General features: G+C 54.1%; 43 protein-coding genes (1 of these 43 cut by a window edge). 24 read left to right on the top strand and 19 right to left on the bottom strand.

Going from position 1 to position 53472, the window contains the following annotated elements:
• Nucleotides 1-465 precede the first annotated feature (465 nt).
• Nucleotides 466-1989: a succinyl-CoA:acetate CoA-transferase ScpC gene (gene scpC / locus AABE20_RS13760; protein WP_408740997.1), complete on the top strand. Its 1524-nt coding sequence runs from the start codon at nt 466-468 to the stop codon at nt 1987-1989.
• Between the two features lie 19 nt (nt 1990-2008).
• Nucleotides 2009-2974: a GlxA family transcriptional regulator gene (locus tag AABE20_RS13755; protein WP_338333613.1), complete on the top strand. Its 966-nt coding sequence runs from the start codon at nt 2009-2011 to the stop codon at nt 2972-2974.
• Between the two features lie 27 nt (nt 2975-3001).
• Here the strand turns inward: AABE20_RS13755 and AABE20_RS13750 are convergent, their stop codons facing one another.
• Complete coding sequence (locus tag AABE20_RS13750; protein ID WP_338333612.1) at nt 3002-3916, bottom strand: LysR family transcriptional regulator ArgP; 915 nt, start codon at nt 3914-3916, stop codon at nt 3002-3004.
• A gap of 72 nt (nt 3917-3988) precedes the next feature.
• Here AABE20_RS13750 and AABE20_RS13745 point away from each other — a divergent pair, with 72 nt between their 5' ends.
• Entirely contained in the window at nt 3989-4618 is a 630-nt protein-coding gene (locus tag AABE20_RS13745; protein ID WP_338333611.1) for a LysE/ArgO family amino acid transporter, read from the top strand.
• 363 nt (nt 4619-4981) lie between these two features.
• On the opposite strand, the gene pbpC is transcribed toward AABE20_RS13745, so the two are convergent.
• The 4 genes from pbpC to AABE20_RS13725 all read right to left on the bottom strand — a co-directional run bounded on the left by pbpC (nt 4982) and on the right by AABE20_RS13725 (nt 13730).
• Nucleotides 4982-7000, bottom strand: coding sequence for a penicillin-binding protein 1C (pbpC, locus tag AABE20_RS13740; protein WP_338333610.1), 2019 nt, complete (start codon nt 6998-7000; stop codon nt 4982-4984).
• Nucleotides 6997-12057, bottom strand: a complete 5061-nt coding sequence (locus tag AABE20_RS13735) for an alpha-2-macroglobulin family protein (RefSeq protein ID WP_338333609.1) — start codon at nt 12055-12057, stop codon at nt 6997-6999. Before AABE20_RS13735 ends, pbpC begins: the two co-directional genes overlap by 4 nt.
• A 188-nt stretch (nt 12058-12245) precedes the next feature.
• On the bottom strand, nt 12246-12983 hold the full coding sequence (locus tag AABE20_RS13730; protein WP_338333608.1) for an aspartate/glutamate racemase family protein: 738 nt from the start codon (nt 12981-12983) through the stop codon (nt 12246-12248).
• A gap of 147 nt (nt 12984-13130) precedes the next feature.
• Entirely contained in the window at nt 13131-13730 is a 600-nt protein-coding gene (locus AABE20_RS13725; RefSeq protein WP_338333607.1) for a DUF488 domain-containing protein, read from the bottom strand.
• Between AABE20_RS13725 and AABE20_RS13720 the strand changes: the two genes are divergently transcribed.
• Entirely contained in the window at nt 13729-13944 is a 216-nt protein-coding gene (locus AABE20_RS13720; protein ID WP_338333606.1) for a hypervirulence associated TUDOR domain-containing protein, read from the top strand. The two genes, AABE20_RS13725 and AABE20_RS13720, sit on opposite strands and share 2 nt — an antisense overlap.
• Before the next feature lie 246 nt (nt 13945-14190).
• Here AABE20_RS13720 and AABE20_RS13715 read toward each other — a convergent pair whose 3' ends face one another.
• The 6 genes from AABE20_RS13715 to AABE20_RS13690 form a co-directional block, all read right to left on the bottom strand.
• Nucleotides 14191-15567 carry an amino acid permease gene (locus AABE20_RS13715; protein ID WP_338333605.1) on the bottom strand — a complete coding sequence of 459 codons (1377 nt, stop codon included), beginning with the start codon at nt 15565-15567 and terminating at the stop codon, nt 14191-14193.
• 135 nt (nt 15568-15702) lie between these two features.
• Nucleotides 15703-16035, bottom strand: a complete 333-nt coding sequence (locus AABE20_RS13710) for a tRNA-binding protein (RefSeq protein WP_338333604.1) — start codon at nt 16033-16035, stop codon at nt 15703-15705.
• 148 nt (nt 16036-16183) lie between these two features.
• Nucleotides 16184-16672 carry a hypothetical protein gene (locus AABE20_RS13705; protein ID WP_338333603.1) on the bottom strand — a complete coding sequence of 163 codons (489 nt, stop codon included), beginning with the start codon at nt 16670-16672 and terminating at the stop codon, nt 16184-16186.
• Between the two features lie 143 nt (nt 16673-16815).
• Nucleotides 16816-18807, bottom strand: coding sequence for an NAD(P)-binding protein (locus AABE20_RS13700; RefSeq protein ID WP_338333602.1), 1992 nt, complete (start codon nt 18805-18807; stop codon nt 16816-16818).
• Between the two features lie 51 nt (nt 18808-18858).
• On the bottom strand, nt 18859-19611 hold the full coding sequence (locus AABE20_RS13695; RefSeq protein ID WP_338333601.1) for a haloacid dehalogenase type II: 753 nt from the start codon (nt 19609-19611) through the stop codon (nt 18859-18861).
• Between the two features lie 400 nt (nt 19612-20011).
• On the bottom strand, nt 20012-21226 hold the full coding sequence (locus AABE20_RS13690) for an MFS transporter (RefSeq protein ID WP_338333600.1): 1215 nt from the start codon (nt 21224-21226) through the stop codon (nt 20012-20014).
• A 445-nt stretch (nt 21227-21671) separates the two neighbouring features.
• Here AABE20_RS13690 and AABE20_RS13685 point away from each other — a divergent pair, with 445 nt between their 5' ends.
• Both AABE20_RS13685 and glsA read left to right on the top strand, forming a co-directional pair.
• Nucleotides 21672-23477 carry a methyl-accepting chemotaxis protein gene (locus AABE20_RS13685; RefSeq protein ID WP_338333599.1) on the top strand — a complete coding sequence of 602 codons (1806 nt, stop codon included), beginning with the start codon at nt 21672-21674 and terminating at the stop codon, nt 23475-23477.
• Nucleotides 23478-23848: 371 nt separating this feature from the next.
• The gene (gene glsA / locus AABE20_RS13680) at nt 23849-24910 is read left to right on the top strand and encodes a glutaminase A (protein WP_338333598.1); all 1062 of its coding nucleotides are present in this window, start codon (nt 23849-23851) and stop codon (nt 24908-24910) included.
• Nucleotides 24911-25005: 95 nt separating this feature from the next.
• Here the strand turns inward: glsA and AABE20_RS13675 are convergent, their stop codons facing one another.
• Complete coding sequence (locus AABE20_RS13675; protein WP_338333597.1) at nt 25006-25482, bottom strand: YaiI/YqxD family protein; 477 nt, start codon at nt 25480-25482, stop codon at nt 25006-25008.
• A gap of 141 nt (nt 25483-25623) precedes the next feature.
• Between AABE20_RS13675 and AABE20_RS13670 the strand changes: the two genes are divergently transcribed.
• Complete coding sequence (locus AABE20_RS13670) at nt 25624-25932, top strand: hypothetical protein (protein WP_338333596.1); 309 nt, start codon at nt 25624-25626, stop codon at nt 25930-25932.
• Between the two features lie 77 nt (nt 25933-26009).
• On the opposite strand, the gene AABE20_RS13665 is transcribed toward AABE20_RS13670, so the two are convergent.
• Nucleotides 26010-26753 carry a class I SAM-dependent methyltransferase gene (locus tag AABE20_RS13665; RefSeq protein ID WP_338333595.1) on the bottom strand — a complete coding sequence of 248 codons (744 nt, stop codon included), beginning with the start codon at nt 26751-26753 and terminating at the stop codon, nt 26010-26012.
• 108 nt (nt 26754-26861) lie between these two features.
• Between AABE20_RS13665 and AABE20_RS13660 the strand changes: the two genes are divergently transcribed.
• Nucleotides 26862-27602: a glycosyltransferase family 2 protein gene (locus tag AABE20_RS13660; RefSeq protein WP_338333594.1), complete on the top strand. Its 741-nt coding sequence runs from the start codon at nt 26862-26864 to the stop codon at nt 27600-27602.
• Here the strand turns inward: AABE20_RS13660 and AABE20_RS13655 are convergent.
• Nucleotides 27553-28218, bottom strand: a complete 666-nt coding sequence (locus tag AABE20_RS13655) for a COG4648 family protein (protein ID WP_338333593.1) — start codon at nt 28216-28218, stop codon at nt 27553-27555. The genes AABE20_RS13660 and AABE20_RS13655 overlap by 50 nt on opposite strands.
• Before the next feature lie 28 nt (nt 28219-28246).
• On the opposite strand from AABE20_RS13655, the gene AABE20_RS13650 reads away from it, so the two are divergent.
• The 16 genes from AABE20_RS13650 (at nt 28247) to AABE20_RS13575 (ending at nt 48245) form a co-directional block, all read left to right on the top strand.
• Nucleotides 28247-28534 carry a phosphopantetheine-binding protein gene (locus AABE20_RS13650; protein WP_338333592.1) on the top strand — a complete coding sequence of 96 codons (288 nt, stop codon included), beginning with the start codon at nt 28247-28249 and terminating at the stop codon, nt 28532-28534.
• 5 nt (nt 28535-28539) lie between these two features.
• Nucleotides 28540-30198: an AMP-binding protein gene (locus AABE20_RS13645; RefSeq protein WP_338333591.1), complete on the top strand. Its 1659-nt coding sequence runs from the start codon at nt 28540-28542 to the stop codon at nt 30196-30198.
• On the top strand, nt 30182-31084 hold the full coding sequence (locus tag AABE20_RS13640; protein ID WP_338333590.1) for a lysophospholipid acyltransferase family protein: 903 nt from the start codon (nt 30182-30184) through the stop codon (nt 31082-31084). Before AABE20_RS13645 ends, AABE20_RS13640 begins: the two co-directional genes overlap by 17 nt.
• Nucleotides 31081-31656 (top strand): LolA-related protein, encoded by a 576-nt coding sequence (locus AABE20_RS13635; protein ID WP_338333589.1) that lies wholly within the window; start codon nt 31081-31083, stop codon nt 31654-31656. The genes AABE20_RS13640 and AABE20_RS13635 overlap by 4 nt, the downstream gene beginning before the upstream one ends.
• Nucleotides 31653-33989, top strand: a complete 2337-nt coding sequence (locus AABE20_RS13630; protein ID WP_338333588.1) for an MMPL family transporter — start codon at nt 31653-31655, stop codon at nt 33987-33989. The genes AABE20_RS13635 and AABE20_RS13630 overlap by 4 nt, the downstream gene beginning before the upstream one ends.
• Entirely contained in the window at nt 33986-35176 is a 1191-nt protein-coding gene (locus tag AABE20_RS13625) for a beta-ketoacyl-[acyl-carrier-protein] synthase family protein (RefSeq protein WP_338333587.1), read from the top strand. Before AABE20_RS13630 ends, AABE20_RS13625 begins: the two co-directional genes overlap by 4 nt.
• Before the next feature lie 104 nt (nt 35177-35280).
• Complete coding sequence (locus AABE20_RS13620) at nt 35281-35967, top strand: beta-ketoacyl synthase chain length factor (RefSeq protein ID WP_338333586.1); 687 nt, start codon at nt 35281-35283, stop codon at nt 35965-35967.
• Nucleotides 35961-36416: a hotdog family protein gene (locus AABE20_RS13615; RefSeq protein ID WP_338333585.1), complete on the top strand. Its 456-nt coding sequence runs from the start codon at nt 35961-35963 to the stop codon at nt 36414-36416. Before AABE20_RS13620 ends, AABE20_RS13615 begins: the two co-directional genes overlap by 7 nt.
• A complete protein-coding gene (fabG, locus tag AABE20_RS13610; RefSeq protein ID WP_338333584.1) occupies nt 36413-37132 on the top strand; it encodes a 3-oxoacyl-ACP reductase FabG in 720 nt (239 codons plus the stop codon). Before AABE20_RS13615 ends, fabG begins: the two co-directional genes overlap by 4 nt.
• The gene (locus AABE20_RS13605) at nt 37129-38400 is read left to right on the top strand and encodes a tryptophan 7-halogenase (RefSeq protein ID WP_338333583.1); all 1272 of its coding nucleotides are present in this window, start codon (nt 37129-37131) and stop codon (nt 38398-38400) included. The genes fabG and AABE20_RS13605 overlap by 4 nt, the downstream gene beginning before the upstream one ends.
• Nucleotides 38401-39827: 1427 nt before the next feature.
• Nucleotides 39828-41015 carry an MFS transporter gene (locus AABE20_RS13600; protein ID WP_338333582.1) on the top strand — a complete coding sequence of 396 codons (1188 nt, stop codon included), beginning with the start codon at nt 39828-39830 and terminating at the stop codon, nt 41013-41015.
• 219 nt (nt 41016-41234) lie between these two features.
• Complete coding sequence (locus AABE20_RS13595) at nt 41235-41924, top strand: cupin domain-containing protein (protein ID WP_338333581.1); 690 nt, start codon at nt 41235-41237, stop codon at nt 41922-41924.
• A gap of 384 nt (nt 41925-42308) precedes the next feature.
• Nucleotides 42309-44864 (top strand): TonB-dependent receptor, encoded by a 2556-nt coding sequence (locus AABE20_RS13590; RefSeq protein WP_338333580.1) that lies wholly within the window; start codon nt 42309-42311, stop codon nt 44862-44864.
• Nucleotides 44865-44888: 24 nt separating this feature from the next.
• Entirely contained in the window at nt 44889-45599 is a 711-nt protein-coding gene (locus tag AABE20_RS13585) for an HAD-IA family hydrolase (RefSeq protein ID WP_338333579.1), read from the top strand.
• 12 nt (nt 45600-45611) lie between these two features.
• Nucleotides 45612-46940 carry an MFS transporter gene (locus AABE20_RS13580; RefSeq protein ID WP_338333578.1) on the top strand — a complete coding sequence of 443 codons (1329 nt, stop codon included), beginning with the start codon at nt 45612-45614 and terminating at the stop codon, nt 46938-46940.
• Nucleotides 46941-46961: 21 nt separating this feature from the next.
• Entirely contained in the window at nt 46962-48245 is a 1284-nt protein-coding gene (locus tag AABE20_RS13575; RefSeq protein ID WP_338333577.1) for an NAD(P)/FAD-dependent oxidoreductase, read from the top strand.
• 125 nt (nt 48246-48370) lie between these two features.
• On the opposite strand, the gene AABE20_RS13570 is transcribed toward AABE20_RS13575, so the two are convergent.
• From AABE20_RS13570 to AABE20_RS13550, 5 genes are all read right to left on the bottom strand, one after another.
• Nucleotides 48371-49300 carry a 2-hydroxyacid dehydrogenase gene (locus AABE20_RS13570; RefSeq protein ID WP_338333576.1) on the bottom strand — a complete coding sequence of 310 codons (930 nt, stop codon included), beginning with the start codon at nt 49298-49300 and terminating at the stop codon, nt 48371-48373.
• Nucleotides 49301-49343: 43 nt separating this feature from the next.
• The gene (locus tag AABE20_RS13565; RefSeq protein WP_338333575.1) at nt 49344-50228 is read right to left on the bottom strand and encodes a GNAT family N-acetyltransferase; all 885 of its coding nucleotides are present in this window, start codon (nt 50226-50228) and stop codon (nt 49344-49346) included.
• Nucleotides 50225-50722, bottom strand: a complete 498-nt coding sequence (locus AABE20_RS13560) for an Lrp/AsnC family transcriptional regulator (RefSeq protein WP_086646813.1) — start codon at nt 50720-50722, stop codon at nt 50225-50227. The genes AABE20_RS13565 and AABE20_RS13560 overlap by 4 nt, the downstream gene beginning before the upstream one ends.
• A 79-nt stretch (nt 50723-50801) precedes the next feature.
• Nucleotides 50802-52262 carry an NAD-dependent succinate-semialdehyde dehydrogenase gene (locus tag AABE20_RS13555; RefSeq protein WP_338333574.1) on the bottom strand — a complete coding sequence of 487 codons (1461 nt, stop codon included), beginning with the start codon at nt 52260-52262 and terminating at the stop codon, nt 50802-50804.
• A 23-nt stretch (nt 52263-52285) separates the two neighbouring features.
• Nucleotides 52286-53472, bottom strand: the 3' portion of a protein-coding gene (locus AABE20_RS13550; protein ID WP_338333573.1) for an ABC transporter ATP-binding protein. Its footprint extends 616 nt past the window's final position; the window shows 1187 of its 1803 coding nt (coding positions 617-1803); the start codon falls outside the window, past its right edge; its stop codon occupies nt 52286-52288.

The following is a 53472-nucleotide window of genomic DNA, read 5'->3' as shown; positions in this document are numbered from 1 at the left end:
CTGCCCTGGCACTGGAAAGCCCACCAGCAGGTCCACAATACCATCGCCGCCTGAATACGCCCGCGTCTCTCGCCGGATGGTTACGGCATATCCGGCATAGTTTCAGTCTCTATGGTGTGGGGGGCGGGGGAGGCACACTCCGTTACCAGCATATTCAAGGCTCTCAACGGATAGCCATAAGGTATTGCTGGCTCTTAAGCAGAATACTATGGAGACAAAATCAATCTATCTTTATAAAAAAATAATTAAATGGATCGAATTTTATTTATATTGTTATTTTCATTGCAAAATAAATGATATCATTGAAATTTACCCATGGAGCTTTATTGCACGAAATAGTGTATGAAGACACATGAACGCAGGCTTGCATGTCCTAATATGGTACAAGATACTTTTTTTGGCATCTTATTCTCATTGCGTCTCTCGTCTCTTCTTTTCCATCATGCGGCGTACCAGCAGCTTGCAATGAGAAAAACCGTGAACGACCGTATAAAAAACGAGGCTTTTTTTGCACGCATTACAAGTGCAGAAGATGCCGCCGCTCTTATTAATCATAACGATGTTGTCGCAACGAGTGGTTTTACCGGTGCGGGTTATCCCAAAGCTGTTCCAGAAGCTTTGGCTCGGCGTATCACTGCCACGCATGCTGCGGGTAAAGAGTTTTCCATACGTCTTTTGACAGGAGCTTCGACAGGCCCACAGTTAGATGGTGCGTTAGCGCAGGCAAACGGCATTGCCTTCCGTGCGCCTTACAATGGTGACAGCGCGCTGCGTTCACGTATCAATGACGGCAGCACGCTCTATCTGGATACGCATCTGGGGCAGGTTGCTCAAAAAGCCCGCCAAGGGCAGTATGGAAAGCCCAATATTGCTATTATAGAAGCTATTGGTGTAACCGCTGATGGGCACCTTATTCTCAGTTCCTCCGTCGGCAATAGCCCCACATGGGCGCAATTGGCTGACAAAATTATTGTTGAAATCAACACATGGCAAAGCCCGGAACTGGCAGGTATTCATGATATCTGGCCGCATGTTCGTATGCCTCCCAATACGCAATGTATCCCTCTTGCTCATCCGGGGGATCGTATTGGCAATGGCACTCTTCCTATTGATATTGATCGGCTTGCCGCTGTTGTCATAACTGATGAGCCGGATCGGAATGCTCCGTTTGCTGAACCAGACCAAAATGCGCGAACAATTGCCGCCCATGTTCTTGATTTTCTGCAACACGAAGTGAAACAGGGGCGGCTTCCGTCCTCCTTACTGCCTCTTCAAAGTGGAGTGGGGAATATAGCCAACGCTGTTCTGGAAGGCCTTAATAACAGCCAGTTTGAAAATCTGACAGGTTTTAGTGAAGTTATTCAAGATGGAATGCTCTCCATGTTGGAGAGTGGACGTATGACTGTCGCATCGGCCTCCTCCTTCTCGCTTAGTCCGGCAGCAGCCCAGAGAATTAATGAGAGAGCCTCTTTCTTTCGTGAAAAAATTATTCTTCGCCAGCAGGAAATCAGCAACAGCCCTGAATTGATCCGCCGTTTAGGGATCATCGCTATGAATGGCATGATTGAAGCGGATATTTATGGGAATGTAAACTCAACCTGTGTCATGGGGTCTCGTATTCAGAACGGCATTGGTGGATCAGGGGATTTTGCCCGCAATGCTTTTCTGTCCATTTTTGTTTCCCCATCCACAGCAAAAGGGGGAAAAATTTCAGCTTTTGTTCCTATGGTTCCTCACACGGACCACATTATACAGGATGTTCAGATTATCGTTTCAGAGCAGGGATTAGCGGATCTGCGCGGGTTGGCCCCTGTAGAACGCGCCCGGGAAATTATTAAAAACTGCGCTCACCCAGATTTCCGTCCTCTTTTGAAAGACTATTTTGAGCAAGCGCGTAAGCATTCCTTTGGGCAGCATATCCCACACCATCTTCCCTCAGCTCTTGCGTGGCATCAGCGTTATATAGAAACAGGAAGTATGGCAGGTTAAAAGTGTTTAAGGAGAGCGCATGACAGAGCTTCTGATCGTTTTTGTGGTCAATGACAATGTACAACTGATGGATATTGCTGGTCCGGCTGATGTGTTTGCCGAAGCAAATACTCTGTATGGGCGGCCTATTTATCGGTCTATTATTGTAGCGCCACAGAAAACTATTCGGAGTTCATGCGGTTTTGTTGTGCAGGCGGACTACTGCTTTGAAGACATGAACGCATTATCAATTGATACACTTCTGGTTGCTGGAGCACCCAATGCTGCACGCAGTTTACCTGCACGAAATGTCATTCAGTGGCTTTCTCATACTGCACCACAGGCGCGACGTTTTGGATCAATTTGTGGGGGTGTTTTTTCTCTCGCAGCAACAGGTCTTCTAAATAATAAAAAAATCACAGCACATTGGGCTGATATTGAGCCTATGCGACAAAGATTTCCTACAATCATGATCAATGCAGATGCTATTGTAGAAGAGGACGGCGCGGTGCGTACCGCCGCCGGGGTATCATCCGGTTTAGATCTTGCTCTTGCTCTGGTGAGAGAAGATCTGGGGGAGAAAATTGCACGCGATGTCGCGCGCCAACTTATTCTCTTTTACAAACGACCGGGAGGGCAAAAACAATATAGCCGACAAAAAGAGTTATCTCCTGCCGGACGGTCCGCTTTGCAATCTCTGCAAAGGCGGATTATGGAAAATCCTTCTGCCCATTACAGTGTGGACGTTATGGCGGACATGATGCAACTGGAACGACGACACTTAACGCGGCTTTTTACTCAGGAGACCGGTTTATCGCCCGCACAATGGGTTGAACAGACACGTCTGGCAATTGCACGCCGTCTTCTGGAAACAGGTCGAAGCCCTCTCAAAGTTATTGCTGCAAACGCCGGATTTGGCGCTGTCAGAACCTTGCGGCGTGCTTTTCAGCGGCACCTTGGGGTCACACCCGTCGAATATAGAAAGCGTTTCGGTCAAGGCAGTTAACAAACTTGGAGTTTTTTTCCAAATTTCTTAATGTTTACCTATTTTTCCTGCCAAATCCATCATAGAATTACAGTAGTGTATTAAATGGCGCGTAAGATCCTCCATCACCTTACTTTTTAGTCTTGGGTAAACCCAGTATAAATCTACATTCATAAAATGATCAGAACCGAGAGGGCGTAGTAGACCTTGCGTCAGATAATCCCGTGCAAGAGAAAGCGGCTGTAGTCCCCAGCCTAATCCAGCCGCTATAAAATCCAAAAAACCTTGAGTAGAGGGGACGTAATGAACCTGCTTTGGTAAAGATACTTTTTGTGTTGCTTCAAGCCATCGCTTTTGCAGGCTATCCTTTCTATCAAAGCAAATACATGGGGCCGTCTGGAAAGCGTGCGGGGTGAAACCGTCTGAGAAAAACTGCTCGATAAAACTTGGGCTTGCACAGGCTATATACCTAAGCTGACCCAGCTTAACCACCTTGCACCCAATAATGGGGGCAACATCGGCTGTAATTGCTGCCATGACCGCACCTGAGCGCAGATGATCTGCTGTATGACTTTCATCTTCTGCGTAAAGTTCTAAAAAAATACGGTTCTGCTTCGTGAACGACGCAATAGCATCAGGAAACCATGTGGCAAGACTATCTGCATTGACTGCAATTTTTAAGCTGACAGGAAACGCTTTTTCCGTTGCCGCCCTTTCTGACAAGTGGGGAATGTCTGCTTCTAGTAAGCGTACCTTATCAACATGCGCACATAACGACCTGCCAAGGTCTGTTGGCAGGCAGGGGTTTCCCCTTATGACGAGTAAGGAGCCCAAGCGCTCTTCATAACTGCGTACACGTTGAGAAACAGCAGAAGCGGTAAGACCCATAAGACGCGCGGCTCCCTCAAAAGAGCCTTCGCGTATAACGGCACTCACTGCGGTAAGGGCGGCATAATCCAGCATGATTAAGTTTTTCTTCATTTGATTAAGAAAAACAAGTTTTCTTTGCTCGGTGGCATTCTTTATGCAGTTCCTATGATGTCCTATCTGATCCCATTCTGCGTTGGGTTTGCTCTTTCCGCCTCACTCATTGTCGCGATTGGCGCGCAGAACCTGTTTGTGCTTCGACAAGGTCTGAAAAAAGAATATGTCGGGGTAATCGTTCTGTTTTGTGGACTATCAGACGCCATTCTCATTATTGCAGGTGTAAGCGGAATGGGGGCATTCCTTACTGCCATCCCTCAGGTGTCTACGGTCTTTGCCCTTGGCGGCGCCCTGTTTTTGGCATGGTATGGTATAAAGTCTCTGCAGCGAGCCAAAGATCAGGGCAGCATGACTGTCTTACAGGACCAGCCGATTTCTTTAAGAAAAGTGCTGGCAACTGTTGCCGCGTTTACATGGCTCAACCCCCATGTGTATCTTGATACCGTTCTGTTAATGGGCACGGCCTCAACTGCACAGCCCATAGCTTTGCGACCATTTTTTGCAGCAGGAGCTGCATCTGCCAGTTTTCTATGGTTTGCTTCCTTGGGGTACGGAGTTCGCTTGCTTCAACCTCTCTTTGCCAGTTCACGCTCGTGGCAAATATTGGATCTTGTTATTGGGTGCGTTATGCTTTTTCTTGCTGCGCTTTTGTTGAGGCAGGGTGTTCTGCATATGCTTTAGAATAAAAATATTTTAGATGGTTGGATTTTTATTGTTATTTTTGATTCATTTGAAGTTCTTTTGGACGCATCGCATGAAACAATCAGGTAGTTTTACTAAATTTTGGCAGACGACCTACCCGCTTCCGGAGTAAACTTCATAGGACTCCTGCAGAAGCAGAATGCGCCTTTTATGTAGATCAGAGCAGACTTGCTATCGCTGCATTTCGATCATAAGTGGCGTTGTTCGATTTTTCCCAAAGTAGACGGCCAGTAACAGTTCTCGTTATCTGTGTCTGCAAACCCGGCCGCTCTGAAACCTGCAATATTGTAGAGAGCGATGTTAGCTCACATCAGGCTGATTGGCTGGAAAATGGAAAGCTTGTTACCGTATACGAATATCAATAGTCGCATGGGCGTTCTGCGCGTCTGCAAGGGTAATGTGCGCAAAGCCAGGGGCATCGGGTGTCCATGTAGGTTGTGCACCGGGCGGCACATCCAGCGGAATGCCATTGATATACCAATGATAAGGCGGATGGCCGCCTGAACCTTCCAGTCCGACAGGAAGCATCCTGCCCTCGGAAGAGCGGCTTTCAATTTCGGAATGATTGCGTGGGAAGATGATTTGCGGTGCCTGCCGCTGTTGCAGAGTGCGCAGAGCAGGGGACAGGACTGTAACAGCACGATGTGGTCGGGCATTGGCTGGCGGGGCCGATGTATGCGGGGATGAAGAAAGCAGAGAGAGGAGAACTGCCAGCACTGGCCCTGCCGTATCCCGCCCTGTTAGCCCCGGAGAGGCGGTGCCGTCCGGGCGTCCGGCCCAGACACCGACTGTTGCCTGCGGGGTGGAGGCCATGGCCCATCCATCACGATTGCCATAGGATGTGCCCGTTTTGAAGGCAACTCCCTCCCATGATGCAACGCCAGCCGGTGGAGCGGTGCCCCGCAGGATTGTACGAATATCGGCATTTGCTCTGCTGGGCAGCAGGACTGCCTCGTGTGCAGGAGTAGCCGATGTCAGATCTGTCGCTTCACGGCGTAGGGGGGCGACGTGACCGTCATGATCGAGTGCCGCATACAGCATTGTCAGGTCATGGAGTGAGATGCCAGCTCCCCCCAGAACAATCGCGAGGCTCGGTGCGCTTTGTGTGCCATCCGGGTTTTCTGGCAGTCGCAATCGCACACCGCAGGCAGAGAGACGGTCCATGAAGTGAGAGGGGCCAACCCGCTCCAGTGCCTGAATGGCGGGTACATTGAGTGAAAGCTGAAGGGCTTCACTCACAGTAGTTTCACCCCGGAAAGCATGGTCAAAATCCTTGGGGGCATAGCCGCCAATGGCCAGTCGGCTATCGCGCACACGTGTGTGGGGGGTCATCCAGCCTTTTTCGAACGCCATACCATAGACAAACGGCTTGAGTGTGGAACCGGGGGAACGGGGCGCCAAAACAGCATCTATCGCATTGCCCGGAGCCTTATGCTCGGCCCCTCCGACCCATGCCACGATCTGCCGGTCATGATCGACAATCAGTGCCGCAAATGTTCCACGCAGCGGGGCAGGGTGGCTGGCAAGCACCTGCCGCGCGGTGCGCTGGAGCCTTGCATCAAGCGTTGTTACCACCACGCCGTTGCGCCCTGCGCTGAGAAAATGACCGGCGAGTTCAGGGGCGTCATGCGGTACGCCGCGTGTGTTGAGTGTTGGCCATGCAACTGGCTGCAATGACGTGGCGCGTTGCAGTGTGCGGTGCGCCGCGTTCAGCAAGGCGTCAGGGTGGCGGTCCGGGCGGAGTGCGGCGGGCCGCCGGGGTAAAGTTACAAGAAACGCGGCCTCGGTGGGTGTCAGATGGCTGGGTTCATGTCCGAAATAGAGCACGGATGCCGCACGGATGCCTTCGATATTCGTGCCTTCAGGAGCCAGCGTGAGGTAAAGGTTTAATACCCCCCGGCGCCCAAAACGCCATTCAAGCTGGAGGGCGCGCAGAATATCGCGCAGCTTGCCGCCCCATGTATGGCGGTGCGGGGTAAGGAGGCGGCTTGTCTGCATGGCCAGCGTGGAACCACCCGAGACAATATGACCACGCCGGGCCAGTTGCCAGATGGCGCGTGCAAGGGCCTGCGGATCAACCCCCGGATGGCTTTCAAAGCGGTGGTCTTCCGTCACCATCAGGAGTTTTATGTAGGTCGGGTCAACATTCTGGCTTTCAACCGGTAGCAGCCAGAAGCCATCGCGGCTTGTATGGCCGTCAAGTAGCGTATGGTCGCGGGCTTGAACAAGAAGGGCAGCTTGCTCGGCCCGATGCAGGTCTGGTGGGTTAAAACGGTCGGCCACCAGCAGACCAGCCGGAATGAGGCTGGTGAGCAGCAGGCCAAGTGTACAGTTTCTGACAAGGCGAGAGGAAGCCCTCAATGTGCGGTAATCTCGACAGTCCCGGATGCCGTGCGCGCCATCAGGCTTGGAAGACGCCGTGCGCTGACCATTGCTTCTGGCACAGTGAAGCGACCCGGCGTAATGGCGCGGACAATGTAGGCGACATGGAAGTTCCGTGCGGCAAGGTCTGGAGACTGCGTTGTGAAGCTTACCGAAGCACTGAAGCGATCATCCTGCGCAGCAGCATGTTCGGTGTTACTGAGTGTGCCCAGAAAAGCGTAAGGGGGCTGTGTACTGTCGTTTTCAGTATCGTCCCTGTCATGCTCGTCAGATGCACCATCTTCAGGAGAGACAATGCTCTCGATTTCCCAGCCAGCGGGCAGCAGGCTGGTAATGCCCACCAGATACTGACCGGGGTGGAGGGCCGTGCCTTTGAGACTGACGATAAACCGGTCATTCTGTTGCATATGTGCCAAGTCGAATGGCTGGCCAGTCAAGGTAAAGCCCTGCATGGTCAGTGTCAGCCCGTTGGTAAGAGGTTTGACACCCCCGGCAGGCTCGCCCTGTACGGTCAGGGTGCTGAACAGCATCTTCTTGCCGGTATTCTCAACCTGAAGACCTTTTCCGAGTGCGGCGGAATCAAACGGATAGGTAAGCGGCAGGCGCAGCGGTGTGGCGTTGGAGCGCCCCTGCACACGTACACTTTGCCCGTCAGTATCCTTGTTCAGAGTGCCGGCAGCTTCGAGTAGCGCCGTTTTGGTTGCGGTTGTCAGCATATCAGGCGACAGAGTCAGCTTGCCAAACCGCTCAATGAGCAGGTGTGTGCGCTGTTCGTCATGTGCTTCGGCTGTCAGAGCAGCAAGCCCGGCCAAGTCGCGCACGTAGGTCCAGTATCTGTAATCCCACAGATCCGGCTTTCCGGTGCGGATTGGCCCGAGTGCTGAAATGGCTGCGTCCAGCAGTGCTTCTGGTGATGTCGCGCTGTTGTCCGCCGGTGCATCGTCCATTGCGAGTGCGACAGCGAGATGCCCAAGAGCCAGAGGATAGGCCTGTGCATTGGAACCTGCCGTGCCAGCCCAGACATAGCTGACCCGGGTGCCGTCCTGCCGCGCAACAAGCGAAGCCGCAAGAGTGTGGATTGCATCAGGGTGAAGGCGACCCGCACGGGCCAGCACGTACGCCGCGTAAGCGCGTGTATTCAGCAGTTCTGCCTGTCTTTCACTATCATGCTCATCAACATAGACGCTCTGAGACTGGAGTTGCTCGCTTTCAATATGGTCGAGCAGCAGGCCGAGCCGGTCTTCCGGCACGGTGTAGCCAGCAGCTTTTGCCCGGATCAGGAAATCGGCAAGATAGTCCAGATCGTCGGGAAGGCTGAGGCCATCGGAGCGGTCCCACTGGCCAATCTCACCTGAAGAGGTCTGACGGTCAAAAAGCGTATTGATGGCTGACTGGATGGATTTGCCCGGAGTGCCTTTGGGATCGTGGGGATCGGATGTGGTCGGGTTGCCTTTTTGCAGCAGCGCACGGGCCTGCGCCGCCAGCGTATCAGAATCCCCCCAGACGCTGGATTGCAGGGATTCTTGCAACCCAACTGTATCAAGACCGTTCGATGCGGAGATGTTGAGGGTTATCCGCGCATCTGCCGGGTTAAAGCCCGCCAGTTCCGTGCGCTCCCATGTCTTGTGGCTACCGGGGGGGAGCGGGGCAGTCCGGCTGAGGGTTAGCGGAACATGCGCCAGCCTGATTCCGATGGGCCAGCTTCGCGTCAGCAGCGCTTTTGATGAGCCGGGTTGGCGCAATGTGAGATGAATATGCGCAATAGCGGTGCGGCCCGGCAGGGTTGGGGTGGCGGCCAGCGTAACATGCAGGTCAGCGCGCTCACCGGTTTTGACAGAGGCGTTGAGTGTGCCGGAGCCAAGAACACGGAGCGGCCCATCCGTGGTGATCTGGACCTCGTAAGGTGCTGATGGTGCATTAACATTGATAATGGAGACCTGTGCCTGTGCGGTATCTCCCGGGGCGAGAAACCGTGGCAACCCCAGATCGGGGAAAACCGGGTCTCGTGCTGTGATGTCCGCCTGCGCGTTGCCAACGGCATCTTTGCTCCAGGCGGAGGCCATCAGGTGAAGCTGGCCGTCAAAATCTGGCACATCGAACGAGAGTGTGCCGTGCCCGGTGCTGTCGAGTGCGACGGGGCCATCGAACAGCGCAACGCTTTCTGTTGTTCGCACGGGTGGTCCGTCCGCGCGGTTGTTATTGGACGCTGCATCGCCCCCGGACCGAATCTGGCCATTTTTTGCATCACTCAGCAGCAGAGACCCGTAATTGTCCAGCATGTCCAGCCCAAGACGGGGGCGACCGTAAAGGGCGTCAAACAGGTTGAGCGGCGTGAAATGCGTGAGGTTGAGAATACCCTGATCGACCGCAGACACCGCGATTTGCACATGCTCCACCGCAAGACCCTGACTGGCCTGAACAGTCACGGGAATGGTGATGCGATGGCGCGGCGTGACCGTGGCGGGCGCATCAAGCGTTAAGTTCAGCCGATGGGTGTCCTGATTGACACCAATCCATGTGACACCAACCGCCCGCACAGGGTCATGCGGACGCAGGCCGGAGGGGGTGTTGAGGGGGCGATAGAGTGTGACCAGTGCATAGGCGCCGGAATGCCAGTCCGGCGTGGCGGTTACGGGCACGTCCAGCCCTTCTTTTGGCACGTCTACAAAGCGTGTGTTCAGCACACGGTCTGTTGCAAGCGTTACCTGAGCCTGCCCGGCAAAACCGCCGCCAATGTGGAGGACTGTGCTACCGCCTGACACAATATGGGTATCGCGCACGCTGAGCGGCAGATGGTCCGGTGTGCTGGCGCTACCGTTTCCACCCCAGCCGACCTGAAAGCGGAGTGAACTGCCTGTTACGCTGCCACTTTCGCTCGGGACGGCACTCAGGCGATATTCGCCCCAGTCCAGCGATGGGGTGATCCGTGCTGTGCCTTTGGCATTTGTTGCAAGGTCGCCCGAACGCATGGGCACGTCCACAGTGTGGCTGCTGAAGGTCCAGCCATTGTCGGGCGTGTGGGACCAGTTATAGATCCGGTTGACGCGTGACAGGGTCCAGTGAATTTTGCCGATGGCAACCGGACTATTGTCAGGTGCAAAACTTGCAAGATCAATGGGGATAACAGCACTGCCCATGCTGGACGAGGCGTCTGTTGCAACACGGAGGCCGATCAGCGGTGCGGTGCGGCGGAGGGGAATAGTAAAGTGTTCACCCACGCGCCGCCCCATGGGGTCCAGAAAACCGGCATGTATATCAAGAGCGAGCGGCCGGGTCAGGCCCGGAGGAATATCCGGTGTGAAGATCAGTTGCGTATGGCCGTCATGATCAGTTGGATCGGCGCTGATGTCACCGCTGGCTGACGGGGTTTCCTCGTTCTCAAACCCGAAAGCCCAGCCTGTAAGGCCGGGGATCGGATCGGTTGTGGGAACAAGTCTGTAGGAACTGTCACTTTTCAGGCCAGCACCGGGCGCGCCGTAGAGAAAACGGGCCGAGGCATCAATCACAACGTCCTGTCCGGCGGTTGCGAAGGCTGGTGGCCTGAAACGGGCTTCGATACTGGGGGGCACGAAATCCTGAACGCTGAAACGGGCCGAACCGATGGCGGGTAAAGAAGGGTCGAGCAGAATATCGGCTCGCCACAGACCCGAGGGTGCGCTGGCGCTCAGGGGCAGGGTGGTGGCGTAGCCCCCTTCTGCCGCACCTGTAAGCGGAATGCGCCGCTCTTCCATCATATCAGGGCGGTAGAGAACAAGAACCGGATGTGCGTCTGGAATAGCCCGTCCTGCCCGGTCACGCAGAAGAGTGAGCAGATGCACGCTCTCACCGGGACGGTAAATCCCGCGGTCAGGCTGCACGAGTGCGCGACTGCTCCCCTGAAAGGGGCTGATGGCGCCTTCAAGATGCTGTTCTGAAAAATCGAACCATTGCCGGTCAAGATGCAGAAAGCCGAAATCCTCTCCCTTGCTGGCCAGCAGGACCGATGAGCGGTCTGCCATGGTGCCACGGAGCAGGGGGGCATCAAAATGCCCAAGGCCACTCGCATCCGTTGTGACTGTTGCCAGAGTGCCGCCATCACGGGCGCGCAGTGTCAGCGTGACATCAGGAGTGGGCTGTCCGCTCATCAGGGAGCGGGCACTGACTGTCAGCCCGTCTTCACCCCGCAGCATGGTCAGGCCAAGATCGCTCAGATTGACCCAGCGGGCAGAAATAGGCTTGCTTTGCAGAAGATCGGTATTGATGTTCCCACGTTTAAGCGCGGTTTCTACCGGGCTTTTCTCAGGTGGCGTTGCCGCGTCTTCAACCGTCACCAGATACAGCCCGGTCTGTCCTGCACTAATTGTCTCTGCCAGTGGGAAGCCAGTTGTCACAGACCGGTCTGGAGCATGGTCAATAGCCATGGTGCCGTGCCAGATTTCACGTATGGTCGTATCCAGCAGGCTCTGGAACGTATAAGGGTCAAAACTGGTCTGGTTCAGATCAGGCAGTGTGTCGTCAATATGATCTGTGCCGGGAAATTGCTGATGGGCCGCGACCCGAAAGACATGGAGACGAACCGTGGAGACGTTAACAGTTTCGATCGCGAGGGCAGGCGTATGCCCTGCCGTGCGTCCGGGCAGGATAAAGCCGTCTCCTGTCAGCCCGACATGCGCATCACGATGCCCAAAACGGGCGCTGAGCGTAAGGGGGGCAGCGAGTTGCTGACCATCGGCCGCGGCAAAATCCGGGGCGACCGTTATTGTGTAACCCTGTCCGAAGGCAAGCTGGCCAAGGCAGAATGCGTCATTCTCAATACGCGGTATGAAGGCGCTTTCTGGCGAGAGGTGGACCGAATGGGTTAGTGTTGCTGTGTTTTGTGCGTTCAGGTTCTGATTGAAATGCAGGCAGATTTCAGGGTGCTCGCCTGTTGCATCGAGAGAGGTGCGCTGGAACGCGAAAGGCGAGGACTCAGCAGAGGCCGCCCGACTGCATGGCGCGAGGCACAGAGCCGGGAGGGCAATAAAGCTCAGGGAAGAAAGCAGAATGCGTAGAGACACTATATTGAACCCTGAACAGTTTATGCCGGATTACGCGTTGTCATTCAGTCCCATGATTGGCCGGGACCGGGTTTTATAAACTACGCGCCCATAAGAATTTGGTCCATATGCCGCGTAAAAATGTTGTTCGACCTCGGCTGGTATGGTGTTGTTGACAGGCTTCAAGGATACGAGCGGCATCCTGAAAATTAGCGTGACAGTTCCATGGCAGAAAGAAGTGCTTCTGCATGAATTTCGAGCGTATCGAGACAGGGTATTGAGAGTGTGACACCGTCAAACAGAAGCGGCAGTTCCGTACAGCCGAGAACAACAGCATCTATGCCGGATTCAATGGTCATTCGCTGAATGATGTTCAGAAACTCGGTCTGCGTCGCCGGTTTGACTATTCCATGTTCCAGTTCAGCCGATATTTTTTCCACCACAAAATCGAAGTCATGTCCTGTGGGGATTACTACGTCCATTCCGACTTCCCTGAAGGGTTTTTTGAAGAAATCCTCCTCCATGGTGAAGCGGGTGCCCAGCAGCCCTAACTTTTTCAGTCCCCGTTTTTTTGCTTCATCGCGCGTTGTTTCAATTATGCTGACAAGCGGCACAGACGCGTGTTCGCGCAAGGCATCAAAAACAATATGCGGCGTATTGCCCGTAAGAGACACGATCTCGCAACCCGCTGCTATGAGATTATTGATACCGCCTACGAGATAACGCGTTAACCCATCATAATCCCTGTCCGAGCAATATTTGAGAACATTGAAAACGTTCAGGCTTTCTATCGTCAGATTAGGAAAAAACTCTTTTCCAACCCGCTTATTGGCTCCATAAACAATCTTCTTGTAATAAATGAGCGTGGATTCTGGACCTGTTCCACCAATTAGACCAAGTTTTTTCATATCCACCTCTCCCAATACCCAGATTGCTGCATTCTGCATTTGAATGTCAGCTCTCTATCGTAACGCGTGGCTTTCGGTCACTCAAGGTTACTCTGTGGGGCGTGAGCACAAAATAATCTGGGTCATTCGATCAAAAATCATACCGATTTTTCGAGAGGGTATGTTTTTGCGTCCCGCGTTTTACTGTCAGTCTTTGGAAGTATTTATTTGTGGGTAAGTAATATGGTGGCTGTTATCAATAATCGCAGATTCAGTAAGGTGCGCGGGAGAGACATCCGTCATGGACAGAATATGAAAGACTGTTACCCCATGAGCCAGAAGATAGTCGGTGATGATGCGCCTATGGCACCGCCACCAAAGCACTTCCGCGCACATGATTGCAACAGTTGCCTGCTGCCCCGCCTCGATAAGTCGGACGAGACCTTGGTGAAAATCGTCACCCAGCGCATAATCCGCATAATTATGAAAACTCTGGACACGCCAGAATGCGTTGGTCTCCGCGGGCACCGTTTTCGACCGTGGTCGTCGTCCACCAAGCTCTGGAAAATGGCTATATCCGATCCCATGTGTCGCCAGTTCCGGCTGGAGATTCGTGCCATCATAGTCCCGATTACGCCGGGAATACGGAAAAGCCCTCACATCCGCGATCAGTGTCACGCCATAATGACGCAAAAGTGCGATAAAGTCAGATAGTGCAAGCGTGGAATGCCCAATGGTGTAGAATGGATGGCAAGAAGATAATCTTGCTTCCCCTGCGAGGTTCACATTGGATACGGAGTTTTCCATGCCGTCACACACTTTCCAGATCGGAGATATCGTATCATGGAACTCGGAAGCAGGATACGTCAGTGGGCGGATTAGAGCTATTCATAGGGCGCCCTTTCTGGTCAACGGCTATCAGCATCACGCAACGGCAGAGCAGCCTCAGTATGAAATAGAAAGCCTTAAAACCAGCCATATCGCCTTTCACAAAGGCACGGCTCTGACCCTGGCAGAGTGACCCGGATCATCTCCTGTGTCGGCCTGATGGCTGCGGCACAATATCCCTCAACGCAGAGGTTGGCCGATTGGAGCACAGGGCGTGACATCCAGAAACGGGGCTAACCAGATCGGCCGCAATGCGTGTGCGGGACAGGTTACGGCTCAACGTAATCCTCACAGCCTCGTCGGTCTTCTCATGCGCGCTTAAAATGCTCAGATGATCAGCGCAAAACCGTTACAAGTCCAGTTTCTGTTTTGGTTCTGATCAGGCACGGTTCAATGAACGCTGTGCAAATTGTCGTGTCCAGTAGATGGCCATGAACAGAAAACATGTTCCAAGGCTGGCTATGACAGTTGTCCGCTGAGTAGGGTCACTGAACATGGCGACAAAAATCAACACGACAAACCCCAGGCAGGCAATATTGATGAACGGGAAAAGAGGGAGATGGAAAAACGCTTTTTTCTCCCTATCGTCTGCCTGATAACGAATGGCGATATAGGCTGTCATGATGAGGGAATAAACCACCAGAATCACCCCGCCACTGCAACTGAGGAGAAAGGCAAAGACTGTGTCCGGAGCAATGATAGATGCGAAGGCCACAATCCCCCCAGCTAATGAATTCACCACGATCGCATTGACAGGTGTTTTATGGCGGCCATGGTGTTGCAGCTTTGAAGGGGCATCTCCATGACGGGCTAACTCCGCCAGAACGCGAGATGTAATATATAGGCTGGAATTCATGCACGAGATTATTGCTGTTAACACAACAATACGCATAGACAATGCGGCACCAGGAATTTGCATGACCTGCATTGCCATAACAAAGGGTGAATGGCCGGGCACGATGTTTGTCCATGGGACAATCATCAGAATGATTCCGATTGAAAGACTGTAAAATAATGTCAGCCGAGTACCCAGACTGCGGGTGACATGCGCAATGTTCTGGGCTGGTTCGGCAGTTTCCCCCGCGGCAACAGTCGCAATTTCTGAGCCGATCATTGTGAATAACACGGTGGGAACAATCGAAAGCACTGCAATAATGCCATGGGGCATTAACCCGCCATGGCCCATTACATTTTGTACAATTGGTACAGGTGGTCCAAATAGATGCGCAATACACAGGACGCCAATGAATACGAACAAAACAATGCTGGCAACCTTAACGATTGATAGCCAGAATTCACATTCGCCAAACACGCGCACAGCGGCAAGGTTGATAACCATAAGCGTTATGATCAGGCCTGTCGCCAATAGCCACACCGGCAGATTGATCATGTCGTGTAGCATAATGGCACCTGCGATTGCCTCGCTCCCCAACACAACCAACCAGAAAAACCAGTATAACCAGCCCGCAGTAAAGCCCGCTCCATTACCATGGGCTTCGCGAATATAGGCGACGAATGATCCCCGGCCTGGGCGGGCTGTTACCATTTCCCCCAGCATGCGCATGACCAGCATGACCAATAGGCCAACAGCAACAAATACAGCCAATACGGCAGGTCCAGCAGCAGCAATGGCAGCACTGCTCCCCACGAACAGCCCTGCACCAATGGCTCCCCCCAGTGCAATCATAATAATATGACGCTGTTTTAGAGTGGAGAGAGTCTGGTTGGGATTGGTGTTGTTAGCTGTTCTGGGCATGGTTGGTAATATTCCCAATGAAGATGAAAAGTAAAACTTGGGTTTTGACGGATTTTTCCATCTTTTTAATTGCTTCTGTATTACCAAAAGTGGAGGCGGCAGATCTCGCTCGATTTTTTAACCGAGAGTGTGATGTTAACTTAAACGTGTGCCATTAGGGACACTCCGCTCGATGGATGCCATCACAACGCCCTCGGGTGTTTCAAAGCCGGATAGTAAAAACTCCGACTGGAAAGGACCGATCTGTTTTACAGGAAAATTGATAATACCGATGACCTGACGGCCAACAAGTTCATCTTTACTATAGAGTTTTGTAAACTGCGCACTTGTTTTCAGTTCCCCATAAGGTCCAAAGTCAGCCCATATTTTGTAGGCTGGCTTGCGGGCCTCTGGAAAATCCTCAACACGTAAAATGGTTCCCGAAACAATCAGGACTTTTTCGAAATCATTCCAGCTAATTTTTTCCATACTGCACTCCTTTTTTGCAATGTTGTCCCGTCACTTGGAACAGAATGGTCACTGACCGCGTAGAGCAGTCCATTGACAACTCAGTGATGCTCAAGTGAAAATGGACTTCATTCAGTAGGTTGGGGTTATAACTGCGCTTAGTGAAACCTTATTCCATCATATCCCAACGGTGGTATACGACCTCAGTGCCACCATAACGGTAGAACAGCGTTTTACCATCTTTGGATAGGCTGTAATCGGCAGTTATTTCCAATTTCCCATTTCGTTTAACAACGAGGTGGTAATTGTAGTCATCTACTTTTGTGAAGTAGACAACATTAAACGGAATTGATCCGCCTTGACTATGGTATTCAACTGCGGGTGTACCATCCACCTGCGCTGCCCAGTGTCCCGAACTGAACTGACCTTTTGCAGTTAGGGTCATGAAAGTAACAAGAACTTTTCCTCCTTCAGTATAGGAAAAAAAGCGTAATGCTTTACGTGGCGGCGGGTCCGTATAATGAGACGCCGAGATGTCTGCTTTCCATGGCCCAAGTAAAGCATCTGGCACCTGCTGGCGTGCATCTGTGCCGTGCCACGGTTCTTCTGCTGCGTGGACGGTGGGCGTAACATACGCCATGGCAACAGCCAGCAGCATGGATGCACAAACCGTGGGTGAAAAAAAACGGAATATGGGAGGTTTCCTGTTCATATTCATTATGGCTCCATGGTTACTACGGATTGTTGCGCGCTCTACTATAGTGTGAATCTATGGTGGAGCATTACCTTTGATGAGAGAAACTATATCCTATTGTAGTAACCGTAATTATGCGGAACAATTTCTTCTACCGCACGGAATGCCTGATCAATGGCGGTATTACACAAGTCCTGCCCAGATGCGTCGCTATTTGCGATAGAAATTCGGCCAAAACGACGGCGGGCAATTTCGCAGGGCTGTTCGCCTGTGGGGCTGGGCTTATCAAACAGGGAGTTCTGCGCCATGGCAAAACCGTGTGGCCAACGGTTAACGGTGATTCCCATAATATCGCGTGCGGCATCAAAACCATAAGGCCCAAGTGCATCGTTCATTTGGCTGCGGACAGCGCGTTCGAATGTTGCAAAAGGTGTTTGCAGCAATCCCATGCGTACCATTCTGAACTGTTCTTGCATGCTCAGCTTGTCTGGCATGTCATAACCCAGAATGGTGCGTGTCATTGTTTCATTATTCAGAATACCCGAGTTGGTACCTGTCATAAATGTTACAAGAACACCCTTTTTGGGGTCCATATCGGGCACACCATCATTTTTTGCCCAAGGGACATCCAGCGCAAAACTGGCAAAGAAGCGTTTTGGTGTATCCACACGGTTGACGCCTGCCTTTTGGAAGGCTTCCCAATTCCGTATCAGAACAGTTGTCATCTGGTTGGCAGCCCGGACGGCTTTGTGCTGTGCGGTTTTTTGTTCCTCAGGCATTTCTGGGCACAAATAGGGAATCATGTTGTTATTGCCAGCAAGAATAACATTTTTACCCATAACACGAAGGCACTTGCCGTTCTGAATATAATCAACAGCAACCTGGCGGGTGTCTGGTTCGAACATTCCCACCGGTTCTGGGCCGACATGCTGCACCCGCACAGCAATACTACTTAGCCGGATACGTGCTGGTGCTGTGGGGCGGTCAAGCGTATCGTAGCGAACCCGTGTTGTTTCCAGAGATTGCCACGTTCCCTGTGGTAGGGCTTGAGGCACAAGTTCGCGTACCATCAGGCGGGCTAGATCAGAATTGCCTGCGGGCAAATGAAAGTCTGCCGCCGCACTTTGGGGAGATTCGGGCGAATGGGGCGCGCGCTCCACGCCCAGTGTTGAAAAACCGGGGGCATAGCGGAAATAGGCAAACCAAGCGCTGGAGGCGGTTTTGCTTAGGCACCACACGCCGGGGAGCCATGGTAGGCTTTCCGGTGCTACTTTTACATAATCCAGAAGATACTGCTTGTATGTGATGGTTTGCAGACGCTGGATTTTTTGTTCCTTTGTCATGCCTGCCATATAGTCAACCTTACCATGATAGACAGCCATCAGATCCTGTCTTACGCGTGGTGGCAGTTGCGCTGTTTGCAGGAATTCCACTGTTGGATCGGTAAAGCGGACATGAGGGTAAAGTTTGCCATCTCCCCCGCTTTCTTGGGACAGAAAAGTTGCCGGGCGTAGTCCCATCTGTGCGAAAGGATTATTTTCCTTACGCTTTACCGTAAAGTCAGCACCAAGGCTTTTAACAAACCCTGCCACATTCTCAGTCCATTGGTCCGGGGCAACAAAGTAAGCTGATCCACCGGTGGTCATGAGGGTGCGTCCATCGCTCACAAATTCGTTGCGTTTGGCATGGCCCCCAAAATCATCATGGTTGTCCAACACCAGCACGCGTGTATTTGCGCCCAACCGCCGCCGGTAAAGGCATGCGGCGGCCAGACCGCTCAGGCCGCCACCCACCACAACGAGGTCATAGGTCTCTCCCGTTGGCTGGGGCGTGGGGTAGGGGGCGCCATCACGACGGGCATGTGCTGCTTCGAATGCGCCGGGGTGGGCGCCTCGCAGACCATTGCGTAAAGGCGGGTAAGTTGCTGCTGTCGCTTCAGTATGATTGGTTAGAGGAGAAGTTTTTCCGGTTTCTGTTGCCGCTTGAGCAATGTGTGATCGCGCCAGAGACGCTCCCAGTGCGGCTGCGGTCACGCCGTGGATCATATCACGGCGTGAAATTGCGACACCCATGCCCAGCTTTTTATCGCTATTTTTCATTTATGATCTCAACTTCATGGATATCAGAAAAGGGCATTAGTAAATGGAAGATCAGCCTTCCATCATTTCTTTTTGATGGGCTTCGGCAAGCTCCATCATGGAGTTAAAGCGGAAATCAATTTTTGGCATAGCACCTGGGTCCATTGTCGCCCCAAAACCGTTCTGTGCGTGGCGGCGGTAGATCCAGCATGATGTCAGCCCTACTTTGTTGGCAGGCTGATGGTCGTGGAACAGGCTTTCTGCCGTGTGGAGCACATCGGATGGGCCTAGTCCGATGTCCGCCAGATATTCCAACATATATTCAAAATTACGCATGGACGGTTTGTACGAACCAATATCTTCAGCTGTGTAAATGCCGTCAAATGCGACATTCAACCGCGCATTGCTGCCGCTGAAAGAGCGGGCATCGACATTGGAAAGGATAACCAGTTTGAAATGCTGCTTCAGATACGTGAGCGCTTCGGTAGAATCTGGAAAAGCAGGCCAGTTTGGAACGGAATTTCCGTAGTCCTGTGCTTCGGAAACTGTATGGGCAACTCCCCATTCTTCCGCAAGGCGACGATAAACACTGGACAAAATGGCGGGATAAGGCCGCCCGGGGGTCCATTTTTGCTGGCGGGATTCATATTTCGCATGGGCTTGCAGGATTTCATCGCGGCTGAGGGGTGTTTTCAACCGTGATGTCAACGGTGTTAAGGCATTGATAATGCCTGTTTCCCAGTCGATCAGAGTTCCGTAACAATCAAAAGTCAGGACCTTGAAGTCTTTTAATTTCATTATGAGCTCCATCTTGTCGGAAAACATCTTTTCTGATGGAGAAGAAAAAGAGGTTTTCTTGGTCTGCGGGGTAGTGCGTTTTTTGATATGCTACGCTGAGGATTGAGAGTTCCGCATCAGTCAATCTCCTCATAACAAAACCACTGTGTATGTCTTTGCAAAGCATGACATCAGGCGTTTGCGTCGTTCTATTATATTCCGGTATTGAAATGAAATATAATATTGTTCATGCACATAAAACGGCAGAATATGGCAATTCCCCTATTCTGTGAGGGCTAACGATTCCTGAAGTTTGTTTGATGGCTGAACGGACAGCCTGTTACGTGCAAGGGGCCGTATGCGTAACGGGTGTGAGCATAATTCAAGCTGGAATGTAGGGAGGCTCAGTGTTTTGGCGGTACAATTCGCCTGTTGAAGCGGCTGATTTTTAGCGTTGTTTGGAGAGGCTTAGAATACGCCAGTTGCCAATCGCACCCAAAAACAGCAGGAGGCTGGTTCCCAGAAAGACAAAACGCATACCAATCTGCCCCCCAATGAAGCCGCCAAGCAATGGCCCCGCGACTTGCCCAACAAACTGTGCAGATACAGCATAGCCCAAAACAACACCGACAGAATGTTCCGGTACATTATGCCGGATAACTGCCGTAACGCAGGGCATTAGCCCCCCCAAAGCAAGCCCCATTAAAAAACGTAATGCGATAAGTTGCCATCCAGCCGTTACAAATGCCTGCGGTATCAACAGCATGCTGGCAACGGCAAGAGCGCTTACAATAATGACGCCATGCCCTTTTTTGTCGGCTACTCGACCAAGGTAAGAGGCCGAAAGAACACTCCCCAGCGCCGCGGCCGACATAACCAATGCGGCTATAAGCGTGGTCTGGGTCGGATCGGCAATTAAGGAGTGGATATAAAGCGTAATGATTGGTTCGATCGACATATTGGCGACCATCAGGAGTAAGCCTGTGCCAAGCATTGTGATCATGAGCGGTTTGTTTGGAATGTCTGACCAGTGACCTCTGGTTGGTAAAGGTTTTCTGGTCCGTTGCGGTGTTTCCCTTACCATGAAAAGGGTGGCAAGGAACGCAATAAAAATCAGGCTACCCGCACCAATAAATGTCATACGGATACCGACAAGTGGCGGAAAGATACCTCCGATGAGAGGGCCAATCAGATTGCCTGCCATTATTCCAGATGAGAGGAGGCCCAGCGCCCAAGCGGATTGAGCGCGAGGTGCCTGCGATGCGACCAGTATCATGGCACCAGACGAGTAACCTCCGGCGATGCCTGCCAAAAGCCTTAACCCCACAAATTGCCAGATTGTGGTCGCACAGCCCATGAGCGCCATGGTAATGGCCATTCCTGCACTGGCCCGCACCAGCATGGATTTGCGTCCGTACAAATCCCCCAGTCGCCCCCATAGGGGGGCAACTACTCCGGCTGTTAAGTAGGTTGCCCCATAAGCAATGCCAGACCACTGGGCAATGGCAGCCTGCCCGTTAATGCCAAGCTGCTGCACATATAATGGCAGGAACGGCAAGATGAGCGTCATAGCGATTAAGGTTGCAAAAGAACCAAAGAGGCAAACAATCAGATTATGCCGCCAGTAGGGGTTCTGATACTCGGACTGAGTGAGATACTGCATACTGCCCAGTCAATTTTTTATGGAATAAAGCTAATTTTTTAAGAGATAGACTGATATAGGGTCAAGCGAAAAACAATTTTGCATGCCTGAGTGGTCTATGGGCTGCAATGGTTTGCCTCATTAGACGGCGCTCTAATGGAAACGGGCTTTTTTGTATCCCGGTCGAGCCTCTACACATTCATGTGATTTCTTGTGCTGAAAAAGTATGAAAAATATGATTTTACCGAGTAATAATAGATTATTTTCATAAATAAGGTTTGTGTTTTTCCCTGCGTGAATTATTGAGCCTGATGAAGATAGCTGTGCTAGTACATATGAAAATTGAAGGTCGTTTTTTCTCGTTATAACACGTAAAAACTCTGTGGGTTTCCGCGCCATGAAATTCGGTCTTGTTCAAAAAATTGTTTTAGCTACCAGTATTTTTCTTTTGGTTTCTGCACTATGCGTGGTCGCGGAAGTCACGCATCTTGTTCGCAGCGAGATGCAGCAGGCCTTGCAGGACAAGCTTCATGCGGGAATGCGGGCTGCGGCAAGCCTTTTGCAACGGGATATACCCGGAATCCATGTGTCATGGGGGGCTGATGGCACAATAGAAAAAATAACAGCCGATACCGTGCCATTGCCTTTTAATGGTCACGGCATGGCTGATGACATTTCACACGTGACAGGTGGAAGAACAGTTCTTTTTGTCACGGATAGCAATGGTACCGATTTTATACGTCGCATGATGAACGGAAGCGAGAGAGATCAGCGCTCTCTGGATACGCCGCTTGATCATAATGCTTCGTCCTATAAGGCCATTGTTAAAGGTTTACCTTACGAAGGGCCTATGGTGCTCCTTGGTAGTGATTTCTACACTGTGTACCAGCCGATTTTTTCTTCCGAAGGCAAAGTTGCGGGTGTGCTGAACGTTGCTATCAGAGGGGATGAGGCTGATGCTGTCATCAGTGGTTTTTTATGGACCCTTACACTGGTTTCTGGCGGTGTCATGCTCATAGCAACACTGGGCATGGGTGTGGTCACCGCATGGTTGCTGCGGCCTTTGCCGGTGATTACCCAGTCGATGCGGGTTCTGGCTGAAGGGGATACTGCAACCCCCGTGGCCTATGTGGAACGCCATGATGAAATCGGGACAATGGCTGGAGCCGTTGAAGTGTTTCGGCTGGCAGCGATTGACAAGGCCCGTCTGGAAAGTGAGGCAACAGAAGCACGCCGTAGGCAGGAGGCGGAGCGGCGGGTTGTTCAGGAAAGAACCGAGGAGGCTGCTCGACAACTGAAGGTTGCAACGGACAGTCTGGCAGATGGGCTACAGAAAATGGCTGCCGGAGATCTGTCTGTTCAGATTCAGAAAAAATTTGCCCCCGATCTTGAGCCTCTACGAGAAAACTTTAATCACTCCATTGAGCAACTCGCAGCAGCTTTTGCGGCTGTTTCTGGCTCGGCTTATAGTATTGGCAATAGCACGCAGGAAGTGGCCACAGCAGCAGATAATCTTTCCCGCCGAACGGAGCAGCAGGCCGCGACTTTGGAAGAAACATCTGCGGCGCTGACACAGATTACCCAGCGCGTGCAGAAGACAACGGAGGAAACCCAGCACGCCCATAAAGTGGTGAATACCTCCCGTGCGGATGTTGACCATGCTGGGGTAGTGGTGGGGCAGGCAATTGAAGTCATGTCCAGAATTGACGAATCCTCGAAAGCAATCTCCACAATTGTGGGTCTGATTAGCGATGTGGCGTTCCAAACCAATATTCTAGCCCTGAATGCCAGTGTGGAAGCCGCGCGGGCAGGGGATTCCGGGCGTGGTTTTGCCGTTGTTGCCGATGAGGTACGCAAACTGGCCCATCGCTCGGCGGAAGCCGTGAAGGAGATATCGGCTCTGATCAGCGGTTCGACTGAACAGGTCCGGGCTGGGGTTCTGTCCGTCAAGGAAACCGGGGCTGTTCTACACCGGATTGTTGGGCAGGTGGGCGAGATCAGTGAATTGGTGTCGAACATTGCAACAGCGGCGCAGGATCAGGCGAGCAGCATCACCCAGTTGAATGTTGCGATGACCAGTATGGAGCAGACAACGCAACAGAATGCCGCAGTCGCGGAGCAAAGTGCTGCTGCAAGCCATAATCTGGCGACCATGTCTGGTGAATTGCAAAAACTTGTTAGTCGTTTTGAACTTGGTAACATGGTGCGCTCTGGCAAGAGTGTTGGCCAGTCTTCCAGCCGGTTAGCATCTCTTCAGCTTGTTGCGGAATAAACGGCTTTTAGGGGTGCGGAGGAGCAGGCCCTCCGATGGTGCCCCTGTGGTCACAAGCTGGCAGTCAACATAGGAGGTAATTATGAAGATTACCTCCTGACTGAGTGTGCTGTTTTGGCGGGTTTGATGTGAAGTGCATGTGCGCGCAGGCTTGCGCGCCATGTTTTATAGAACCCTGTAAAGCGTAGCATTCCTGTTTCTGTAAATAATTCTGATTATTGTGCGTGGCAGGCTAGAGACTGGCGCGGAACAGTCCAATTTTGTAGAAAACCCAGAAATTTGAGAAAAATGATTGGAATTTATTTTTTATTAAATTATCAATAGGCATAATAGTGAAAATTTACAGAATGTATTGCGGAAAGATATACCAAATGCGGGATAATTTTTTTGTAAAAAAATATGCGCCTTTAATACTCATCAACTGCTTTTTATTGTTTTCTCACACCAATGCAGAGGCTCGGGAAAAACCGCAGCAAATGTCGTCGCCTGTCATTCAAAAGGCGATGGAGCAGGCATATGAGAAATATAAATCTGTCACAGAAGGGAAGAACGCTAGCTATATCCCCTATCTCGCCAAAGCAGACAGTAAGCTTTATGGCATTGCAATTGTAACGGTGGATGGGCGGATATTCAGGATCGGGGATGCTGGGCATCCGTTCCCTGTGGAATCTGTTTCTAAAATTTTTACTTTGGCAGATGTCCTGCACAAGCAGGGTGCCCAGAATATTCTGGGTAAAGTTGGTGTCAACGCAACGGGGCTACCGTTTAATTCTGTGCTTGCGGTGGAACTGAATAACGACAAATTGGGGGGCAGCCCTCCTCCGGGTAATCCGTTGGTCAATGCCGGGGCAATCGCAACAGCCAGCCTTGTGTCGGGGCAAACGCTGGATGCGCGGTGGAAAAGTGTATTGGATACTGCATCAGCCTTCGCAGGGCATCAGTTGCATCTGAATGATGCTGTTTACCAGTCAGAAATGGCGAGTAACCAGCATAATCAGGCGATTGCTGTGCTTTTGCAAAGCTATGGCCACCTTTATGCTGATCCGTCTGAAACAGTTGATCTGTATACGCGTGAATGCTCTTACGATGTGGATGCAGTGGATTTGGCAACCATGGGAGCCACATTGGCTAATGGCGGAACAAATCCACGCTCTCATCAAGTTGTTGTAGACGCGCCGACCAGCGCACGTGTGTTGGCCGTTATGGCAACGGCGGGTTTGTACAATACGTCTGGTGAATGGTTATTCAAAGTTGGGCTGCCCGGAAAAAGTGGCGTTGGTGGAGGAATTGTTGCTGTTGTTCCCGGCAAGCTGGCCATTGGCGTTTACTCGTCACGCCTTGATGATGCAGGGAACAGTGTACGTGGGCAACTGGCAGTGCAATTTATTGCCGAAGCTCTGGGGGCTAATATTTTTTCTGCCGAACAAAAATAATCGTGCACAGCCCAAATGGCCTGATTGTAGGATTGGGTCTGTATTATGCTGCCATTCTGTGTGAAAAATGTTTTTTACACAGAAGTGTATGGTTATTACATTGGTGGTGGAACCAACCGAATGGTTGGTTTGCGGACCTTCACCACCAAAGTGTCAAGTTCGGAAAGAAAGCGGGAACGATCGGCTTTGCCAAATGCAGCACTGCCGGATGTGATCATCCCTGCCGAGCGTAGGTCTGTCATCAGATTGCGCATGGCCAACGCCATACCGATTGCATCGCTATCAAGCAGCCTGCCTTTGGGTTCGAGCACATAGGCGCCTTTTTCCACGCAACGTGCAGCTAACGGAATATCGGCGGTAATGACGATATCTTTCGCCTTGGTACGTTCGGCAATCCAGTCATCCGCTACGTCTGGCCCAGCCTCCACCACAACGCGTTCGACTAACGGAGTGTCTGGCACGGCGATCATACGGTTGGAAACAACAAAAACATGCAGACCATAACGCCCGGCAACACGGTACACTTCATCTTTGACTGGGCAGGCATCGGAATCGATAAAAATACGGATCATCACCATAATCTGCCGCAGCCCGCGAGGCACGACAAGGTATTGATAATTCTGTATTCCAGATAAGTCGATAACAGGAAGCTCATATTCCGATAAGCATAGTATGGGAATCCTGTAAGGATTTAAGTTGCAGGAGCATCACGGATGAAGAAAAAAATTATGCGCACCATGCGCTATATGTTGGGCTTTTTTGTTGTGGCTGGCGTGGCTGTTGCGGCCCCCGCTATGGCAGCAACGCCATATATACCAACGCCCAATGGCGAAAGCGGGCAATCCATGCGTCCGTTGTGGGTGCTGGTAGCGCAGCGCGGCCCGGATAATGAAGATTCCATGATCACAGCATATTTTTATACGCGCGCAGCATGTGAAGAAGCATTGAATTTTTTCCGTGAGCAGCAGGAAAACCCACGCCGTGAATTCCACGGAGCCTGCCTGCCATCGGGTGCCGCGTAACGTGCGATTTTGAGCCTATTCACGTAAAGGGGGTAGGTCGGTTTATGCCTTGGCCTACCGTAGTGCGAGCGGCTGTTTCAAAGCGGTCGTTCGCCCATATAGGCATGGAACACGCCAAATGAGGTGTGTTTGCGAACATTGCTAAAACCAACAGAGTGCAAGGTCTCCAAAATACGGGTAGGGGGTACACATTCTTCAATCGTGTCCCAGTAATAGGCCATGAGGGTTCGGCTTTCCTGCGAGGCGGTAACGCCGGATAACAGGGGGACCACCCGCCCAAGGTAAAAGCGCAGCAAAAACTGGACAAAACGGTTGTCAGCCCGCCCGATCTCAAGGATTAGCACATGCCCTCCGGGTTTGAGGGTGTTAAGGTAGCCGGAGAACGTAGCCCGCAGGTCCTGCACATGCCGTAAGGCATAGCCCATACTCAGCATATCCACGCTGGCTGGGGCAATGGGCAGGGCTTGTGCATCTGCCAGAACAACCTGAACCGGCAAATTGTTGCGGCATTGCTTGAGCATGCCCACGCTCATATCCAGTCCGATAATATTGCTTATGTCTGTGATTGTTGCCGCCTCGCGGGCAACCAGACCTGTGCCGGTTGCCACATCAAGCAGTGTCTGTCCTGCGCGCAGGCCCGCCATGCGTAACATCCAGCGCCGATACCACTTGCCCGACCCAAGCGAGAAAACCGAGTTGATCCGGTCATAGTAACAGGCTGTTCGGTCAAAGATAGAGCGCACAAATTGCCTGTGTTCGCCCTTTGTACGGTAATAGTCGGGCAGGACAGGGTGGGGTGGGCAGGGATTGCGCTCGGACATTACCATTTCCGGTTCAATGATCTTGGTATTCGGTTCTTATCGTAATTGAGGTATGTGGACCAGTCTTGCTGTTTTTTATCTGATGTTGGCTTTACAGGTATATCTGCCATGTTCCGCTGTATTGTACTTATTCCATCCTATAATTCGGGAGCGTTGTTGCGTAGGACGGTTGTGGGCGTTCTGGCCGTATGCCCGGATGTTGTGGTGGTAACAGATGGCAGCACGGATGGCAGTGATCAGACGTTGGATGACCTGCGGCCGATGCATCCAGGGTTAAAAGTTCTGCATCTGGCACATAATGGTGGCAAAGGGCGTGCTGTTCTGCACGGTGCGCAGTGGGCCATACAGGCAGGTTATACGCATGTTTTAACCATGGATGCCGATGGACAGCACCCGGCGCAATCTGTGCTCGATTTCATATACGCAGCCCAGTGTGCACCGGGGGCTGTGGTGCTGGGGGTGCCTGTCTTCGGGCCAGAAGCTCCTGCTCTGCGCGTATGGGGGCGCAAGCTGTCCAATTTTTTGATTGGTATGGAAACACGCGGCGCTGTTGAGGACTGCCTGTTCGGCTTTAGGGTTTATCCGGCAAGGGCCATGGTGGCTGCCCTTCAGGCATCACACTTCATGCGTGGTTTTGACTTTGACCCCGAGGTGGCTGTGCGCATGGTCTGGCAAGGTATGCCTGTGCTCAACAAACCGGCGGCAGTGCAGTATTTTAACGCTGAACAGGGCGGTATTTCACACTTTCATTATGTGCGCGACAATGCACGGCTGGCTTTTATGCATGTAAGGTTGCTGTTTACATGGGTGTGGCGCGCGTGTTGCGGAAAGCCGCTACGGTCGTTCTGAGCGATACGTGTTGGAAGTTGCGGATAACAAGGCGCCTTACGCCAGATTCCACAACCATAATCATCAGGGCTGCGGCAAATGTGCCGCCGGTCAGGGGCCATTGCCATGCGCCTGTTGGGCCAAGCCAGAATAGCAGGGGCGGGGTAGCAAGGGCTGCTGCAAAAAACATTGTCCAGACAACAGTCAGCCCATGCGTATAGCGGGCAATATCCGCACGTAAGGGGCCATGCACTCGGCTGGCCATAACGGCAACCAGAGGCTGCTGCGAGGGCATAAGGGATCGGCCAAAAACAAACAGCATCATCCCCAAAGATGCAGCGTACAGGCCGCAGGCATCCACAACCATGATCTGGTGGGGCCAGTAAATGGCCAGTACCGGAAGGATAACAGCCAGAACCATGCTTGTTTTGGCATACTGGGTCAGGAGGGCAAGCGCCACGCACTGCATGAAGGGGGCGAGCACACTAATCAGCGTTATTGCATGAAATGTATAGGGTATATGCCCAAGAAGAATTGATAAAGAGACAAGCATTACACCTGCCCCACGCCGCAAACGGGGGCGGCTTTTCCACCAGCTTGGCTTTGCGCGAATGTCCGTTTGTGTTAGCTCACTCATGATATCTGCATTTAACATGAGACATGCTGTGAATACGACCCGTTCAACAACAGTACAAACGCCTTTTGAGCATGAAGTTGCAGAACGGCTTGTTGCGGCCCTTCAGCTTGAAGTTACGGCTGAAGAAATTGCCCCGCAGGCGCCCCTGTTTGGAGAAGGGCTGGGACTGGATTCCATTGATGCTCTGGAAATTGCCCTGCTTGTCGGGCGCGATTACGGGGTAACCCTGCGTTCGGAAGACCCGGATAACCAGGAGATTTTTAGTTCTTTGCGGTCCTTGTGCGCGTATGTGCAGGCAAACCGTACCGCTGGGTGACGTGTATGTCAGACAGTCTGTTTGACCAGCAATGGCCTGATCTTTCTCTTGTTCATGCTCCCGACCGACCACTTTTTTTAACTGATCATGGGGCTGTTAGTGGGTGGGCATTTTTGCGTGCCGCACACCAGCTAGCCGCCTTGCTGCCTGACCAGCCTGTGGTTCCTGTGTGTTCAAGCATCAGCCATTTCAGCCTGCTCTTTGCCGCAACATTGCTGCGGGGGCAGCATGTTCTGCTCAGTAGCGAGCGGAACCCCACACGGCTGGCCGATCTTGCCTGCGAACATAACGCGGTCTGCGTGAGTGTTATGGGGGATGCCGAGGGTGAACTTCTGCCGCAAGGCGGGTTGATGGTGCCAGATACTCTGGCAACCATGTCCGCTGCGGACCCTGCGGAGGCTTGCCCTAACCCCGTGATCAGGCCGGACACATTGGTTGCTCTTGTGTTTACTTCTGGCAGTACGGGCCAGCCGGTTGGACATCATAAATATTGGGGAGGGCTGGTTACGCGCAGTGTGACCGCCCGCGTTCTGCTGGACCCGGACGATGCTCCGGCTTGTCTGGTCGGTACCGTGCCTCCTTACCATATGTATGGGTTCGAGGCGCTGGTCCTCCAGTGCCTGAACACACGGATTGCGGTGGTGGCCGCGGGAGGGGGCTATCCAGCGGACTGGCAGGCTAGCCTGAACAGGGCTTTTGCGCCGCGTATTCTGGTCACAACCCCTTTGCAATTACGGACCCTGCTGCGCTCAGGTCTGGCATTGCCGCCCATCCGGCGCGTGGTTTCGGCCTCGGCGCCGTTGGCCCCCGAACTGGCGGCGGAAGCAGAAGCCGCTCTGGCAACGGAAGTTACCGAAATTTACGGCTCGACGGAAACCGGCTCCATGGCTATCCGGCGGACGGTTGGCGGACCTGAATGGCAATGGTACAAGGGCGTTGTACCAAATGAGACAGCCGAGGGTGTTGAAATTTCGGCACCGGGAGTGCTCAGCTATGTTTTGGCTGATTTCATTCAAACCCGTGATGACGGTAAGTTTCTGCTGCTCGGCCGTGTGAACGATGTGGTCAAGCTGGGGGGCAAACGCACGTCTCTGGCCGCACTGAACATGGCGTTGAATGCTATTCCCGGCGTGGAAGATGGTGCTTTTCTGCCGCCGGACGCATCAGCAAGCAATTTTTTGGCGCGGATGCAGGTTTTTGCGGTATCTTCCACGCAGTCCGCACAAAATATTCTGCTTGCCCTGCGCGAGCAGATTGAACCGGTTTTTCTGCCCCGTAGTGTCAAACTTGTGCCCGCTTTGCCCCGTAATGCCGTGGGTAAGTTGACCCTTCAGGCTTTGCGCACCATGGCTGGGCAGCTTGCGGGGGAGGAGGAGGTAGGCTCTTTTACGCTGCCACATGACCATCCTTGCCTGCCGGGCCATTTTCCCGGTCATCCGGTTGTGCCCGGTGTGCTGTTGCTGGAAGCGGGAATGGAGCAGTTGGGGCAGGCGGATTTGTGTGTGGATATGGTCAAATTCCTACACCCTGTTCTGCCGGGCCAGACTGTGCTCTTTTTGGCCCGGAACTCTGGTTCCGTTGTGCGTCTGGTGGCCAGAGTGAATGATCAGCCTGTTATGCGGGCTGTGCTAAAGGCAAAGCCCGAGCATGCCGGGCACGACTGACAGACGATGGGTTGTGCCAGAACGTGGTAATCGGTTTGCCATGTGGCTTGCGCTGTTTTTAACCCGCAAGATCGGGCGGCGGCGGCTTGAATGGTTGCTTGGCCCCATTACCTTGTATTTTTTCCTGCACAACGGGGCTGCCCGCCGGGCCTCGCGCGCGTATTTGCAGCGTGTTTTGCCCGCTCCACCAAGAACTGCCGATATGATCAGGCACATGCGGTCGTTTGCCCAGATTGTGCTGGACCGGATTTTTTTTCTGCAAAACACAAAAGACATGCCACCCGTGCGTGTGGTCGGGCGGGACAGATTTTTGTACGCCCTTGCAGCAGGCCGGGGCTGCCTGCTGCTGGGCGCGCATATTGGATCGTTCGAGGCGCTCCGCGCTTTGGGGCGTGAACATGGCATGACATTGCGCATGCTCATGTATCGTTCCAATCTGGGGGGCGCTACGGATGTGCTGGAAACACTCGACCCCACATACGCACAGACCATTATTCCCATAGGTCAGGTGGATACCATGCTCCGCGTGGCCGAAAGTCTGGGCCGGGGCGAAATTGTGGGTATGCTGGGTGACAGAACGCCCGATACAGGCCGGTGCGTATGCGTGACCATGCTGGGGGGCAAGGTCCAACTGCCTGAAGGGCCGTTCCGGCTGGCTTTGGCCACGGGGGCACCCATTGTGCTTGTTAACGCAGTTCGCGCGACCGATGGGGTCTATGACGTAAGTTTTGACACCTTTGATGTGCCATACCCCACATCCCGGCAGGAGCGGGGGGGCTTTGTGCAACAGGCTGCCGAATATTATGCAAAATGGATGGAGGCGCTGTGTCTCAGGCACCCATTCTCATGGTTCAATTTTTACGACTACTGGAAAGACCTGCCATGAAAGTTTTCTCCCTTTTGGCCATATCCGGCCTGCTGGCAGGTCTGGGGCAGGCATGGGCGGCGGACAGCGCTGGCGATCTGAGCAGACAGATCATTGCCAGTCTGGGGCTGGTGGCACAGAGAACCCAGCCTTTCCATGAGAAAAAGGACATCGCGGCTCTTACTCACCCTTTGTTTTCCTCCGGTGTGCTGGCGTTCCACCGCCCCGCGTATCTGGAAAAAACAACGCAAACCCCACGGCAGGAAAGGCTGATTATTGATGGAGGCATGGTCTCCATCCAGCGCGGGGCAGGGAGTGTGCACCACGTTCCTCTGGCGCAAAGCCCCGCACTGGCGTTGCTGGTGACAACCATGCGCGCCCCGCTGGAAGGCGATATGGCAACCCTGACGCATGATTACACCCTGAGTGCGCAAGGCGACCTTGGTGCATGGACACTTATCATGACCCCCATTTCGCCGCAGGCTACGCAACTGGTGCATCTGGTCGTGCTGAAAGGGCGCAATAACGCCATAGACAGTCTGAAGGTCATGCAGGCCAATGGGGATGTGCAAACCCTGACCCTTGATCCGTGAAACAGCATAGAAAACCGTGGGTTCTGGCTGTCACGCTGGCAGTGTCGGCCCTGTTTGCAGCGTTGGTGTTCGTGAGCATTCCGCTACGGTTGGACATGGCGGGTTTTCTGCCTCGCGGGCATGATGATGGCACACGTTTTTTGCTCAGGGAGGTGCAGGGGGGTGTTGCCGGTACGGTTATTATGCTGGGGCTTGAAGGCGCACCAGAACCGGAGTTGGCGCGCCTGAGTCTGGGGCTGCATGCCGCACTGGTCAAAGACCCACAGTTTGTCTCTGTTCTGAATGGTGTATTCGCAACAGATCAGGCCGAGACCCTGCGAGCACTTTTATTCAAGCATCGTTACCAGCTTGCCCCGGATGATCATGTGCGGAACATGGATGCGCAGGCGCTGGAGCAGGCATTTGCCAATGTTCTGGACGGGCTGGATTCCGCCGCTGGCCCTGCGTTTGCCGATACGCTTTTGCGCGACCCGACAAACGCATTTATCCAGACTGTGCACGCACTTGAGCCAGATGTGCATGCCCGGGTCCTGCATGGCGTGTGGTTTGCGCCAGACCAAGCGCGGGCTCTGTTGTTGTTACGCACCACGGCCCCGGGCATGGACCTTGCCCGGCAGGCACAGGTGGAACACACGATTTCTGCTACGTTTGCGGGCTTACACCCTGGTCACGCAAAACTGCTGATGAGCGGGCCATCGGTCTTTGCTGTCTCCAGTGCCGTAGGTATGCGCCACGATGTGGATATGATGGCGCTGTGCTCCTTTGTGCTTGTCGTGAGCATACTGTACTGGCGGTTTCGCTCCCTGTGGGTGCTGGCGGCTATTGGGGTGCCATTTCTGCTCTCGCTCAGTATCGCCATGCTGGTTGTGTGGCTGGTCTTTGGCTTTGTGCACGGCATAGCATTTGGTTTTGGCATGACCATGCTGGGCGTGGCGCTGGATTACCCGGTCCTGCTGATCGGGCACCGTGACCATGGGGAAGGCCCGCAGGCAACGCTGCGCCGTATTGGCCATAGTTTGCGCCTTGGGGTTACAACGGCTGTGCTGGGCCTGAGCGGTATGGTTTTTTGCGGACTGCCGGGGCTGGCCCAGCTTGGTACGTTTGCCGCTGTGGGGCTGGTGGTGGCGGCAGTTGTTACCCTGCACATTATGCCGCGTCTGGTGGTGGCAGCCGATCTGGCGCCGTATACGAGTGGGCCATCCGCCCCCTTGGCTCGGGCGGAGGGATGGCGGCGTTACAGAGGGTGGCTTGTCATTCCTGTTGTGGTTTGCGCTACGGAACTCTGGTGGTCTCCCCCGGTCTTGGACACGCGTCTGGCAGCCCTTAGCCCGTTGCCCGAACAGACCTTGCGTATGGATGAAGCACTCCGAAAGGACCTTGGCGTACCAGATTCCTCGCTTATGCTTGCTGTTTCCGGCCTTACGGCGCAGGACGTACTGGAGCGGGAGGAAGCTCTGGCCCCTGTGTGGGCGCAATTACGCCAGCAGGGTCGTCTGGTGGGTGTGCAGGATGCCGCACGTTTTTTGCCGTCTGTGCGGCTTCAGCATAAGCGGGTTGAGCAGTTGCCGCCTACTGCTGCGTTGCAGGCGGCCATTGCGCAGGCGCGCGAAGGGTTACCCTTCCGCCCCACGGCGTTTGATACCTTTGTAAGCGACGTAGACGCAGCCCGGCAGATGCCCCCTTTGCTGCCGCAGGACCTACTGGGCACGCCGGTCGGCGCGGCAATGGCTCCACTACTGTTTGCACGTAGCGGACAATGGTTTGGTCTTGTTTTTCCAGAATCAGTTCAGGACCATCAGGCCGTGGAGCAAGCGCTGGTGGGGCAGCCGGATGTTCTGACCATGGATATGCATAAGGAAGTGGACAGTCTGTCTGCCTACCATACCGGGCGAACCCTCCGCTGGATGGCTGTGGGGTGTGCGCTGGCATTTGCCGTGCTGGTGCTTGGCTTGCGCGATGCAGGGCGGATCCTGCGCGTTATAGGGGCTGTGGTGGCCGTGCAGATAACGGTCTTGGGGGTGTTTGCGCTGCTGGGGCAGCCTTTAACCCTTATCCACCTGATTGCGTTGCAGTTTGTGTTGGGGGTCAGTCTGGATTACGCCTTATTTTTTGCGCGCCCACAACTGGATGCGGAGGAACGGGCAAGAACCATGCGCACATTGCTGACCTGTAACGCCATGACTGTTCTGACCTTTGGCCTTCTGGCGGCGTGCCATACCCTGCTCCTGCGCGAAATTGGTATGACTGTTGCGTTTGGTGTTGCGCTGGCCATGATCTATGGTTTTCTTCTGGCTGGACAACGCCAGCATATTGGACCACCAGACACACCATGAAACCACTCGCCATTACCGCCGGAACAGTCCTGAGCGCAATCGGGCAAGGGCTGGCAGAGACACAGGATGCTCTGCTAGACCGCCGCTCCGGCTTAACACCATGCGACTTTGCCGGAATAACAACAGGCTATGTCGGGCGTGTTCCGCTGGTAGAAAACCATGCGCTGGAGGGCGTTCATCCCGGCTTTGCCTGCCGTAACAACCAGTTGGCGGATATGGCCTTCGCGCAGGCGGATTTTTTACATGCTGTGGGCGAGGCCCGCCAGTTTTATGGCCCCGACCGGGTTGCCGTGGTGCTGGGCACCTCCACTTCGGGTATTCTCTCCGCGGAGGAAGCGTATAGGGCGAGCGACCCGGTCACGGGTTTTCCACCGGCCACGTTTGACCAGTCCCATACGCAGGACCTGTTTTCGCTCCCCCGTTTTGTCGCTGCCCGTTTGGGGCTGGATGGGCCATTGCTGAGTGTGTCCAACGCCTGTGCATCCTCCTCCCGTGCTTTTGTGGATGCACGCCATTGGCTGGAGGCCGGGTTGTGCGATGCCGTACTGGTCGGTGGGGCGGATAGCCTGTGCCGTATGACACTCCGGGGCTTTGCCTCCTTAGGGCTGGTTAGTCACACACCAACGTGCCCGTGCGATGCGGAACGCACAGGCATTTCCGTTGGGGAGGGAGCGGGTTTTGCCCTGCTGGAGCGTGAAGGCGCTCGCCCCGGGGCGGCTCCCATGGCTCGCTGGGTGGGGTATGGTGTAAGCAGTGATGGCCACCATATGTCCTCCCCCGACCCGCGCGCACGCGGAGCCGTGGCCGCCATGCGTGAGGCGCTGGAGCGCGCCGGGCTGGAGGCTGCACAAATTGATTATATCAACCTGCACGGGACAGGCACGGTCGTGAACGACGCTATGGAGGACCACGCCGTACATACGTTGTTTGGGAATGCCGTTCCCTGTTCATCCACCAAAGGGTGGACAGGCCATACGCTGGGTGCTTCGGGTATTATAGAGGCCATGTTCGCGATCGTGATGATGCGTGCGGGGTTTGTGCCGGGGTGTTTGAATGTGACCCAGCCAGATCCTGCATTTGAAAGCCAGATCCTCACGAATACGCTTCACAAGCCGGTCCGGCGGATTATGAGCAATGCTTTCGGTTTTGGTGGCACAAACTGTAGCCTGATTTTTGAGGCCGTGTGATGCGGGTTGTTTTGCAAGGGGTTTCTGTTTGGGGACCGGGGCTATCAGGGTGGTCTCATGCCGCGCGTGTTCTGCGGGGGCAGGAAAGCTGGGAGCCTGCTCCAGTGCAGGTGCCCCCCGCCGCCTGCCTGCCCGCCAATGAGCGCCGCCGCTGCGGCCCGCTCACGCGCCTTGCCATAGCTCTGGCGGATGAGGCCTGCACACAGGCCGGTGTTCGGCTGGAGGATGTTCGGGGGGTGTTTGCCAGTTCCAATGGTGATGGTGCGGTGGTGGATGGCATTCTATCTGCCCTGACCATACCCGGAGGGGAGGTCTCACCCACCCAGTTCCATAACTCAGTACATAATGCGGCAGCAGGATACTGGACAATCGGGCATGCTATTTTGGCGCCTGTTGTCGCATTGGGTTGTTATGACTGGTCCTTTGCACAGGGGTTGCTCAAGGCAGCAGCAGAATGCGTGGTGGAGAACGCACCTGTGCTGTTTGTGGCATATGACCTGCCCATACCCGGGCCAATTGGCAAAGTCCGCGTGACCCACAATACGTTTGGCTGTGCTTTTGTGCTGTACCCGCAGGCAGGGCAGAACCCGGTCTGCACGCTGGATATAACGCATACGGCCCAAACCGTGGCGCAGGGTGAGGTTTCTCCCGCTTGCTTGGCGGAACTTGCACGCACCAATCCGGCAGCAGGCGGGCTGGTATTGTTGCAGCAGATTGCCCGTGCTCAGGCTGGCGCCGTGCATCTGGCAAGCCAGCCGGGGGCTATTCGGGTTGAGGTGCAGCCATGTTAAAGCGTGAGGATATTCTGGCCCGCATTCCCCACCAAGGTGCGAGTTGCCTGTTGGATACGTGTTCTGCTTGGTCGGATGTTGCGCTGTGCGCACACACGGCAGCCCATTTGCACCCGGATAATCCCTTGCGCCACGCAGGACGGTTGGGTGTGCTTGTCGGAGCGGAAATGGCCATGCAGGCGGCGGCCCTTCATGGTGCGCTCACGGGGCGCGCCATGGCACGCACTGGTGGCTATCTGGCGGCTTTGCGAGACCTGCTGAGCAGCACAGACCGGCTGGATTGCGCAGCTTACGGTCTGTTGCAGATTGATGTGCTGCGCGAGCAAATGGACAGTGCGGGCATGGTATACGGTTTTACCATCCGCTCCCAGCCGGGGAATATCCTCCTGCAAGGGCGTGGTACGGTCATGTTCCGCCGCAGTACTGCTGAAAAAGAGGGGCTTGAATGAAGCGCGCTCTGGTTACCGGTGGTAGCAGCCCGATAGGTGCGGCCATCTGCCATAGGCTGGCTGCACAGGACCTGCATGTTCTGGTCCATGCCCATCATTCTGCCGATAAGGCACGCGGCGTTGTGGAGCGTATTCGCGCCGGAGGTGGTTCTGCCGAACTATGGTGCTGTGATCTGGCTAGTGCGGAGGGGGCCAAGCAGGCCCTTGCTCCCGTGCTGGAGGCAGGCGTTCCGCAGGTTATTATCCATAATGCCGGAACGCATGATGACGTGACCATGGCGGGCATGAGTGTTGCCCAATGGCGGGACGTTTTGGCGGTTTCGCTGGATGGTTTTTTCAATGTGGTTCAGCCGTTGCTTTTACCTCTGACCCGTACCCGATGGGGGCGGATTATTGCTCTGTCCTCCATTACCGCGCAAATGGGTAACAGGGGGCAGGTGAACTACGCTGCGGCAAAAGCCGGGCTGGAAGGGGCGGTACGCTCCCTTGCGCGCGAGGTTGGCAGCCGGGGCATTACGGTTAACGCCGTTGCGCCGGGAATTATTGCCTCCCCAGCAACAGAATCCGTGTTGAGCGCGGCCGATATTGCCGCTGTTGTTCCCGCCCGCCGTGCGGGGCAACCAGAGGAAGTGGCAGATCTGGTGGGTTTTCTGGCGTCAACGCAAGCGGCCTATATTTCTGGGCAGACCATCGGGATCAATGGAGGTATGGCATGAACGGTTCGGACACTTCGCCTCGTATGTGTGATGTTCTGGTTATTGGTGGAGGCCCGGCGGGGAGCACTGCGGCCACGTTGCTGGCACGGCAGGGTGTGTCGGTTATTATGCTGGAAAAAGACCCGCATCCCCGCTTCCATATTGGTGAATCCCTGTTGCCCTGCAACATGGCCCTACTCCGTGACCTTGGCGTGCTGGACAAGGTGCGCGAGATCGGGGTGTTCAAACCCGGTGCGGAGTTTGTCTCTGACCGGGGGGAGGGGCGGTTGGCCTTTCCTTTCCGTCATGCCATCAGCCCGCGGGATACACACGCCTATCAGGTCAGACGTTCCGAATTTGACGAAATTCTGTTCCGTAATGCTCAGGCGCATGGTGTGGAAACACGGGAGGGGCTGCGTGTGACGGAAGCCCGTTTTGCCCCCCGCCAGCCCACACAGGTTGTGGCGCAGGATGAAGCGGGGCAGACCCATAGTTTTAGCCCCCGTTTTGTCCTCGATGCATCGGGGCGGGATGGTTTTCTGGCCCGCCGCCTGCACACCCGGCACGCAGACAAAAACAATTCCACCGCTGCCATTTTTGCGCATTTCCGTAATGTTGTGCGCCGCGAAGCTGATATGGAGGGATATATCTCCATCCATCTGGTTGATGATGGATGGTTCTGGATGATCCCCCTGCGCGACAACATTATGAGTGTTGGTTTTGTGGGCGATAAAAATGCGTTTAGCGGTCAAACTGGCCCGAAAACAGACCTGTTTTGGAAAAAAGTGGCAGAAAGCCCAAGTGTTGCCGAGCGTCTGGCTCCGGCTGAACAATTGGGGGAATTAACAACAACCGGCAATTACTCCTATTGCGCGGACAAGACATGGGGTGAAGGCTACTACATGATCGGGGATGCTTTTGCGTTCCTGGACCCTGTTTTTTCATCTGGTGTGCTGCTGGCCATGAAGAGCGCATACCGTGGAGCCAGAGTGGCGCAGGCATGGCTAAAAAGCCCGGCACAGGGGCGCAAGGTTGCCCGGCATGAGGAACAGTGCACAAGGGCGGAAATGCGCCGTGTGGCATGGCTGATTTATGGGATTAACGACCCGGTTCAGCGGGAACTCTTTTTGAACCCCCGCAATATCCTGCGTATGCGGGATGCCATTATTTCGCTTCTGGCGGGGGATTTTGTGGGGCGCTGGCGGGTGCAGGCTCCTCTGCTGGCATTCCGTGCGGTGTTGCAGACCATGCGCTGGAAATGGGCGCGGAAACAGCAGATAACAGACTAAGCCCCCTGTCCACCAGAGCCTGCTGCTTGCCAAGCCATAAGTAATAGGCGTTATAAAAAGCTGCAAAATCGGCAGGCTCTTTTTTTAACCACCACAGGAGCGGCTGGCGGTCTTTGGCAATACGCGCATAGAGTGCCTGATACCAAAGCAGGTTGGCATGCAGGTCATGGTAACGTGGCTGCGCAAGGTAGCGTTTGAACGCCCGGTTGTAATGGCCAAGCAGGGGGTCATCATAAAAAATGAGGGACAGATTGGTGTTGTAGACCTCGTTAGGGTCATGCACAGGGTTGGAATCCAGAATAACGCCGGGTTCACCGGGCAGCCATCCGTCATTGAGCAGGGTTTGGCGGGTTAACGGGTCATGGAATAGGGCATGTAGGTCGCCCGGGTCGTGGCGTGCGGCGCGGTCAAGCAGATTGACCACCTCGTTCTTGGGAACAGGGAAGGTCAGGGCCGCTTTGAGAATGAACTGATGGACAGGTAGGTCATGCCAGAAGTCAGCCGCAGCCAGCGCATTATGGATCAGATGGTTGCAGTTATCCTGCATAACATTGGTTTCAAACGTCTTGGGGCCATAATGGTACAGGGCGTTCCGGCTGTTCAGAAAGTCCACAACATGGGCCATCTGGTCCGTAGTTACTGGCAGGCGGGCACAGTAGCGCGCGCGGCCATAGCTTACGGCGTAATCCGTGCCGATGGACACTTCATACTTCCAGTCCTCGGCTGTGGCACTGGCGGGTTTGTCGGCCAGTGCCCAGTCGCGGAAGGTAATGGCGCTATAAAGCCCACGTTGCCGGGCGGCACTTTTGGTCGCCTGATACGTGTTCCGCGTAAGGCCCGCTCCGGGTTTGAGAATACCATCGTAAAAAAACGTGCGCCCGGACACGCCAACCCAGTTTGCATTCACAAAATGGGCGTTCATGCTCACGCCGGTTTCACCCTGCGGGCAGGTTTTAAGCACGGGGTAGGTGGAGGTGGGGTCCAGACATGCCCCATGCAAAAACAGAACGGCATGCCCACCGGGGCCTCCGGCAATATCGGCACCATAACCGGGTTTTTTAGAAATTTGGGAAACAGCACAAAGCTCAGCCCATTGGGGGAACAGGCTATTGTAAGCATTTTCCTGCAACAGGGGGCCGGGGGTATGAAAATCCGGCGGGGTGCAGCCAGCGAGTAAAAAACCTGCAATCAATACCGCATAAGATGCTTTGTAAGAAGGCACACAAATTCTCGAAATCAAATGGAAGGAAATGCACAGAGCCACGTAAAGTGGCTGTTTCTGTGAGGTAAGGCAAGGTGTGGAGACATCAAATAAAAACCATGCGGTGTTTGGGTGGGTCAGCGGTGGAAAAGCCTTAAAGTGTTCTCATAGAGCCGTATTTTGCTTTAAGCATGTGCCCTGTTGCTGACCCTGTAAGGAAATTTGCGTGAAAAAAACGATCTGTGAACAGACGCCAGAACATAAGTCGGCTGCTCTGGCCCTGCTTGCTCTGTCATGTGGGGCCTTTGCCATAGGGGTAACGGAGTTTACGCCCATGGGGCTGTTGCCTGTTCTGGCGGATGGTGTGCATGTGAGTGTGCCCAAGGCTGGCGGGTTGGTCAGTGCCTATGCATTTGGGGTTATGGCTGGCGCACCTGTTATTACGCTGTTCCTGGCCCGTTACCCACGCAAATATGCCCTGATCGGTTTGATGCTGCTCTATGCCATTGGCAATCTAACATCAGCCATGAGCGCGACGTACAGCCAGTTGCTTGTAGCGCGCGTGCTGACCAGTCTGGCCCATGGTGCATTTTTTGGTCTTGGTGCGGTGGAGGCGGCAAGCCTTGTTGCTCCAAACCGGCAGGCAAGTGCTGTGGCCAGCATGTTTATGGGGCTTACGGTTGCTAATATTTTTGGCGTGCCCGCAGCAACATGGTTGGGTGATACGCTGGGGTGGCGCACGGCTTTTGTTGCCATTTCCACCCTTGGGCTGGTTGCGGATGTTGCCTTGTTGTTGGCGCTTCCTTTGGCCGAGGCCGGACTACGGCCAGACGTGCGGGCAGAGCTAAAGGCCATTTTGCGCCCCAATACCCTTATGGCGCTGGGCGTTACGGTTGTTGGGGCCGGGGCCATGTTTGAACTCTACACATATATTGTTCCCATGATGGAGCATATTACCAAAGCAGGCCCAACCCTAACGACCGCCGCTCTGATGTTGATTGGTGTGGGCTTCAGTCTTGGCAACATTCTTGGTGGATGGGCGGCTGACCGCTCCTTGGTGGGAACCTTGTTGACTGTATTCCCATTGCTGGGCCTGATCATGCTGGTTTTTCCCTTTGCCGCACAAACACCGACAGGGGCGTTGATAGGCGTTTTTGTATGGGGGACAGCCAGCTTTGCACTCACACCCGCCTTGCAGATCCGTACCATGACCGCAGCGCATGATGCACCAGCACTGGCTTCTGCGGTCAATATTGGGGCCTTTAATTTGGGGAATGCCTTGGGGGCGGCATTGGGTGGGGCCGTGCTCTCGCTTGGGTTTGGGTATCCGATGGTTTCTGTCGTGGGGCTTGGTCTGGGTCTGCTGGGGGGCTTTATGGTCCTGATGTCCCGCAAAGGCAGACTTGCGCCCTGACCGGGCTATTGTTGACTGCCCGTTATGTGATGCGCCGTGTGTACCAACCGTCGGCCTTAAACAGTGGTGATGCAGTGGATATGCCTGTTCAATAAGGAGTAATTGGTAATTTTTCAGCTCAAAACCGCCATTCATGCGGAAAGGATGCCGCTATCCTCGTGGGAATGGCCTTTGCTCGGCCGCTTGATTTGAACCGCTGCAAAGCAGGAGTTGAGAAAAATGCTCGATATGAAACGCGCTCTGGACCTTAAGGCGCTGGCCGCAACGTGTCCCGTTACGCCGGGGGATTACCTGACTGCGCGTTATGCATTTCCCGTGGCCGATGGTGCAGTTGCACTGGAACTGGTTGCCCCACAAGGCAGTGGGCATGTTGCTGCTACGGATGAGGACGTTTTTGTCTTCGTGCTGGATGGTCAGTTTGCCATCAATGACCATATTATGGTCGTGGGGCAGGGGAGCAAGGTTACTGCGGGTACGGCATTTGAGTGGTCAGCCACACCCGGCACCAGAGTGTTTGTGATGGGGGTAAAGGAACTGCACCCGTCCGAACCGGGCGTGGTGCAGATTGACCCTGCAGCCGCTATGTCTTTGTCCTCACCGCCTCCGGCTGAATATCTGACCGGTCCGACCCCAGTGTGCCAGAGCGCACCAGCATGGCGCACCTGCGATGGTCAGTTTTATGGTGGCATCTGGTCCGCAACGCCGTATTGCCGTAAAAAAGTACCTTATGTGCATGACGAGTTCATGTACCTGCTTGAAGGGAGCGTGTCTTTTGTCAATGAGGCAGGCGAAGAACAGACTTTTAGAGCAGGAGATGCGTTCCTGATCTGCCGTGGCGCCAGCTGCTCGTGGGAAAGCCGGGATGTGGTGAAAAAGGTTTATGTAATTTTTCGTCCAACAAATGGCTAAGGCTGCAATGCCCAGTAGCTTTAAGGGGGCCTCTTTATAGCGGCATTCAATTCAAGCCCAGAACAGCAACAAAAAAAGCTGCCATCATACAAGATGGCAGCTTTTTTTATTGGCTTGTCGATACAGGTTCAATCTGATGTTCTCAGGATTCAGTCATGCTTTATCGGCTTAAGGTGTAGCGCAGGGCGCTGTCTGGCTTACGTGATGATGAAAGGATGGTAGGCTTTGGGAGAATTTTACTCATTCCGGTATAAAAACGATATGATGTACTGTATAGCATAGGAAATCGGAGTATTCCGCTGCACCGATCTGCACATAATCATTCGGACAACTGGCGCTGTCTCACGCTTTATCGCCCTATTTTGGGTGTTCCGGAGGATAGGCATGGCAAACACTCAAACTTCTCTTGTTGCGCGCAACGGCATGTTCGCGCGGCTGCCGCGTAATGTGGCTCAGGGGGGTATGTCCCGCTCCCTTGCTCTGCTGCTCTCGGTCTCGTCTTTTACCGGTTTTGGTGGACTATATTGTTCCGGCATCGGAACAGCATGGGCTGAATCCGACCAGTCCGCACAGGTGGGCAAACGCAACGCCAAGACGTTGCCGCGTAAAAGCGGTACGCAGGCTAAAGCGTCTACCAAAACTGCTGCAACCAACCAGAAATCAGAATCGGTTGTGTCAGCCAAAACGGAAGAGGTCGGGGTAACCGGGCACGTTTCTCTGCCTAATGGGGTTACAAACAGAACTCCGGGTGGGGGCATGATGCCTCCGCAAACCATTGCCAAATCCCGTAGTGGCCTTACGCGCGATTATATTGCCAAACAAAGCCCGACAAGCAATGCGGCGGCCCTTATAGCCAGCCTTCCAGGCGTTGTTTACGCAGGCAATGACCCGCTTGGCACCAATGATGACCAGCAGGGCCTAACAATACGTGGCCTGAACCAGCAGGAAATCGGCTTTCTGTTTGAAGGCATTCCTGCGGCGGCTCCTGTGTACCTGCTGCCATACACGTCTGCTGCGGCAGATAACGAAAACATTCAGTCCTTGACCCTGACACAGGGGTCACCCGATACGCGCTCTCCGCTGTATAACGCCGTGGGGGGGGAACTGTCTGAAAAAATGCATGATCCTTCACACCATTTTGGTGGGCTGGTCGATGCATCTTATGGTTCCTTTAGTCTGCGCCGTCACTTTATCCGTGTTGATACGGGTGAAATTGGCAAAACCGGTGTGCGCGGCTTTGTATCTTTCTCACACCGCGTAGCGGATGAGTGGCGTGGTGTGGGTGGAACCCAGCGCTACCATGTGGATATGAAGTTTGTAAAAGACTGGGGGCAGGATAACCACGCTGCCTTTGTGATGAGCTATAATGACGCCAAGCAGTATTACCTGCGTGCCCCCACCAAGGAGAAGTGGGATCAATACGGCGTCAATTACAACTATAATGATACACCCGGCGGCGCCACCGCCGCTGATGCGGCGAATTACTATAAGTATAGTGAAAACAGGATGAAGAAGTTCATTCTGGGTGCTCCGATCAACATGAAGTTTGATCACGGGCTGGCGTTGGATGTAACACCATATTTCACCTACTCTTGGGGGTATGATAATGGTGGCACCACGCTTGACCGCAATACCAGCTATCTTGGCCCTAATCCGGCAGGTCCGCTTCAGGTTGCTGGTACGTCAAACCCCATTGTGGCCGCATCTATCGATACGTACAAATTGGCCTATTCCGGCATTAATACGGCCCTGTCCTGGACGCGTGGGCACAACACACTCACGGGTGGCGCATGGTATTCCTATTTCGATCAGTCGGAACCGCAGAGCTATCAGGCCGTTAATGCCGATGGCAGCGTGCCTAGCATGTGGGGCAATAACCCCATTCTGACCGCCAATGGCAGTGTGTTGCGTACGTATAATATTCACCTGATCCAGCAGACAAATGCGCTGTTTATTAACGATACCTACAAGGCATTCCATGACAGGCTGACAGTTACGGCCGGGTTCAAGGAAGTCATGATCACACGTTCGGAAACCAACGATGTGCCGGGTGTGACCTACGCAACTGGGCAGAGCACTGCGCAACCGCTGCCACAGTTCATGGCCAGCTTTAAAATTACGCCGCATGACCAGATTTATATCAATGGTACGTCCTCTTTCCGTATGCCGGCTTCGATCATGACCTATGCTGACCGTTACAGTGTTGGCAGTGGTAAATTGAGCACCAGACATGCAACCAATATCAAACCCGAGTTTGCGATTGGTGAGGAAATTGGTTACAGGCACACAGGTTTTGCCAATATCTCTGTCGCGCTATTCAACTATAACTTCACACATAGGCAATTGAGCACGACCACCTATCAGGGTAGCCAGGCTATTTCTGAATCGATCGATGCAGGTGGCCAGACCATGCGTGGTGTGCAGTTGGAAGTCGGGCTACGGCGGTGGCATAACTTTAGCCCCTATTTTTCAGGGCAGTATGAACACGCCACGATCGACAGTAACCTGCCGGGCGTAACGAGCGATGCTGCGCACTTGAGTGTGGCGCTGCCAACCAAAGGTAAAATGGCTGTTAATACGCCTCAATTCACTGCGGCAGTTGGCCTGAACTACGATGATGGATCCTTTTTTGGAGGATTCAACATGAATTACATTGGCAAGCAGTATTCAACATTCATGAATGATGAATCTATCCCAAGCTATGAAACGTTTAACGTCAATCTTGGGTATCGATTCAAGAATATGTGGCTTGCTAAACATCCACAGATCCAGCTGAATCTGCTCAATATTGGTAATAGTGGTTATTTGTCCGGCACAAGCAGCATTAAAACCAATGCCCATAGTGTGGTGGTGAATGGCAGAACTGTGGCCGGGAGTGCACCGCAGTACTATGTTGGTGGTGGTTTTGCTGGTGTTCTTTCCTTCTCAACAGGTTTTTAAGCACTAAGTAACGGAGATATTGACGTGGGCCGTTTTCCCAAAGCGTTGACCTTTGATGTTGTTGGCACCCTGATCGACTTTGAAAGCGGGATGATAGACGCGCTGCAAAAGCTGTGCGGGGCCACCATTGAGCGGGAGGCATTTTTGAGTGCTTATAGGGGGATGCGCGCACGCGCGCAGACCCTTCCTTTTCCGCAGGACCTTAAGCCGATTTATCTGGAGCTTGCCGCACAGTTCGGCCTGCCGGAAAAAGAAGCGTACGCCGATGCCTTTGTCTACGCGGCCAAAGACTGGCCCGCGTTTGAAGACAGCGTGGAGGCCATGCAGCGTTTGGGCAGGCACTTTAAGCTGGTGGCCATGACCAACACACAACGTTGGGCTTTTTCCGGTATGGAAAAAACACTTGGACTGCCCTTCCATGATTCAATCACGGCAGATGATGCGCTGTGCGAAAAACCGGATACGGCCTTTTTCGGGTTTGCGCGTGGCCGCCTGAGCCGGGATGGCATTCTGCAAGGGGACATTCTGCACGTAGCCCAAAGCCAGTACCATGACATTGGGGTGGCCCGTAAGCTGGGCTACACCGTATGCTGGATTGAACGGCGCAAAGCCATTGGTGGGTTTGGCGGCACAATAGCGGTCGAGAGCCTGACCAAACCGGACTATCATTTTTCCACTTTGAAGGAACTGGCAGACCTGGCCGATCAGGGCGTCCTGCAGATGTTATACTCCTGAGGGGATAAAGGCATGGAAGTCCGGACCCTTGATGACGTACCAGCATCGGCCTTTCATTTGCGTCTGGCGCTTATTGCTGGTGGTGGGCCTTTTTGTGATGGCTACATTCTAGGTATTATTGGCGTTGTGCTGCCACTTCTGGTCTCCAGCTTCCATCTGGGGGCCAACGCCACCGGGCTTGTGGGGGCGGCATCTCTGGCCGGTGTGTTTGTTGGTGGACTGGCCGGTGGTGTGACCTCTGATCGGTTCGGGCGGAAGATCCTTTACACCGTGAACATTCTTATGTTCACGGTCTTTTCCGCCGCCCAGTTTTTTTGTGCAAGCTTTACAGGTTTGCTGGTCTGGCGCTTTCTTATTGGCATTGCCATTGGTGCGGATTACCCGATTGCCACGGCCTACGTGACCGAGTTCATGCCCCGGCGTTGGCGTGGACCAGCCCTGAGTGGACTGATCACCTTCTGGTGGCTGGGCTATGTGTGCAGTTTTATCATAGGGTATGCGCTGCTCTCGTTTTTTCCGGGTAACTGGCAGCTTGTTCTTGGCTCCAGCTTTGTGCCATCCCTGCTTTTGCTCCTGTGCCGTGCCGGTATGCCGGAATCCCCTCTCTGGCTGCTCAGTGTTGGGCGTGCCGCCGAGGCGCGGCATATTGTTAAAACATTCCTGAATACGGATATTGCGTTTGAGGCTCCGTCCGCCGCATCATCCGCCGGGGGTGTGCGGCAGGCTATGGGCCTGTTGGGAAGCCCCCGTTACCGAGGGTTGTTGTTGTTTGTGTGCGCGTTCTGGATACTGCAAAGTGCGCCTGCATTTTCGATCCATACGCTACAAGCGCAAATTCTGGCGCAGATGCACCTGACCAACCCTATTCTGGCGGCCTGCGTTGTGACCTGCTTTACGTTTTTGGGGATTTTGCCTGTCACATTCGGGCTGATCAACAGGATCGGGCGTAGAACACTCCTTATCTGGTCGTTTGTCATGGCGGCATTATCCTTGCTGTTTATTGTTGTCTGGCCGGGGCAGGCGGGTTGGGCGGTAATGGTCGCATTTATTGTCTACTCTGCGGTGGAAGCCGCTGGGAGTGGTCTTCAATTTGTGTATCCCAACGAACTGTTTCCAACAGAAATACGGGGCACGGCAGTAGGGTTTGCCTCGTCCGCCAGCCGGTTGGGCGCGGCTGTGGGTACTTTTCTGCTCCCTGTTGGCGTGGCTCATTTTGGCGTGCGTGCCACCTTGTTTGCAGCTTTTGGCCTACTGGCTCTTGGAGCGCTCATATCATGGCGTTGGGCGCCGGAAACAGCCGGGCTTAGTCTCTCTCAAGCCAGCCATATTACCCTTTCCTGATACGATTATGAGGAACGCGTTATGAAATTAACCTCCTATTGGCTGGAAACAGCCCCATCATTCACAGGCAGCCCCATTGCAGCCATGCCCGGCGAGGTGGATGCCGTGGTGGTGGGAGGCGGTTTTAGCGGTCTTTCCGCGGCTTTACGGTTGCGCCAGTTGGGGGCCTCTGTTGTTCTGCTTGAGCGCGAACAGGTGGTGGGCGAGGCCTCGGGCAGGAATGGTGGCCATGTTAACAATGGACTTGCCGGTAGCTTTGCCCTTGCGTGCAAAAATATGGGCGTGGAAAAAGCGACTGCATTGTACAAGGTTTTCAATCAGGCTGTTGATACAGTTGAAGCCATTGTACGCGATAACGCCATTGAGTGTGATTTTGTAAGATGCGGCAAACTCAAGGTTGGTAATCTTCAGGCCCATCGCGCCGCCTTGGTGGCTGATTATGAACAACTGCAAAAAGAGGCTGATCCAGACGTAAAATTTATTGATGGTCAGCAGATACGGAGCGAACTGGCGTCTGACCTGTTCAATAGTGGGCTGATTTACCCCCATAGTGCACGCATGCATATGGGCCGTTTTGGTGTGGGGCTGGCCCAGTCTGTACTTAAGGCTGGGGGGCTGATTTTTGAAAATACGCCTATGACTGGCATAAAGTCCGGCAAAGGCGGGTTTGAGGTTTCTACCCCCCATGGTCCTATTTTTGCAAAAAATGTGCTTATGGCCACCGGGACCAGCCGACATGGGCCATCCTGGTTCCGGCAACGCATTATGCCTGTGGGAAGCTTTATTGTTGCGACAGAACCCATGGATGCATCAAGTCTGGAACAGGTGCTTCCGGGTGGCCGTAATGTGGTGACTATGCAGAATATCCACAACTATTTTCGGGCTACAGCAGATAACAGATTGATTTTTGGCGGCCGGGCCAGTTTTTCCCGCTCACGCACGACAACGGATATTGCGAGTGGCCACATGCTGCTTGCCGCCATGCGCCGTACACTGCCAGCCTTACCAGACGTAAAAATAGAGTATTGCTGGGGTGGGGATGTGGATATGACCGTTGATCGCCTGCCGCGTGCGGGGCAATGGAACGGATTATATTACACCATGGGTTATAGCGGGCATGGCACCCAAATGTCTGTTTACATGGGGCAACGCATGGCGGAAGCGATGAGTGGCATGCCCGGGACAAACCCGCTTGCTGGGCGGTCGTGGCCCAAAATTCCGTTTTATGGTCTGGCTTCCCACTTCCTGCCTGTGGTTGGCGCTTACTACCGGGCAAAGGACTATGTGCAAAACCTTGAGCCATAACCGTGCTGATTTAATGTAATCACGGGAATGACCAGAGCCAGCACCTCAAGGGCTGGCTCCTGAATTGGATACAAAAAAGGCAGGGATATCAATCCCTGCCTTTTTTGGTAAAAACGGAGAAGATATCAGTAACCCTGACTGCGATCCACTTTGGAGGGAAAGTTTCGCTCTCCGGCAAGGTAGCGTTGCACGGTATCAAGCAGCACGCGGCCTGCTGTTTCAGTTTGGCTATTGCTGGCAACATGGGGGGTTACCATAACATTGGGGTGGTCCCACAAGGGGCTGTCGGCCGGGAGGGGTTCAGGGTCTGTTACGTCCAGAATGGCCGCACCAATCTGCCCGCTATCCAGTGCTGCAAGCAGGTCTGTGGTTACCAGATGCGCCCCGCGTGCAACATTGATAATCTGCGCACCTTTAGGCAGCTTGGCAAACAGGTCAGCATTGAGCATGCCCCGCGTGGCATCGGTAAGGGGGAGTAGGCAGATCAGAATATCGGACGACGCCAAAAACGCATCCAACTCCTCCATGCCAGCATAGCAGGTTACATGATCCAGTGTATGGCGTGAGCGCGACCAACCGCTACAGTTAAAACCCGCATGGGCCAGAGCCTGCACAACTGGTGATCCCAACGTGCCAAGGCCCATAACACCCACCCGGCGCTGCGCTGCGATTTTGTTATGTTTTGTTTTCCAGACATGCTGCTTCTGCTGTGCAAGATATGTCAGGATTTCGCGGTGCAATGTGAGTGTTGCCCATAGAACGTAGTCGACCATGCCGTCCGTCAGGCCGGGTTCGATCATGCGGATAATGGTAACATGCTCGGGAATTGTGTTCATATCGAACTGGTCAACACCCGCCCCGACCGAAAACAGGACCTCAAGGTTGGGAAAGCGCGTTAGCAGGTCCGCCGGAGGCTCCCATGCGGCAATAAACCGCACGTCTTCTGGAGCCCCTGTTTCTGGCCATATATGGAAGGCCAGATCAGGCAATGCCTTGTTAAAGAGTGGCTTCCAGACCTCTGCGCGTTCACGGGTGGATTTGAGCACAAAAGACATAGTGTAGTTTCCTACAGAAAATGGGTAATCGCGCGTATGGCTTTTAGCAAAGGGCCTGACTGCACAGGGCAAAGCAGGTGGGCGATTGGGCAGCGCTATCGCTCTCGGTTTCCTCGGTGACCATGGAAACAACAGAACCAACGCGGAGCAGGCCCCATTGGTCCAGCAGGCCTGCCACAGTTTCGTCCTGGGGTATGTCCACCCGCAGGAACTGCCCGGCACAGGTTCCCGCCCAGTAGGCCAGCATGGGCAGGGCAAAAGCCTGATCCAGCGCAATAATCGGGCCAGCTGCCTGCCCCCAGCCAAATTTGCGGCAGAAGGAGAAGCCCAGAATGCCTTTTTCTGAATCTACCAGAATACCGCGCCCATCCTCCATAAGCCGCAAAAGCAGGGCGGAACGGTCAAGCTTGAGGGCGGCTTGGTCCATAGCGCATATTGCCTCCAGATCGGCAGCCCCCATCGGGCGCATACGGCACCCTTCGGGCAGCGGGATCAGTGGCACGGTGGAAACATTGCCCTGATGCTGCATGACAACACCCGTGGAATGAAAACCGCTTTTTTCGTACAGCGGCACCCCGGCGGATGTTGCATTGAGGTGGAGCCGGTAACCCGGCAAAGCCTGCCGCGCCAAGCCCATCAGATGCTTGCCAACGCCGTGGCCCTGCCACGCGGGGCTGACAATAATCATGCCCATGCTGGCAGCCTGTGTGCCCCATTGCCACCACAGGAGTGTCCCCACCACGGAACCATCTGCCGTTGTGGCGACAAAGCCGTTGCCCAGAGCAAGCATTTGCTCCCAGTCTTCCAGCCGGTGGGGCCATGCCAGATCTTTGGAGAGCTGCCAGGCCTGCCCAAGGTCGTCGGGCTGTATGGAGCGGAATGTGATCTGGGTGTGCAGGATTGGGGGAGAGGTGGCGGTCTGGGTCAAATTTTCTGCTCCGGGAAAAAGTCCTGAATCGGAAAAGATTCTTTTACGATAGGGGATTTTATCACGATGTAACTAAAGTACTTCTCGATCCCGATGTTCAGCTCAAGAAGGTTTTCCATAATGATCTGGTAATGCTCCACATCGCGGGTAATGAATTTGACCAGATAGTCATACCCCCCGCTAATCAGGTGGCATTCCACAACGGTATCAAGCTTGCTGACATGGCTTTCAAAGCGCGCAAAGTCATGGCGCCTATGGTCTGAGAGAGTGATTTCCGTAAAAACTGTCAGAATGGACGTTATCTTACGAATATCAATCTGTGCGCCATAACCGGTTATGTAGCCCGCAGCCTCCAACCGTTTGACACGGATGAGACAGGGGCTGGCCGAAAGACCAACCCTGTTGGCAAGCTCAACATTGGTCAACCGACCGTTGCGTTGCAACTGCGTGAGAATTTTAAGGTCAATTCTGTCCAGCTTTGGGGTGGGCTGCATGGCAGAGACGATCTCCAGAGCAAGGATGGGTCAGCCCCGAGACGGGGCTGATTAAACACTGATCAGAATGTTCCGGATGTCAAACGTCAAGCCCGCCGATGTGCAGACTCTTCGTTTCCATGAATTCTTCCATACCCGCATGGCCGCCTTCGCGCCCAAGACCGGATTCCTTGACCCCGCCAAAAGGCACGCTTTCCATGGAGATGGCACCGGTATTGTGGCCGATCATGCCAAATTCCAACGCCTCTCCCACGCGCCACAGGCGGCGGATATCGTTGGTGAAAAAATAGCTTGCCAGCCCAAAAGGCGTGTTGTTGGCAATATTGACAGCCTCTTCCTCAGTTTTGAAGCGGAACAGGGGCAACACGGGGCCGAATGTTTCCTCGTGGGCAACGCGCATGTCGGTGGTTACGCCTTCAAGCACAACCGGCCATACAAAACGGCCTTGTGTGCGCAGGGGGGCACCTACGTAACGCGCACCTTTGCTAAGGGCGTCTTCCACATGGGCACGCACCTTGGCTACGGCAGAATCGTTAATGAGCGGCCCAATCGTGCTCCCGGGTTCCATGCCCGCGCCAACTTGCAGGGCCTCAACCTTGGCCATAACAGCAAGGAGCAGGCGGTCCCATATGCCATCCTGCACCAGCACCCGGTTGGCGCAAACACAGGTCTGTCCGGCATTGCGGAACTTGCTTTGCATAATCCCTTCGGCTGCTGCTTCCACATCCGCATCATCAAACACCAGGAAGGGGGCGTTGCCACCAAGCTCCATGCTGCATTTTTTTACGGTTGCGGCGGATTGTTCAAGCAGGATTTTACCCACACCAGTAGAGCCGGTAAATGTGATCTTGCGCACAACCGGGCTGTCGGTCAGCACTTTGCCTACGGCAGCGGGCAGGCCCGTAATAACGCTTAACAAGCCTGCGGGCAGGCCTGCGCGTTCTGCAAGGACTGCAAGGGCCAGTGCGGAAAAAGGGGTGAGTTCGGAAGGCTTGATCACCATGCTGCACCCTGCTGCAATGGCAGGCCCGCATTTGCGGGTGATCATGGCCAGAGGAAAGTTCCAAGGTGTAATGGCAGCCGTAACACCAATGGGTTGTTTCAACACCAATACGCGCCGGGCCGGGTCGGCCGTGCTGAGAATGCTGCCCTCGCTCCGGCGTGCTTCCTCGGCATACCATTTGAGAAAAGACGCGGCATAGCGGACCTCGCCCCGAGCTTCGGCCAGAACCTTGCCCTGTTCGGCGGTCATGATTTTTGCAAGGTCTTCCACATTGTCCATAACAAGCTGGTACCATGTGGCCAGAGCTTCCGCCCGCTGTGTGCCGGTTTTGCGCCGCCATATCAGTTGCGCAACGCGTGCGGCCTCAACCGCTTTTTGGGTATCTTCCACAGTGCAGGCAGGCACGGAGCCAATAATTTCCCCTGTTGCCGGGTTGTCCACATCAATGCTTTGCCCGTCCGCCGCATTGCACCATGCACCGGCAATAAAAGCCTGCTGGCGGAAGAGTGTGGGATCATGAAGGTCGAGTAGCGCCATGGTGTTCTCCTAACAAAAAGGGATCAGGATAGATCTTGAGCTTGCAGGTGGCAGGCAATCCGTGCGCCCGAAGGAGCCTGCCATGTGGGGGGAGGGGTCTGTGCACACTCTGCCACCGCAACCGGGCAGCGTGGCATGTAACTGCACCCGGTTGCCGGTGCGTGCTCCGTTTTGTTCTGCCTTAGGCCGTTGTGCTGGATAACCCCATCCAGCCAGCCGGGTTGCATTTCGGGCACGGAGTTTTCCAGCTTGCGGGTATAGGGGTGGTGCGGTGGCACGTTCAGGGCCGCGGCCGTGGAAAATTCCACGCAATGCCCCGCATACAGAACAGCCACATGGTCACAGACCGATCGCAACGCGTGCAGGTCATGCGTGACAAACAGCCAGGAAAGGCCGAGTTCACGCTTGAGTTCCATCATCAGGTCCAAAATGGCTGCGGCGACTACGGTATCGAGTGCTGCGGTTATTTCATCGCACAGCACAAGGCGGGGGCGTGCGGCCAGTGCACGGGCAAGGTTGACCCGCTGTTTTTGCCCGCCAGAAAGCTGGGGAGGGTAACGCCCGGCCAGAGCCGCAGGCAGGCGGACCATGTCCAGCACCCGCTTTATGGCCGCGTCCGACGCATCCTCGTTATAAAATGTCAGGACGCGGCGGAGTGTTGCTTCCACGCTCATGGCGGGGTTGAGCACAAGGTCCGCGTTCTGCGCGACCAGTTGCATATGCTGGCGCTGTTGTGGGGTGCGTTCTTCAATTCTGGCGGGCAGAGGCTGGCCTTCAAACACCATGCTCCCATCCGCCCATGGCTGGATGCCCGCCATGGCCCGGATGAGAGTACTTTTACCGCACCCGGACTCCCCAATAATGCCCAAGGTCTCACCCGCACAAACGGGTAGGCTTACATTATCCACAATGGTGTGCGTGGGGCGGCCGTCCGCCATGGTGGGGCCATAACCAACAACCAGATTTTTTATATCAAGCAGTGGTGTGCTCAGGGCGGGGGTATCATGGTTGCGCAGGTGGGGCTGGCTGGCGGCAACAAGCTGCTGGGTATAGGCCTGTGCAGGTTTGCTCAGGATCTGTCGGGTTGTGCCTTCCTCCTGCACTTTGCCGTTTTTGAGCACAACGGCGCGGTCCGCCATCTGCGCGACAATGGCCAGATCATGGGTTACGTAAACACCCGTAAACCCGCACTGGCGCATGGCCACACGAA

The organism is Acetobacter zythi (genome assembly GCF_963921165.1).
Lineage (GTDB): Bacteria > Pseudomonadota > Alphaproteobacteria > Acetobacterales > Acetobacteraceae > Acetobacter.
Note: the sequence above shows the minus strand (reverse complement) of the source record. Positions and strands in the feature narration are given on the sequence as shown.

Excerpts from the sequence above, each read along its gene's own strand:
- AABE20_RS13755 (WP_338333613.1), top strand. The coding sequence starts at position 2,009 with ATGACAGAGCTTCTGATCGTTTTTGTGGTCAATGACAATGTACAACTG.
- AABE20_RS13570 (WP_338333576.1), bottom strand. The coding sequence starts at position 49,300 with ATGTCTTTTGTGCTCAAATCCACCCGTGAACGCGCAGAGGTCTGGAAG.
- AABE20_RS13745 (WP_338333611.1), top strand. The coding sequence starts at position 3,989 with ATGATGTCCTATCTGATCCCATTCTGCGTTGGGTTTGCTCTTTCCGCC.
- AABE20_RS13700 (WP_338333602.1), bottom strand. The coding sequence starts at position 18,807 with ATGAAAAATAGCGATAAAAAGCTGGGCATGGGTGTCGCAATTTCACGC.
- AABE20_RS13615 (WP_338333585.1), top strand. The coding sequence starts at position 35,961 with ATGTTAAAGCGTGAGGATATTCTGGCCCGCATTCCCCACCAAGGTGCG.
- scpC (WP_408740997.1), top strand. The coding sequence starts at position 466 with ATGAGAAAAACCGTGAACGACCGTATAAAAAACGAGGCTTTTTTTGCA.
- AABE20_RS13665 (WP_338333595.1), bottom strand. The coding sequence starts at position 26,753 with ATGTCCGAGCGCAATCCCTGCCCACCCCACCCTGTCCTGCCCGACTAT.
- AABE20_RS13695 (WP_338333601.1), bottom strand. The coding sequence starts at position 19,611 with ATGTTTTCCGACAAGATGGAGCTCATAATGAAATTAAAAGACTTCAAG.
- AABE20_RS13580 (WP_338333578.1), top strand. The coding sequence starts at position 45,612 with ATGGAAGTCCGGACCCTTGATGACGTACCAGCATCGGCCTTTCATTTG.
- AABE20_RS13660 (WP_338333594.1), top strand. The coding sequence starts at position 26,862 with ATGTTCCGCTGTATTGTACTTATTCCATCCTATAATTCGGGAGCGTTG.
- AABE20_RS13605 (WP_338333583.1), top strand. The coding sequence starts at position 37,129 with ATGAACGGTTCGGACACTTCGCCTCGTATGTGTGATGTTCTGGTTATT.
- AABE20_RS13575 (WP_338333577.1), top strand. The coding sequence starts at position 46,962 with ATGAAATTAACCTCCTATTGGCTGGAAACAGCCCCATCATTCACAGGC.
- AABE20_RS13725 (WP_338333607.1), bottom strand. The coding sequence starts at position 13,730 with ATGGAAAACTCCGTATCCAATGTGAACCTCGCAGGGGAAGCAAGATTA.
- AABE20_RS13730 (WP_338333608.1), bottom strand. The coding sequence starts at position 12,983 with ATGCAGAATGCAGCAATCTGGGTATTGGGAGAGGTGGATATGAAAAAA.
- AABE20_RS13710 (WP_338333604.1), bottom strand. The coding sequence starts at position 16,035 with ATGGAAAAAATTAGCTGGAATGATTTCGAAAAAGTCCTGATTGTTTCG.
- glsA (WP_338333598.1), top strand. The coding sequence starts at position 23,849 with ATGCGGGATAATTTTTTTGTAAAAAAATATGCGCCTTTAATACTCATC.
- AABE20_RS13750 (WP_338333612.1), bottom strand. The coding sequence starts at position 3,916 with ATGCTGGATTATGCCGCCCTTACCGCAGTGAGTGCCGTTATACGCGAA.
- AABE20_RS13635 (WP_338333589.1), top strand. The coding sequence starts at position 31,081 with ATGAAAGTTTTCTCCCTTTTGGCCATATCCGGCCTGCTGGCAGGTCTG.
- AABE20_RS13560 (WP_086646813.1), bottom strand. The coding sequence starts at position 50,722 with ATGCAGCCCACCCCAAAGCTGGACAGAATTGACCTTAAAATTCTCACG.
- AABE20_RS13690 (WP_338333600.1), bottom strand. The coding sequence starts at position 21,226 with ATGCAGTATCTCACTCAGTCCGAGTATCAGAACCCCTACTGGCGGCAT.
- AABE20_RS13705 (WP_338333603.1), bottom strand. The coding sequence starts at position 16,672 with ATGCTGCTGGCTGTTGCCATGGCGTATGTTACGCCCACCGTCCACGCA.
- fabG (WP_338333584.1), top strand. The coding sequence starts at position 36,413 with ATGAAGCGCGCTCTGGTTACCGGTGGTAGCAGCCCGATAGGTGCGGCC.
- AABE20_RS13625 (WP_338333587.1), top strand. The coding sequence starts at position 33,986 with ATGAAACCACTCGCCATTACCGCCGGAACAGTCCTGAGCGCAATCGGG.
- AABE20_RS13645 (WP_338333591.1), top strand. The coding sequence starts at position 28,540 with ATGTCAGACAGTCTGTTTGACCAGCAATGGCCTGATCTTTCTCTTGTT.
- AABE20_RS13675 (WP_338333597.1), bottom strand. The coding sequence starts at position 25,482 with ATGATCCGTATTTTTATCGATTCCGATGCCTGCCCAGTCAAAGATGAA.
- AABE20_RS13595 (WP_338333581.1), top strand. The coding sequence starts at position 41,235 with ATGCTCGATATGAAACGCGCTCTGGACCTTAAGGCGCTGGCCGCAACG.
- AABE20_RS13670 (WP_338333596.1), top strand. The coding sequence starts at position 25,624 with ATGAAGAAAAAAATTATGCGCACCATGCGCTATATGTTGGGCTTTTTT.
- AABE20_RS13720 (WP_338333606.1), top strand. The coding sequence starts at position 13,729 with ATGCCGTCACACACTTTCCAGATCGGAGATATCGTATCATGGAACTCG.
- AABE20_RS13640 (WP_338333590.1), top strand. The coding sequence starts at position 30,182 with ATGCCGGGCACGACTGACAGACGATGGGTTGTGCCAGAACGTGGTAAT.
- AABE20_RS13590 (WP_338333580.1), top strand. The coding sequence starts at position 42,309 with ATGGCAAACACTCAAACTTCTCTTGTTGCGCGCAACGGCATGTTCGCG.
- AABE20_RS13555 (WP_338333574.1), bottom strand. The coding sequence starts at position 52,262 with ATGGCGCTACTCGACCTTCATGATCCCACACTCTTCCGCCAGCAGGCT.
- AABE20_RS13715 (WP_338333605.1), bottom strand. The coding sequence starts at position 15,567 with ATGCCCAGAACAGCTAACAACACCAATCCCAACCAGACTCTCTCCACT.
- AABE20_RS13655 (WP_338333593.1), bottom strand. The coding sequence starts at position 28,218 with ATGAGTGAGCTAACACAAACGGACATTCGCGCAAAGCCAAGCTGGTGG.